Raw genomic sequence first — 55,338 nt, 5'->3', positions numbered from 1 at the left:
ACCCAAGCGGCGAATGCCTGGCGCATTCTGTTCCTGTTGTTCCTGGCCAACCTGTTCAACTTCTTCGATCGCACCATTCCGGCGATCATCATCGAGCCGATCCGCATGGAATGGCACCTCAGCGACTTTCAGCTGGGGATCATCGGGACTGCATTCACCATCGTTTACGCCATTGCCGGCCTGCCTCTGGGGCGATTGGCCGATACTGGCTCGCGCAGCAAACTGATGGGCTGGGGCCTGGCGGCATGGAGCGGGCTGACTGCGGTCAACGGGTTGGTGGGCAGTTTCTGGAGTTTCCTGATCGTGCGGATGGGCATCGGCATCGGTGAAGCCAGTTACGCGCCGGCTGCCAACTCGCTGATCGGCGACTTGTTCCCGGCGCATCGTCGGGCGCGGGCCATGGGCATTTTCATGCTCGGCTTGCCGCTGGGCCTGCTGCTGGCGTTCTTCACCATTGGTGCGATGGTGAAGGCGTTCGACAGCTGGCGTGCGCCGTTCTTTATCGCGGCGGTGCCGGGGTTGATCCTGGCGGTCTTCATGTTCTTCATCAAAGAGCCGAAACGTGGCGCGGCGGAAAGCGTGCAGGTTTCACAGGAGCGTGTGGACCGGCCGATCCGTCGAGTGCTGGCGGTGCCGACTTTTCTGTGGCTGGTGATGGCGGGGCTTTGTTTCAACTTCGCCACCTATGCCTGCAACTCGTTTCTGGTGCCGATGTTGCAGCGTTATTTTCTGATGCCGTTACAGGACGCGGCGGTGGCGACCGGGGTGATCGTCGGAGTGACCGGGTTGTTCGGCCTGACATTAGGCGGATGGATTGCCGACAAGATTCACCAGCGGGTGGCCAACGGGCGACTGCTGTTCGCCGCGTTCAGCCTGATCATTTCGACGTTGTGCACGGCTTGGGCGCTGCATGCCGGGCGGATCGAGATCGGGGTATTTGTCGCGGTATTCAGCCTGGGGTGGTTATTCGCCTACAACTTCTACACCTGCGTGTACACGGCGATTCAGGACGTGGTCGAACCACGCCTGCGGGCGACGGCGATGGCGTTGTTCTTTGCCGGGTTGTATCTGTTGGGCGGTGGTTTGGGGCCGGTGGTGGTGGGCGGTCTGTCCGATCACTTCGCCCATACCGCGATGCTCTCGGCGGGTGCCGAGCAGATGACCGAGGCATTCAAGGCTGTCGGCCTGCATGACGCGATGTACCTGATCCCGGTGGCGCTGTTTTTCACCATGATGTTTCTGTTTTTGGCATCGCGGTGTTTTGTGCGGGATGCCAAGCGGATGAAAGAAGGGTTGGTGGCGGTGGTTGAGCCAAAGGGTGCTGCGGTCACAGCCTGAGGATTGATCGTTCCCACGCTCTGCGTGGGAATGATCGGCGGGCGGGACAAGGCAAACAAAAAGGCCCGCATCGCTGCGGGCCTTTTCATTTTTGGCGATGGAGCAGGGCGGTTTAGCCCGCTACCAACACCCGAATCGCTTCCAGTCGCAATGCCGCTTTGTCGAGCATGGCCAGGCCTTGCTCGCGCTGCTTGCGCAGGGCAACCAGTTCGCTGTCGCGCACGGTCGGGTTGACCGCTTGCAAGGCGGTCAGGCGCGCCAGTTCTTCGTCGGTATCGGCCGCCAGGCGACGTTGTGCCTCGGCCACGCGCTCGGCGTGACGCGGGGTGATCTTCTCTTCGCCGGCGTTGATCCGTGGCGTCAGCTGGTCGCGCTGGGCCTGGATGAACTTGTTGGCGCTGGCGCGGGGCACGCTTTCCAGTTGATCGTTCAGGGTTTCGAACGACACCCGGGCCGACAGGTCATTGCCATTGGCGTCGAGCAGGCAGCGCAGGGCGGCCGGCGGCAGGTAACGGCCCAGTTGCAGCGAACGCGGGGCAACCACTTCGCTGACGTAGAGCAGTTCCAGCAACACGGTGCCCGGTTTCAGCGCCTTGTTCTTGATCAGCGCCACGGCGGTGTTGCCCATCGAGCCGGACAACACCAGGTCCATGCCACCCTGAACCATCGGGTGTTCCCAGGTGATGAACTGCATGTCTTCACGAGACAGCGCCTGGTTGCGGTCGTAGGTGATGGTCACGCCTTCGTCGTCGCCCAGCGGGAAGCTGGCGTCGAGCATTTTTTCGCTGGGCTTGAGGATCAGCGCGTTTTCCGAATGGTCTTCGCTGTCGATGCCGAAGGCGTCGAACAGGGTTTCCATGTAGATCGGCAGGGCGAACTGATCGTCCTGTTCGAGAATCGCTTCGACCAGCGCATCGCCTTCACCCGCGCCGCCGGAGTTGAGTTCCAGCAAGCGGTCGCGACCGGTGTGCAGTTCGTCTTCCAGACGCTCACGCTCGGCGCGGGCCTCGTCGATCAGTGCTTTCCACTCGCCATCGTCGGTCTCTTCCAGCAGCGGCAGCAGGCGCGGGCCGAACTGATGCTGCAAGGCGTTGCCGGTCGGGCAGGTGTTGAGGAATGCGTTCAGCGCTTCGTGGTACCACTGGAACAGCCGCTCTTGCGGGCTGGTTTCCAGGTACGGCACGTGCAGTTCGATGACGTGCTTCTGGCCGATCCGGTCGAGACGACCGATACGTTGCTCCAGCAGGTCCGGGTGCGACGGCAGGTCGAACAGCACCAGATGGTGCGAGAACTGGAAGTTACGGCCTTCACTGCCGATTTCCGAGCAGATCAGCACCTGGGCGCCAAATTCTTCATCGGCGAAGTAGGCGGCGGCGCGGTCACGCTCAAGGATGTTCATGCCTTCGTGGAACACCGTGGCCGGAATGCCGGAACGCACGCGCAGGGCGTCTTCCAGGTCCATGGCTGTTTCGGCGTGGGCACAGATCACCAGCACTTTGGTGCGCTTGAGCATTTTCAGGGTGTCGATCAGCCACTCGACGCGCGGGTCGAATTTCCACCAGCGTTCTTCTTCGTTGGCGTCCGGCTGGGACTGGAAGCTGACTTCCGGGTACAGCTCGATGTGATCGCCCAACGGCAGTTCGAGGTATTCGGCCGGGCACGGCAGCGGGTACGGGTGCAGTTTGCGCTCCGGGAAACCCTGCACGGCGGCGCGGGTATTACGGAACAGCACGCGGCCAGTGCCATGGCGGTCCAGCAGTTCGCGGACCAGACGGGCGCAGGCTTCGGTATCGCCATCGTTGACTGCGCTCAGCAGGGCTTCGCCTTCGTTACCGAGGAAGCCGTGAATGGTCTTGTGCGCTTCAGGCGACAGGCGCCCTTTGTCCAGCAACTCCTGAACGGCTTCGGCCACCGGGCGATAGTTTTCGCTCTCGGCGCGGAAGGCATGCAGGTCATGGAAACGATTCGGGTCGAGCAGGCGCAGACGGGCGAAGTGGCTGTCCTGGCCCAGTTGTTCCGGGGTTGCGGTCAGCAGCAATACGCCCGGGATCGTTTCAGCAAGCTGCTCCACCAGGGAGTACTCAGGGCTGACCTGGTCTTCGTGCCACACCAGGTGGTGCGCTTCGTCGACCACCATCAAATCCCAGCCGGCGGCGAACAGCGCGTCCTGGGCTTTCTCGTCTTCCACCAGCCATTCGAGCGCCACCAGGGCAAGCTGGGTGTCTTCGAACGGGTTGGTGGCATCGCTTTCGATGAAGCGTTCTTCATCGAACAGTGCAACTTGCAGGTTGAAGCGGCGGCGCATCTCCACCAGCCACTGGTGCTGGAGGTTTTCCGGCACCAGGATCAGCACGCGGTTGGCGCGGCCCGAGAGCAGTTGGCGATGGATCACCAGACCGGCTTCGATGGTCTTGCCCAGGCCCACTTCATCGGCCAGCAGAACCCGCGGCGCAATGCGGTCGGCGACTTCACGGGCGATGTGCAACTGGTGCGCGATCGGTTGCGCGCGCACACCGCCCAGGCCCCAGAGCGACGATTGCAACTGGCGGCTGGTGTGTTCCAGGGTGTGATAACGCAGGGAGAACCAGGCCAGCGGGTCGATCTGGCCGGCGAACAGACGGTCGCTCGCCAGTCGGAACTGAATGAAGTTCGACAGTTGGGTTTCCGGCAGGGTGACCACTTCGTTCTGCCCATTGAGGCCGTGGTAGACCAGCAGGCCGTCAATGTCGTCGACTTCCTGTACGGTCAGTTTCCAGCCCTCGAAGTGAGTAATCGAGTCACCCGGCGAAAACCGCACGCGGGTGAGGGGCGCATTCCGTAGCGCATACTGGCGAGTGTCGCCAGTGGCCGGGTAGAGCACGGTCAACAAGCGGCCGTCCTGTGCCAGAACGGTGCCTAAACCCAGCTCGGCTTCGCTGTCACTGATCCAGCGTTGCCCCGGTTGATACTGCTGCGCCATGCTGCCTGACTCCCACCTTGAAAAAGCGGGCTATCTTAACGGAATGAGCCTTCAGGGCCAAAGGATTACTCAATAGGAGCTACCGAAGGTTGCAATCTTTTGATCTTCAAGTCCTGAAAAGATCGCAGCCTTCGGCAGCTCCTGTCTGTGCGTTGGGTCACAAGTTTTCGACCGATGGCTCAAGTCGCCATCCCCGCAGCCGACAGCCTGCTGACAGGAGACCAAAAATATGCTGCCACCGATGCTCCCCTTGAGCGCCGTGCCGATCACTTCACAGCAGGATCCGATCCGCCAGCGCCCGGATATTCCCCCCGTGGTGTCGGTGCAGGAAAGCTCCAATGAAAGCACCATCGACCTGCAAAACCGCGACCCGGAAGAGGCGGGCCTGCAGCTGCGCGAGGAGCAGCGTCGGCAACAGGAACGGGAGCGGCGCCGTCGCGAGGCCGATGAGGATCCTGAAGAGCATTTGGCGATCCCCGGTAATGAGCTCAATGCCGACAATACCGTGCCGGTGGTGCCGTTGATGGAGAGTCAGCCACGTCAGGGGTTGTGGGTCGATATCGAGATCTGAAGTGTCGGAGACTGGTCAGCGCCCGCGCCAGACCGCATTATTGGCGCAATCCTGTCGCCTTTAGCCGGCAGCTGAATTCATTTCCAAGCGATGCACTGAACGCCATGAGCCAAGATGACAAGCTGATCGACCTCAATTCTGAACGTGCCAAACGGGTTCATGACCTTAATGAAAAGCGCCTGAACGAAGTGCGCCAGGCATTTGAGCAGGCCATGCCGTTGGGTAAAGCGAAGAAAAAGCCGAAGAACAAACCGAAAAAGCGTTGAAACACCCTGCATCCGTTGATGCAGGTCAGTTATTTCCCTTCCTTTACGCCCAGTCTCGGGCGGCATTGATCCCGGTCAATTTTCTCTCCTGCCCGATTGGTTAACTTAGCCCCATCGCAACAGGGCAAGTCCAGGAGGCCAGTCATGTTTTTCGATAACGTGGTGATCGCCGGAGTGCTGACAGTCGGCCTCATGGTTCTGTTTTTTGCAGGGTTTGGATTTTTTATCTGGAAGGATTCGCATAAGCGGAGAAAACCGTAGTTCTTTCTGGAGCAATGAGCACGCAAGGCATTTTGGGCGACTTTGGTCGCCCTTTTTTTTTGTGCGATCGAAAGGGACGCGGAGCGTCCCGGGCTGCATTCCCACGCAGAGTGTGGGAACGATCTAATACCGAAATGCGGGCAATAAAAAAGGCGCGAACCTCACGGAACGCGCCTTTTTCAGTAGCGGTGTATCAGCTACCCAGTGCCTTGGAGGCCAGCCAGAACAGGCCGGCCGACAGGGCTACGGTGGCTGGCAGGGTCAGGACCCAGGCCAGCAGGATGGTTCTGACAGTACCACCTTGCAGGCCGCTTTTGTTCGCGACCATGGTGCCGGCCACGCCTGAGGACAGGACGTGGGTAGTGGAGACGGGCAGGCTGAAGATGTTGGCCAGGCCGATCATGCTCGCGGTGGTGATCTGCGCCGACATGCCTTGGGCATAGGTCATGCCTTGCTTGCCGATTTTCTCGCCGATGGTCAGTACCACGCGCTTCCAGCCGACCATGGTACCCAGGCCGAGGGCCAGTGCGACCGCCAGAATCACCCAGAACGGGGCGTATTCAGTGGTGGTGGTCAGGTCCTTGCGCAGTTTGTCCAGGTCAGCCTTCTCACGGGCAGCGAGGCCAGGCAGCTTGCTGACTTTCTTCGCCGTGTCGTCCAGGCAGAGCAGGTAACGACGCACTTCGATGCGGCTTTCCGCCGGCAGCGAGTGGTAGTCAGCTACACCCTTGAGGGTGTCGAGCAGGGCGGCGATGGTCGGTTCGGTCTGTTGCGGGTTGCAACGGAATTTCTCCGGCAGATCACCTTCCACGCTTTTGCCCAGGGCCAGGAATTCACCCAGCGTATCGGCATTGCGCTTGTAGAACTGGCTCAGGTGCAGGGTCGCATCGCGCGTCCGTTCGATCTGGTAGGTGGTGCTGCCCAGGTCGAGTACGAACTGCGCCGGGACGATACCGATCAGCACCAGCATGATCAGGCCGATACCTTTCTGGCCATCGTTCGAGCCGTGCACGAAGCTGACCGCCATGGCCGAAATCACCAGTACCAGACGGTTCCAGAACGGCGGGTGTTTCTTGTCGTCGATCTTGCGGCGCTGTTCCGGTGTCTTGTGCATCTTGGATAGCGGACGCCACCATTTAAGGCCGATCAGCACCAGGGCGGCAACGAGGAAGCCGGCCATCGGCGAGAACACCAGGGACGCGCCGATGTCGATCGCTTTCTGCCAGTTCACGCCGTCGGCCAACGGAATGTCGTTGATCAGGGCGTTGGCCAGGCCGACACCGAGGATCGAACCGATAAGCGTATGGGAACTGGAGGCCGGAATACCGAAGTACCAGGTGCCCAGGTTCCAGGTGATGGCGGCGGCGAGTAACGAGAACACCATGGCCAGCCCGTGACCGGTGTTCACATTGATCAACAGTTCTACCGGCAGCAGATGGACGATGGCATACGCCACCCCCACACCGCCCAGCAGCACGCCGAGGAAGTTGAACACACCGGAAAAGAACACCGCCAGATGAGGCGGCATGGCTTTGGTGTAGATAACAGTGGCCACCGCGTTTGCGGTGTCATGAAAGCCGTTGATGAACTCGAAGGCGAGGACAAAGGCCAGGGCGAGCAAGAGGCTCACAAGCACCCAAGCATCCAGTCCGCTGAATAAATCGATCATGAAGGTTTTCTGACCCGTTCGTAAGGGGGCGCGATTATGCCAGAAAAGACTGATAATCGATGCACTTGCTGCTCATCGGTTACATTCTTCAATGAATTAGTGGGTGGCAATCCCCTGAATCCCAGGGTTTTTCAGAGGCCTACAAGTCATTGAATTCGCTTGGAAAGGCAGCTGCCACAAGGGTTTCTCTCGTTGGGACGAGAGGCTTGAACGCTTGTGTGAAATATCTGAGAAGAAGGTCAGGCAAGAGCCGTTTGCCTCATCGAATGGATGAGGAAGCCGCTGCCCGCTTGTAGCGGGCGCGAAAAGCACCATCGATACAACCCGTTTTTAACGGGTGCAGACGCAGGCTCTTGAAAGGATTCAAGTCGAGGCGGTCATGGCTCTTCGGCTTTGAGTTCCTTTTCCATCTTCTGCAATTCCTGGGTGAAGGCCTGATCCTGAACGGTGGCGCGTTTACGCCAGGGTTTGCGTTCGGGTTCGGGCTGAGCGGCGTAGGTGGTGATTTCCCCGCCGTAAACTTCCTTGTAACGTTGTTCCTGGCGCTCAAGTTCCGCGCGCAGTTCGTCTTTCGTCACAGTGCTACCTAATTGAGTTGAGATTAATTCTGGTGAAACGCGCTGCATCGATCTATTGACCATGCTCGTCGAAAGGACAATGCCTGATACGACATCGTTCCCACGGCACAATCAATACTTCAATGTTGCAGGCGGCCACGGCACCAGAGAAAAACAGCTGACGCAGCATCAGTCTCCTGTTTCAGCGAGCGCGTTGGCGGAACATATTAAATGAGCGTCAAGCGCTTGCTGCGGACAGCGGCGATGGATATCGCGCTGCCGGCGGGCGGAATCGGTACAAAAAAACCGGTCGCCTCTGAAATGCATTATAGCGGTCGATTCGAAGAACACTATCTCTTGGCAGTTAAAAGTAGTTCCTCATGTGTGATTGTTTTGTTGCTCGCAACTTGCCGGTAACTACGGTGGACTGATGCCAGTTGCAGTGGTGACTTTCTGGCGCCATTAAGCCGGACAAATTATTACATCGTTCTCCTTTAAACCAGTGACCGAAAATAACAACCGTATTGTGGGTGAGTGAAAGCAGGATGGCTGAATGCACGCAGCACGATTGCGATTATCGGTCTGTGGTTCGATAATCGCCCAATCCTGGCAGCCGCTGGCTTGTGTGTCAGACCGGGGCCGCTTGTAATAGTCGCTGATCCGTGTGGGGAACCTGATATGAACGATCAAATGCGCAATTCCTTCGCTTCAGTGGCGCCGCCGATCGTCGCCTCGCCCGCCAAGCGAATCCAGGCCCTGACCGGTGACCCGGATTTCATGACTTCCCTGGCCCGTGGCCTGGCGGTGGTGCAAGCGTTCCAGGAGCGCAAGCGGCACCTGACCATTGCACAGATCAGCCACCGCACGGAAATTCCCCGCGCCGCTGTGCGACGTTGCCTGCATACGCTGATCAAGCTCGGCTACGCCACCACCGACGGGCGCACCTATTCGCTGCTGCCCAAAGTCTTGACCCTGGGCCATGCCTATCTGTCGTCGACTCCACTGGCGGTGTCTGCCCAGCCGTACCTGGACCGCATGAGCGAGCAACTGCACGAGGCCTGCAACATGGCCACGCTGGAGGGCGATGACATTTTGTACATTGCGCGCTCGGCGACTACCCAGCGGCTGATTTCCGTCGACCTCTCGGTGGGTGGGCGCTTGCCGGCCTATTGCACCTCCATGGGCCGGATTCTGCTCGCCGCGCTGGACGACACGTCGCTGCGCGAATACCTCGACCATGCAGACTTGCAAGCCAAGACCAGTCGCACCCTGCATACCCCCGAAGCCTTGCTCGAATGCCTTCAAGAAGTACGGCGACAAGGCTGGTGCATCGTCGATCAGGAGCTGGAGCAAGGCCTGCGCTCGATTGCCGTGCCGGTGTATGACGCTTCTGGCCAGGTAGTGGCGGCGCTGAACGTCAGCACCCATGCCGGCCGGGTCAGCCGCAGCGAGCTGGAGCAACGTTTCCTGCCAGGTCTGTTGAGTGCCAGCCGCGACTTGAGTGCGCAGCTGTTCGCCTAAGCTGTTCGATAAACGCACAGAGTCGCGTTTATCGAATTGACGCTGTTTCTCTCGGATCATTAATGTCGCGGCAGCGTCATCCGGCGCTGCTGGCCTTCAGCCGGTTACCGGACGACGACCCAATAATAATGAGAAGAGGCATCGTCATGTGCACGTTTCCCCACTGTCGCTGTTCCCACCGGCTTAGCTGCCGAAACCGGATCGCCTGATCCCGACCTTCTTTTCTTGTGACAGCGTCAGCCTCGGCTGGCACTTGTTCGACTGCGTTCTTTGCGTGGAATAAAAATAATGAACCAGCCTCAGTCTGCTGTAGGGAACTGCCTCGACGTGCAGTCCTTCATCAACGCTCAACCCATTTCGCGCTACCAATGGCGGGTGGTGATCCTGTGTTTCCTGATTGTCTTCCTCGATGGCCTCGACACCGCGGCCATGGGGTTTATCGCGCCGGCATTGTCCCAGGACTGGGGCATCGATCGTGCCAGCCTCGGCCCGGTGATGAGTGCGGCACTGATCGGCATGGTCTTTGGCGCCTTGGGTTCCGGGCCGTTGGCTGACCGCTTCGGGCGAAAAGTCGTACTGGTAGGCGCGGTGTTGTTGTTCGGTGCGTTCAGCCTGGCATCGGCTTACAGTACCAATGTCGATCAACTGCTGGTGCTGCGTTTCCTCACCGGCCTGGGCCTGGGCGCCGGCATGCCGAACGCGACCACGCTGCTGTCCGAATACACCCCGGAACGCAAGAAGTCCCTGCTGGTGACCAGCATGTTCTGCGGCTTCAACCTCGGCATGGCCGGGGGCGGTTTCATCTCGGCCAAACTGATCCCGGCCTTCGGCTGGCACAGCCTGTTGATGATCGGCGGGATTCTGCCGCTGATGCTCACCGTCGTTTTGCTGTTGTGGTTGCCAGAATCGGCGCGTTATCTGGTGGTGCGCAATCGCGGTACCGACAAAGTGCGCAAGGCTCTGGCACCGATCGACCCAGCGCTGGTGGCCCAGGCTTCGAGCTTCAGCGTGCCGGAACAGAAAACCGTGAAGGCACGCAATGTGTTCGCGGTGATCTTCTCCGGCACTTACAGCACCGGCACATTGTTGCTGTGGCTGACGTACTTCATGGGGCTGGTGATTGTTTATCTGCTGACCAGTTGGTTGCCGACGCTGATGCGTGACAGCGGCGCGAGCATGGAGCAGGCCGCATTCATTGGTGCACTGTTCCAGCTGGGTGGGGTGTTGAGCGCAGTGGGCGTGGGTTGGGCGATGGACCGGTTCAATCCGCACAAGGTCATCGGCACTTTCTACCTGTTGGCCGGGGTGTTTGCCTACGCGGTAGGGCAGAGCCTGGGCAACATCGCCGTGCTGGCGACCCTGGTGCTGGTGGCCGGGATGTGTGTCAACGGCGCGCAATCGGCAATGCCGTCGCTGGCGGCGCGTTTTTACCCGACGCAAGGGCGGGCGACCGGTGTGTCGTGGATGCTTGGGATTGGCCGCTTCGGCGCGATCCTCGGGGCGTGGATGGGCGCGACGTTGCTGGGCCTGGGCTGGAACTTCGAGCAGGTGTTGACGGCTCTGGTGATTCCGGCCGCGTTGGCGACCACGGCGGTGGTGATCAAGGGCATGGTCAGCCATGCGGATGCGACCTGATCCGGCTTGAGAGTGATCGTTCCCACGCCGAGCGTGGGAACGATCTGAAATGCTTTTTTGGGATCGGTAGTGAGGTAATAATCTGTTCGATAAACGAACACTCAGTCGATTATCGGATTGTTTGGGTTGTTCCAGGGGCTTAATCTTCAGTCATTCCGGCGCTGCGCATCGGCGCCTTTTTCCCACACTGTCGGTTCATAACAAAACGGGAGCCTGCCCCATGGCTGAAATCCTTTCGCTGCATGACGCGGTGAAGCAGTTCGTCAACGACGGCGATACCGTCGCGCTCGAAGGCTTCACTCACCTGATTCCTACGGCGGCCGGTCACGAAATCATTCGCCAGGGCAAGAAAGATCTGACCCTGGTGCGGATGACGCCTGACCTGATCTACGACCAGTTGATCGGTGCCGGTTGTGCTCGCAAACTGATTTTCTCCTGGGGCGGCAACCCTGGCGTCGGTTCGCTGCACCGTCTGCGCGACGCAGTCGAGCGGCAGTGGCCGCATGCGCTGGAAATCGAAGAGCACAGTCACGCCGACCTTGCCAATGCCTATGTCGCGGGCGCTTCGGGCTTACCGTTCGCGGTGCTGCGAGCCTACGCCGGTTCCGACCTGCCGAAGGTCAACCCGCTGATCAAGACCGTCACGTGCCCGTTCACCGGCGAAGTGCTGGCGGCGGTGCCGTCGGTGCGCCCGGACATCACCGTGATTCACGCGCAGAAAGCCGACCGCCAAGGCAACGTGCTGCTCTGGGGCATTCTCGGGGTGCAGAAAGAAGCGGCGCTGGCGGCCAAGCGTTGCATCGTCACCGTCGAAGAAATCGTCGATGACCTCAATGCACCGATGAACGCTTGCGTGCTGCCGACCTGGGCTCTGAGCGCGGTCTGCCACGTACCGGGCGGCGCGCATCCGTCCTACGCCCACGGTTACACCGAGCGTGACAACCGCTTCTACCAGGCCTGGGACCCGATTGCCCGCGACCGTGAAACCTTCACCGCGTGGATCAACGAGTACATCCACGGCTGCGCTGACTTCAGCGAGTTCCAGGCCAAGCTGGCCGCTGCTTCGGAGGCCAAGTAATGACTTACACCACCAATGAAATGATGACCGTCGCCGCCGCCCGCCGCCTGAAAAACGGTTCGGTGTGCTTCGTTGGTATCGGCCTGCCGTCGAAAGCCGCCAACCTGGCGCGACTGACGTCCTCGCCCGATGTAGTCCTGATCTACGAATCGGGTCCGATCGGTGCCAAGCCAAGCGTACTGCCATTGTCGATCGGTGACGGCGAGCTGGCGGAAACCGCCGACACCGTCGTCCCGACCGGCGAGATTTTTCGTTACTGGCTGCAGGGCGGGCGCATTGACGTCGGCTTCCTCGGCGCCGCGCAAGTCGATCGCTTCGGCAACATCAACACCACGGTAGTCGGCGACTACCATCAGCCGAAAGTTCGCCTGCCGGGTGCAGGTGGCGCGCCGGAGATCGCCGGTTCCGCCAAGAGCGTGCTGATCATCCTCAAGCAGTCGGCGCGTTCGTTCGTCGACAAGCTCGACTTCATTACCTCGGTTGGTCATGGCGAGGGCGGTGATTCGCGCAAACGTCTCGGCCTGCCAGGCGCCGGTCCTGTCGGCATTATTACCGACCTGTGCATCATGGAACCGGAAGCCGGCACCCATGAATTCGTGGTCACCGCGCTGCACCCAGGGGTGACCCGCGAGCAAGTGATCGCGGCCACCGGTTGGCCGATTCGTTTTGCCGACGCCGTTGAAAACACTGCCGAGCCAACCGAAGTCGAGTTGACCGCGCTGCGTGATCTGGAAGCCCGCACTGCGGCGGCCCACGGCCAAGCACCCGGAGAAGCCTGATGCGCGACGTTTATATCTGTGACGCGATTCGTACCCCCATCGGCCGTTTCGGCGGTGGCCTGTCGGCGGTTCGCGCCGATGACCTGGCTGCGGTGCCGATCAAGGCGCTGATGGCGCGCAACCCGTCGGTGGACTGGAACGCGGTGGACGAGGTGTTCCTCGGTTGCGCCAACCAGGCCGGCGAAGACAACCGCAACGTGGCTCGCATGGCGTTGCTGCTGGCGGGGCTGCCGGAAACCATTCCTGGCGTCACCCTCAATCGCCTCTGCGCTTCGGGCATGGACGCTATCGGCACTGCGTTTCGGGCCATCGCCAGCGGTGAGATGGAGTTGGCGATTGCCGGTGGCGTCGAATCGATGTCCCGCGCGCCATTCGTGATGGGCAAGGCGGACGCGGCGTTTTCGCGCAACATGAAGCTGGAAGACACCACCATCGGCTGGCGATTCATCAACCCGCTGATGAAAGCCCAGTACGGCGTCGATGCCATGCCGCAAACCGCTGATAACGTGGCCGACGATTACCAGGTTTCCCGCGAGGATCAGGACGCTTTCGCACTGCGCAGTCAGCAACGGACAGCCGCCGCGCAAGCCGCAGGATTTTTCGCCGAAGAAATCGTTGAAGTGCGCATTGCCCACAAGAAGGGTGAAACAGTGGTCAGCCAGGACGAACATCCTCGCGCCGACACTACACTCGAAACCCTGGCCAAACTCAAACCGGTCAACGGCCCCGACAAAACCGTCACCGCCGGCAATGCCTCCGGTGTGAACGACGGTGCCGCAGCGCTGATTTTGGCTTCGGCCGAAGCCGTGAAGAAACACGGCCTGACCGCCCGCGCCAAAGTGCTCGGCATGGCCAGCGCCGGTGTCGCACCACGGGTGATGGGTATCGGCCCGGTGCCGGCGGTGCGTAAATTGACTGAGCGCCTGGGCGTGGCGGTCAACGATTTCGACGTGATCGAACTCAACGAAGCCTTCGCCAGCCAGGGTCTGGCGGTGCTGCGTGAACTGGGACTGGCGGATGACGCGGCCCAGGTCAACCCGAACGGTGGCGCCATTGCCTTGGGCCATCCGCTGGGCATGAGCGGTGCGCGTCTGGTGCTGACTGCACTGCATCAACTGGAAAAGACGGGCGGCAAGAAAGGCTTGGCGACCATGTGTGTCGGTGTCGGTCAGGGCCTGGCCCTGGCGATCGAACGGGTCTGACGCACAGAAGCGACTAATAAGAATTGAGGAAAGCGCAATGACTGACAAACCAGGTTACCGTCGCCCGCAGGCGGGCACTCAGCCGGAATACCTGCACCCTCCTTATCAATCCACCAACCTTCGCTCGCCGTCCAAGCCGTTGGTGTTTTTGCCTCATTCGCTGTCGGAAATCACCGGCCCGACCATCGGCGCCGAGCGTATTCAGGAGCAGGACAACGACCTGACCGCCCAGCACTCGGGCGAGCCATTGGGTGAACGGATCATCATCCACGGCCGTGTGCTGGATGAAGACGGTCTGCCGGTGCCGGGCATTCTGGTGGAGATCTGGCAGGCCAACGCCGCCGGTCGTTACAACCATGCCCGCGATCTGCACGACGCACCGATGGACCCGAACTTCACCGGTACCGGCCGCACCGTGACCGACGCCGATGGCTGGTATCAATTCCAGACCATCAAGCCTGGCGCCTACCCGTGGGGTAACCACCACAATGCCTGGCGTCCGGCGCACGTCCATTTCTCCCTGTTCGGGCCGAGCATTCTGACGCGCCTGGTGACCCAGATGTATTTCCCGGGTGACCCGTTGCTGGCTTACGACCCGATCTACAACTGCGTGCCCGATACCAGCGCCAAAGAGCGTCTGATCGCCAGTTTCGATCTGGAAAAAACCATCCCTTCCTATGCCCTCGCTTATCGTTGGGACATCGTTTTGCGCGGCCGCGACGCCACGCCGATGGAGAAATAAGATGACGCTGAACGCGACCACGTCCCATACCGTCGGACCGTACTACCACATCGGCCTGACCTGGCTGAACCGTGAAGACCTGACCGTTGAACAGACCCTCGGCGAGCGTGCGGCGATCACCGGGCAAGTCGTCGACGGCAATGGCGACTTCGTCAACGACGCCATGCTCGAAGTCTGGCAAGCCAACGCCGCTGGCAAGTACGACCACCCCGAAGACGATCAGGACAAACCCCTGGACCCGAACTTCGAAGGGTTTGGTCGGGTGCCGGTGGATGCGCAAGGGCGCTTTCGTTTTACCACGATCAAGCCGGGCACGGTGGAAGGCCTGAAGGGCACGACCCAGGCGCCGCACCTGGTGGTGCTGGTGTTTGCTCGCGGGTTGGTGAAGCACTTGCTGACGCGGATTTACTTCGATGGTGAGCCAGCCAACGTGGCGGACCCACTGCTCGAATGCGTGCCCGCCGAACGTCGTGGCACCTTGTTGGCGAAGCAGGATGCTGCGGGTGTTTATCAGTGGAATGTGATTCTGCAGGGGACGGATGCGGAAACGGTGTTCTTCGATTATTGAGTGATCGTTGTTCTTGTGGCGAGGGAGCAAGCTCCCGCTGGCTTGCGAAGCAAGCCCAAACCCGGCTGACATGATGTATCAGGCAAACCACGCCAACCGGTTTACGACTGCTTCGCAGCCGAGCGGGAGCAAGCTCCCTCGCCACAGAGATTGCATTGCTCTCAGGTCATGCATCTGCGGAACGGGACTATTGCGAAATATGTCTAGACTCTCACGGTCCCCACAGAGTGAAAAAACAATGACAACCTCCACAGCTGTCTACACCGGTGAAGAACGCAGCAAAAGAATCTTTGCGATTGTCGGCGCCTCGTCCGGCAATCTGGTCGAGTGGTTCGACTTCTACGTCTACGCCTTCTGTGCGATCTACTTTGCCCCGGCCTTTTTTCCGTCCGATAACCCCACGGTGCAGTTGGTCAACACCGCGGGCGTGTTTGCCGCCGGGTTTCTGATGCGCCCCATCGGCGGCTGGATTTTCGGTCGGCTGGCGGACAAGCACGGGCGCAAGAATTCGATGCTGATCTCGATTCTGATGATGTGCTTCGGCTCGCTGCTCATCGCTTGCCTGCCGACCTACAACAGTATCGGTGTCTGGGCGCCGATCCTGTTGCTGTTCGCGCGCTTGCTGCAGGGCTTGTCGGTGGGCGGCGAATACGGCACCACCGCGACTTACATGAGCGAAGTCGCCCTCAAGGGCCAGCGCGGGTTCTTCGCGTCGTTCCAGTACGTGACGCTGATTGGCGGACAGTTGCTGGCGGTGTCGCTGGTGGTGATCCTGCAGCAGTTCCTCAATGAGGATGAGTTGCGTGCCTACGGCTGGCGGATTCCGTTCGTGGTCGGTGCAGTGGCTGCGTTGATTTCATTGTTCCTGCGTCGTGCGCTCAAGGAAACCAGCAGTAAGGAAATGCGCGAAAGCAAGGATGCCGGCAGCATTGGTGCGCTATTCCGCGATCACAAGGCAGCCTTCATCACCGTGCTGGGTTACACCGCCGGCGGTTCGCTGATTTTCTACACCTTCACCACGTACATGCAGAAGTACCTGGTGAACACCGCTGGCATGCACGCCAAGACCGCCAGCTACATCATGACCGGTGCACTGTTCCTTTATATGTGCATGCAGCCGCTGTTCGGCATGCTCGCCGACAAGATTGGCCGGCGCAATTCGATGCTCTGGTTCGGCGCCCTCGGGACGTTGTTCACCGTACCGATCCTGTTGAGCCTGAAAAGTGTCAGCAGTCCGTTCCTGGCGTTTGTGCTGATTACCGTGGCGCTGGCGATCGTCAGTTTCTACACCTCGATCAGCGGTCTGGTGAAAGCCGAAATGTTCCCGCCAGAAGTGCGCGCCTTGGGTGTAGGCCTGGCGTATGCGGTGGCCAACGCGATCTTCGGCGGCTCGGCGGAATATGTAGCCCTGAGCCTTAAAGCCGCAGGCATGGAAAACTCGTTCTACTGGTACGTGACGGTGATGATGGCGGTGGCGTTCCTGTTCAGCCTGCGTCTGCCGAAACAGCCGAAGTATCTGGAAAACGACCTTTGATCTTTCCGCGGGGACCGTACTGGCCCTCGCCTGCAAGGACTGTTTATGAATCAGCGACCGGGCAATCAATTGTTCGATGCCTACTTCACCGCACGCGACATGCGTGAGGTGTTCTGCGATCAGGGCCGGGTTCAGGCCATGCTGGATTTCGAAGCCGCACTGGCCCGGGCCGAAGCGCGGGTTGGCCTGATTCCGCAAGCGGCTGTCGTGTCTATCGAAGCGGCCTGCCGGGCTGAGCATTATGACTTCGCCGCCCTCGGCGAGGCGATTGCCACGGCGGGCAATTCGGCGATCCCTTTGGTCAAGGCGCTGGGCAAGCAGATCGCCAAAAGCGATGCCGAAGCCGAGCGCTACGTGCATCTGGGCGCGACCAGCCAGGACGTGATGGACACGGGCCTGGTGTTGCAATTGCGCCGCGCGCTGCAACTGATCGAAGCTGATCTGGCGCAGCTGGGGGAAACCCTTGCGACCCAGGCCAAGCGATACGTCGCCACGCCGCTGGCTGGGCGCACCTGGTTGCAACACGCGACACCGGTCACCCTTGGCATGAAGATCGCCGGTTGGCTGGGCGCGGTAACCCGCAGCCGCCAGCGTCTGCTGGAACTCAAGCCGCGCCTGCTGGTGCTGCAATTCGGTGGCGCCTCCGGCACCCTCGCAGCCCTTGGCGATCAGGCGATGCCGATTGCCGAAGTCTTGGCCGCGGAACTGCAACTGACCTTGCCGGAACAACCCTGGCACACCCAGCGCGATCGTCTGGTGGAGTTCGGCGCGGTGCTTGGCTTGATCGCCGGCAGCCTCGGCAAACTCGGTCGCGACATCAGCCTGTTGATGCAGACCGAAGCTGGCGAAGTGTTCGAACCGTCGGCACCGGGCAAGGGCGGTTCCTCGACCATGCCGCACAAACGCAACCCGGTGGGCGCGGCGGTGCTGATCGGTGCGGCGACGCGGGTGCCGGGTTTGCTTTCGACTTTGTTCAGCGCGATGCCCCAGGAACACGAGCGCAGCCTGGGCCTGTGGCATGCCGAATGGGAAACCCTGCCGGAGATCTGCTGCTTGGTGTCGGGCAGCCTGCAGCAAGCGCTGTTGGTGGCCGACGGACTGGAAGTGGACGCGATGCGCATGACCCGCAACCTCGACCTGACCCAGGGCCTGGTGCTCGCCGAAGCCGTGAGCATCGTCCTGGCGCAACGGGTCGGTCGCGACACCGCGCATCATCTGCTGGAGCAATGCTGCAAGCGTGCTGTGGCCGAGCAGCGTCATCTGCGCGCGGTACTCGGCGATGAGCCGCAAGTGACCGCCGAGTTGTCGGACGCTGAACTCGATCATCTGCTGGACCCCGCCCATTACCTCGGTCAGGCCCATACCTGGGTCGAGCGAGCGGTGGCTGAACATTTTGCGTTGACTGCCTGAAGGAGACTGCTGTGGCATTCGTACAACTCGCCGATGGCGAACTGCACTACCAAATTCAAGGGCCGCAACTCGATGGACCGGTGGATGCGCCGGTACTGGTGCTGTCCAACTCACTGGGCACCGACCTGCACATGTGGGACGCGCAGATCCCGGCGTTCACCGAGCATTTTCGGGTGCTGCGTTTTGACACCCGTGGTCACGGCAAGTCATTGGTGACGCCAGGGCCGTACAGCATCGAGCAACTGGGCCGCGACGTGCTGGCGCTGCTGGATGCGTTGCACATCGAGCGCGTGCATTTCTGCGGTCTGTCCATGGGCGGGTTGATCGGCCAATGGCTGGGGATCAATGCCGGTCAGCGTTTGAACAAACTGATCGTGTGCAATACCGCGGCGAAAATCGGCGATCCATCAGTGTGGAACCCACGGATTGAAACCGTTCTGCGTGACGGCGCGGCGGCAATGGTGGCATTGCGTGATGCGTCGATTGCACGCTGGTTCACCCCGGATTTTTCCGCTGCCAATCCGGCAGCGGCGAAGCAGATCACCGACATGCTCGCGGCTACCTCGCCTGAAGGTTACGCGGCCAATTGCGCGGCGGTGCGCGATGCCGATTTCCGTGATCAGTTGTCCTCGATCAAGGCGCCGCTGCTGGTGATCGCCGGCACCGAAGATGTGGTCACACCGCCGTCTGGCGGGCATTTCATTCAGGAACATGTGCGGGGCGCCGAGTACGCCGAGTTCTACGCCGCGCACCTGTCCAATGTCCAGGCCGGCGCTGCGTTCAGCGAGCGGGTGCTGGCGTTTCTTTCAGGTCATTGAGGAATTTTTTGTGGACGAGAAACAACGTTACGACGAGGGCATGAAAGTCCGTCGCGCAGTGCTCGGTGACGCCCACGTCGACCGCAGCCTGAACGCGCTGACCGAGTTCAACTCGGAGTTCCAGGAGATGATCACCCGCCATGCCTGGGGCGACATCTGGACCCGTCCGGGCCTGCCGCGCCACACCCGCAGCCTGATCACCATCGCCATGCTGATCGGCATGAACCGCAACGAAGAACTTAAACTGCACCTGCGCGCCGCCGCCAACAATGGCGTAACCCGTGGCGAGATCAAGGAAGTGATCATGCAGAGCGCGATCTATTGCGGAATTCCGGCGGCCAACGCGACGTTCCACCGGTGTGATCTGTAGGAGCGAGGCTTGCCCGCGAAGGCGTTTTAGAGTCTTACAGCAGGCTGATCGGATAGCTGACGATCAACCGGTTCTCATCGAACTCGTTGTTGTTGAAGTCACGGCGGATGGTGGAGTTGCGCCATTTGACGTTGAGGTCTTTGAGTGCGCCGCTTTGTACGGTGTAACCCAGTTCGCTTTCGCGGCCCCACTCCTTGCCGTCGCTGGTGGTGGCGGTGTGGACGTTGTCGCCGCTGATGTAGCGGTTCATCAGGGTCAGGCCCGGCACGCCCAGAGCGGCGAAGTTGTAGTCGTGGCGCACTTGCCAGGATTTTTCCCTGGCGTTGTCATAGCTGGAGTTGTAGCTGTCGTTGGCCAGGGTGCCGCCGCTGGTTCCGTTGACTCGCATCCAGGCGTTGTCGCCGGTGAGTTTTTGCAGGCCGACGTAAAAGGTGTTGCCACCGTATTTGGCCGAGAACAGACCCGACCAGGTCTTGTTGTCCAGCTCGCCCGCCCGGGCGCTGCCGTCATCCTTGCCGTAGAAGAACCCGAGATTGGCGCCCAGCGTCCAGTCGCCCAGCGGTTGGGTGTGGATCAGGTTGACGTATTGCTGGCTGTAGATGTCTTTGAGTTCAGCATTCCACAGGCCGATCTGAGTACGCTTGTCGTTGAAGACGTATTCACCGCCCTGGAAGTTGAAGCGGTCTGAGGTGAACGCCGCTTTGCCGGTCATCGACATGTCATTCATGCTGCTGTCGTCGCGCGGGCTGTTGGCGCGGAACTGGCCGCCGTAGAGCGTCAGGCCGTTGATTTCCTTCGAGGTGATCTGGCCGCCACGGAAGGTTTGCGGCAGCGAGCGACCGTCGTCCGAGCGCAGGATCGGCAGCACCGGCATCCATTCGCCGACCTTCACTTCGGTCTGGGACAGCTTCGCCTTGAACGCCACGTTGGCGCGACCGAAGTTGTCCGCCGGGCGGCCATCGTGATCCAGCGGCAGCAATTGCGTCCCGCCGGTGCCTTTACCGCCGTCGAGCTTGACCGAATACAACCCCAGAACGTCCATGCCGAACCCGACGGTGCCCTGGGTGAACCCGGATTTGGCGTCGAGGATAAAGCTTTGCGTCCACTCTTCAGCCTTGCCCTGGCTCTTGGTCGGATTGGTGAAGTTACGGTTGATGTAGAAGTTACGCAGGTTCAGGTTGACCTTGGCACCTTCGACAAAGCCTGCTTCCTCGGCCAAGGCGGGCAGGGCCGCGCCGGCCAGTGCGATGGCGATCAGACTGGGGAACAAATACTGCGTGGTGGAGGAAGTCATGGACTCGGGTCTCTCTAATTGTCAGGGATAAGGCAGTACACAGCCGCAACCAAGGGGTCGCAGACAAAAAATCGAATTCGGATAAGGGGGCGGGCGAGATCAGCCGGAGCGCAGAGGGCGCGTAGTCATGGTGTCGGACCTTGTTGTTATTGATTTTTGCAGGTGCGGACAATGGTGCGAGGGATGGGCGGGGGGATTCAATTGGGGGGGATGGGGTTTTGGGCGATTAACGAACACTAATCGACGTCAGCGTGGGCGCGGACGGTATGAGGCATTCCTAATAAAATCCCATAGTTATTCGGGTTGATAAGGGGCGTCCGCAGGTGTGCTCTATTAATGGCGCCTTGTTGTTTTTTTGATGTTAGATGGAAGTGTTTATTGCTTTAGTTGTAAGACGTTTCCTACAGTGTTGGCTGTCATTAAAGGTAGATCAATAGTCGCCGGTTAAACTTAAGAATTGGTGTTGTCGGTTATCGTAAAAAGATTTAAAGAGAGCCATGGGCTTGGCTGGAAAAGAAAAGAGGCCTTGCTATATTCAAATTCCTCAGGCGGGCAAAAGAAACTCTCTTGCTTCGTCAGGGGATGTTTTTCGTCATGCCGAAATAACAAGGAGAAGTACCATGGGTAATAAAGTCAATCAGGAACGTTTGGCCTCGGTTCTGGGACGGGCCATGCTGGACGAAAAATTTGCCAACGCCTTACACAGTGATCCGGCAGGGGCGGCTAAAAATATTGGCGTGCACTTAAGTACTGACGAGATCGCGGCGGTTAAAGGTATTGATGCTGCAAAACTGACGGCAGCTTCCTCCAGCATTCGGAGCAACCTGGGGATACGCGCGGTATTCGATACACAGAACCAGCAGCAACAAGCGCGCATGGATTAACGGTGGGTGATGCCATTTGGCGTGCCACGAAAGGTGGGCTTTTACGGTGGTACGCCGAATGGCCTTATCAGACTCATGACCTGAAGCATTCGGGCACGGAGTGAATGACGCATGTCTGTCACCTTGGCTCCAATGAATGACGCGGACTTTGCTACGTTCGCTGACAGAGCGCTTGCTGAATATGGCGACGGGATGGTCGCCGCCGGCGAGTGGGGCCAGGAGGAGGCGTCGCAAAGGGCACGAAGCGTCTTCGAGCAATTGTTGCCGCAAGGGCGATTGACTGAAAAGAATCAACTCTGGGTAATCCAGGATCAAGCGCGGCGCATCGGTGAATTATGGGTTGCCGAACGACACGCTGGCGCCGGTCGGATCGCCTTCATTCTGGATATTTACATTGACCCCGGCGAGCGCCGCCAGGGTTATGCAAAACAATCGCTGCTGGCCCTGGAATCATGGGCGAGCCAGGCGGGATGCAAGGAAGTGCGGTTGCATGTCTTTGGTCGCAACGATGCGGCGCGTCGTCTTTATGAACAACTGGGTTATGGCATTGCCAGTCTGACAATGGCGAAGCCGTTGCCGCCAACCTAAGGGAAGGTTGAGAAATGGACATCGGTAACAGTGGTCAACGTGAGCTCTCGGTCGAGGATTTATTTCAGGGCACGACCTTCCTTGCGGATTCGGAGCCTTCGCGATTTGAAGTCTTGCTGGAGCGTGTCAGTCGAAATCGATACACCAGCTTTGTTGCGCTGTACACCGAACTTTTTCAGTTGTTTCCCAACGCGCCACATCTGGCAGAGTTTTTTGAACAGGCATTTAATCTTATCGTCCCTCCGACCCGTGAACAGCGCTTGATTATTAATGATCCGGTGTTTCAAGTGTGGAATGTACTGACCGCTCATTATGCCAATCTGGTCATCACGAAAAAGACCGAGGACAGGAGTGAGCTGGAAAAAATGCTGTGCGAATTTCCTGAGATGTTAGTGCGTGTCAAAGCATCCGACAGTTCCCGCGTGAATCATTATTGCCCCCCTGTGCATCGGTTTGATGTCGATCCGCTGGTAGCGATAGTGATGCCGCCCAGTTATGAGTTTCCGGAGGATGAAGCCGTCCGCAAACAGTTGGAGCGTAGCGGTTACTCCGTACGGTTTTTTTGCGACGTGGTGAATATTGCCCTGTTGCGCATAGAGCACACATGGCCCGCCTGCCGTGAGCAAATCAAAAAACTGGTCAAGTCGATTTTCTATTTACCCGATGGTTCATTTCGAAGCTGTTCGGCGTCCCGTTTCACCGGAATCATCCTGTTGTCGAGCCGGGATGATTCGATACTCGATCTGGAAGAGTCCCTGGTGCATGAGGCCACCCATCAGTTGCTCTATCACATTGTCGAGGCGTGCCCGGTCGTTAAGGAAGAGACCTCGCGGGAGCCTTTGTACACCTTGCCGTGGTCGGGACAGAAGCGTGACTTTTATGGCTACTTCCACGCGTTTTACGTGTACATCGCGTTGGTCAAATACCTGGGGCGGGTTCGTTCGCGTTCGACCGATGAGCTGCAACGGGCGCAAAACCGTCTTCTGTACATTCTGCGAGGCTTGATCAAGGCATTGCCGGACTTTGAGGCCAGCACTGAATTCACCCCACAAGGACGTCAACTTCTGGAAAACCTCGCCAAAGAGGTCAGAGCGCAGGAAAACCAATATGCCGGGCTGTTGGCGATATCGGGGACTGATACTGAGCAACAACGCTTGCTGGGTCTGACCGCCTGAAGCCGGGGAGGCTCACATGGGGATGTTTGATGCCTCGTCCTATCCCGAGGCCGGAGTAGGGCTGGAATACCATTTGCCACGGCGCAGGGCACAGGATGACCGGTCGGAGGATGGACTTGACCCGACGGTCGAGCGAATTCTCGCTGAGGGTTTGCCGCATTTCGATTACGTCGAGTTTCAGCCGACCCACTGCATCCTGCAGCCTCGTTTACTTGACGTCAGCGCTCGAGTACCGAGCCTGCTGCACTCGTCCAGTTTGTCCCTGGGCAGCGTGGGCATCGCGATGGATCGCGAATTTCTGAACATGACGCGGAGACTGTGCGACAAAACCCGCTCGCCGTGGCTGGCCGAGCATATTTCCTGGTCGCGTTTCCACGGTGGCGACACGCAGCATTTCATTTTGCCGACCCTGGCCCAAGAGGTGGCTGACACGGTGGTGGCCAATGCCATCGAATTGCGCGAGCTCACGGCCACACTGCTGGTGCTGGAAAACGCACCGCGGTTGTTTTCATTGCCGGGCGCACAAGAGCAGTCCGAAGGCGAGTTCATTTCCAGTGTGGTGGAGCGCAGCGGCTCGGGATTTTTGCTGGATCTCGACAGCGCGATCACGACCGCCAGAACCCAGGGTTACGACCTGAACGACTATTTGCGTTCGTTGCCGCTGGACCGGTTGATTGAAATTCACACCAGCCATCCACGGCGGGATTGGGACATTTTGCGTGAGCTGTTCAGATCATCCCCGGTGAAAGCGATCACCCTGGAGTGGGATATTTCGCGCAAAACCGATGACGCGGAACTGTTGACCTTGATCAAGGCCATCAAGTCCTTGAGGCCCAAGGCCCTGTTCTGGCAGGAGCTTGATCAACAGGGTGATCAACAGACGCCGTCGGAGGACGCGCAGACCCTGCTGAAACTCAGGGAAAGCACCTGGCTCAGCGTTGGCTCGGCGTCGTTTTTTATCCGAGACCGGCAGCAGGACTTGAGCCTGGAGTTTGGCGTGACGTTGCTGCCGTTACTGCGCCATTTCCTGAGCCCGCAAACGCTGGAAAGTGCCTTGTTGCTGCCGGGTGTTTTGCAAAGCCCTGCACAGGACGACAACCTGGCGTTTCTGAGAACACTGGTCAGCCATGGTGTTTTGCTGCCTGTGGCGAATCAATCGGGTTCGGTCACCTGTAACGAAGGTAAGCATCCGCTCAACCTTTGGAACCGTTGGGATGCAGCGCTGGAGTTTTACCTGAGTACCCGGACCGGCTCGCACACGCCCTACATCAGCGTCGCCGAGCTGGAAACGGAGCTGGAGCAAAAGGCCTCGGCGCAACCTCAGCCGTCGGCGTTCAAGGACTACTGGTCCCATCCGTTCATCGCCCTGGAAAACCCGCTGTTGCCTGCCTGTGCGATTGCTCAGCCGACGCTGCTGGACTCGCTGTGCAATCGCCGTACGTCGCGAACCTTCAGTGATCAGCCGTTGAGTTCGGAACAACTGTCTTTGTTGCTCTACTACACCTGGGGCGCGACCGTCGTGCAGCACAACCGCATGGGTGACTATTTCCTGAAGAAAACCTCGCCGGCCGGCGGTTCGCTGCAGGGCACCGAGGTGTATGCGGTGCTGATGAACGTGCAGGGTTTCGAGCGGGGGCTTTACCACTATTCGGTACGCCGTCATGGGCTTGAGCTGCTTTCCCTGGAAGATCCGCGAGCCTGGATCAGCGAGGCTTGTGGTGGGCAGGCGTGGATCAAGGATGCGGCAGCGGTGTTCGTTTCCACGGCGCGGGTCGAGCGAATGGCCTGGAAATACGAATTCAGCCGCGCACTGCGGGTGGCGCTGATGGATGCCGGGCATCTGAGTCAGACCTTTTCCCTGCTGGCCACCGCGCTGGGCCTGGGCAGTTTCACGACCGCAGCGTTACGCGACGAAATGTTCGAAAACCGCTTGGGGCTCGATTATCTGGAAGAGCCGGTGTTTCTGGTCAATGGAGTCGGAGGGTGAAGCGAACAGGCTGGTTTTTTTCACGACCAACAAAAAGCCCACCAAACGGTGGGCTTCGTGTTTACGGCGCTATCAGAACAACTTCATCTTCGGCGCTTCTTCTTTCAACGGCTCGTTCTTTGCCGTCTGTTCATTCCAGCCACCGCCCAACGCCTTGTACAGGTTGACCGCGCTGGTCAGCTGCGCCAGGCGGTCGGTGATCAGCGCCTGTTGGGCACTGAACAGCTGGCGCTGGGCGTCGAGGAAGGTCAGGTTGCTGTCGACCCCGATGCGATAACGACGCTCGGCCAGACGGTAGTAGTCCTGGTTGGCGCTGACGAAATCACGCTGAGCCTGCAACTGCTCGGTGTAGGTCTGGCGTGCGGCCAGGCCATCGGCGACTTCCTGGAAGGCCGTTTGAATGGACTTCTCGTAGTTCGCCACGCTGATGTCTTTCTGGATCTTGGAGTAATCCAGGCTGGCACGCAGGCTGCCGGCGTTGAAGATCGGCAGGTTGATTTGCGGCTGGAACAACCAGGTGCCCGAACCACCCTTGAACAGACCGGACAGGTCCGGGCTCAGGGAGCCGGCATTGGCGGTCAGGCTGATGCTCGGGAAGAATGCAGCCCGCGCCGCGCCGATGTTGGCGTTGGCGGCCTTGAGGTTGTATTCGGCCTGGAGGATATCCGGGCGACGTTGCAGCAAGTCCGACGGCAGGCCGGCCGGCACGTCGCTCAGCAGGTCGTCCGACAGTGGCTTGGCTGCTTGCAGATTGGCCGGGATGCCGGTGCCGAGCAGCAACACCAGGCTGTTTTCATCTTGGGCGACCTGACGGGTGTATTTGGCCTGTTGCGCACGGGCGTTTTCCACCGAGGTACGTGACTGGGCCAGATCCAGCGCCGAGGCTACGCCCACTTCGTTGCTGCGCGAGGTGAGCTTGTAGCTCTCCTCGAAGGCACCGAGGGTTTCCTGGGTCAGTTTCAGCAGTTCCTTGTCGGCCTGCCAGGTCAGATAGGCATTGGCCACGCTGGCCACCAGACTGATCTGCGTGCTGCGCCGTGCTTCTTCAGTGGCGAAGTACTTCTGCAGGGCCTCTTCGCTCAGGCTGCGCACCCGACCGAACAGGTCGAGTTCATAGGCGCTGATGCCGACGGTGGCCGAGTAGGAACTGCTGATGTTCGCTTCGCCGGTTTGCGAGGCCCGTGCCGGAACCCGCTGACGACTGCCGCTGCCGGTGGCCGAAACCGCCGGGAACAGGTCGGCGCGCTGGATGCGGTATTGAGCCGCATAAGCGTCGATGTTCAGCGCCGCGACGCGCAGGTCACGGTTGTTCTCCAGCGCGGTCTGAATCACCTGTTGCAGCGCCGGGTCGTGGAAAAACTGCTTCCAGCCCTGTTCGGCGGCGGCCTGGTTGGGCGCCTGGGCCGGCGAATACGCCGGGCCTTGCGGGTATTGGCCCGCCACCGGTGCTTCAGGCCGCTGATAATCGGGTATCAGCGAGCAGCCACTCAGCACGAAAGCGGTGACTGCCAGGGAGAGTAGCGACTTGCTCATTAGCCAGCCTCTTGAGGAGTTTCAATGGCGTCATCCTGGTCGGCGACTTTGCGCTGGCCCATGGACGACACGGTGACGAAGAACAACGGAACCCAGAAGATCGCCAGGATCGTGGCCGTGAGCATACCGCCAATCACCCCGGTACCGATCGCATGTTGGCTACCCGAACCTGCGCCCGTGGAAATGGCCAGCGGTACCACGCCGAGCACGAATGCGAGCGAGGTCATGATGATCGGTCGCAGACGCATCCGGCAGGCTTCGATCGCTGCATCGCGCAGGCTACGCCCTTGCTCATGCAGTTCCTTGGCGAACTCGACGATCAGAATGGCGTTTTTCGCCGCCAGACCGATGGTGGTCAACAGCCCCACCTGGAAGTACACGTCGTTGGACAGGCCGCGCAGGCTGGTCGCCATCAGCGCACCGATGATCCCCAGCGGTACGACCAGCATGACCGCGATCGGGATCGACCAGCTTTCATACAACGCCGCCAGACACAGGAACACCATCAACAGCGACAAGGCGTACAGCGCTGGTGCTTGCGAGCCGGACAGACGTTCCTCGTACGACAGACCGGTCCAGGAAATACCGACACCGGCCGGCAGTTTCTTGGCCAGGGCTTCGACTTCGGCCATGGCCTCACCGGTGGAATAGCCGGGCGCCGGGGCACCGAGGATTTCTATCGCTTCCACGCCGTTGTAACGGGCCAGTTTCGGTGAACCGTAGATCCATTCACCCCTGGCGAACGCCGAGAACGGAACCATGGTGCCGGCGCTGTTGCGCACGTACCACTTCTTCAGGTCTTCAGGACTCATGCGAGCGCCGGGCAGGCCTTGCACGTAAACCTTCTTCACACGACCGCGGTCGATGAAGTCGTTCACATAGCTACTGCCCAGGGCAATCGACAGGGTGTTGTTGATGTCGGTGAGGGTCACGCCCAGGGCGCTGGCCTTCTCATCGTCGATTTCCAGCTGGTACTGCGGCTCGTCATTCAGGCCGTTCGGACGGACTTGCGACAGGACCTTGCTTTGCGCCGCCATGCCGAGGAACTGGTTACGGGCTTCCATCAGCTTGTTGTGACCGATGCCGGCACGGTCCTGAAGGAATACGTCGAAACCGGTGGCGTTACCCAGTTCCAGTACCGCTGGTGGCGCAAAGGCAAACACCATGGCGTCGCGGAAGGTAAAGAAGTGCTGTTGGGCACGGGCCGCCAGTTTGAACACGCTGTTGTCGGCGTTACGTTCGTCCCACGGTTTGAGCATGATGAACGCCATGCCCGAACTCTGGCCACGGCCGGCGAAGTTGAAGCCGGTCACGGTAAACACCGAGGCCACTGCATCGCCTTCGCCGCCATCCTTGCTCGGACGCAGCAGGAACTCGCGCATTTCATCCACGACCACTTGCGTGCGCTGGGAGCTGGAACCGGCCGGGGTTTGCACCTGGGCAAACAGTACGCCCTGGTCTTCTTCCGGCAGGAACGCCGTTGGAATGCGGGTGAACAGCCAGATCATGCCGACCACGATAATCAGGTACGCCAGCAGGTACGGAGCCTTGTAAGCGAGCATGTTGCCGACGCCGTGCTCGTAGCTTTTGACGCCACGGTCGAAGTTGCGGTTGAACCAGCCGAAGAAGCCGCGTTTCGGCGTGCCGTGCTCGCCTTTCGGAATCGCCTTGAGCATGGTGGCGCAAAGCGCCGGGGTGAAGATCAATGCAACCAGCACCGACAAGGCCATGGCCGAAACGATGGTGATCGAGAACTGCTTGTAGATCACACCGGTGGAGCCACTGAAGAACGCCATCGGCAGCAGTACCGCGGACAGCACCAGAGCAATACCGACCAGCGCACCCTGGATCTGCCCCATGGATTTCTTGGTGGCCTCCTTGGGTGACAGGCCTTCTTCGCTCATGACCCGTTCGACGTTTTCCACCACGACGATGGCATCGTCCACCAGCAAGCCGATGGCCAGCACCATGCCGAACATGGTCAGGGTGTTGATGCTGAAGCCGAATGCCGCGAGGATCCCGAATGTACCCAGCAATACCACCGGCACGGTCATCGTGGTGATGACGGTGGCGCGGAAGTTCTGCAGGAACAGGAACATCACCAGGAACACCAGCACGATCGCTTCGACCAGGGTTTCAACCACACCCTTGATCGACTCGGTCACCACCGGGGTGGTGTCGTACGGGAACACCACTTCCATCCCTTGCGGGAAGAACGGTTTCAGGTCATCGATGGTTTTGCGCAGGGCCTTGGCGGTATCGAGGGCGTTGGCACCGTTGGCCAGTTTTACTGCCAGACCGGAAGCCGGGCTGCCGTTGAACTGGGCGCTGACGCTGTAGTTCTCGCCACCCAGGCCTACTTCGGCGACGTCTTTGAGGCGAACCTGCGAGCCGTCCTTGTTGACCTTGAGCAGGATTTCCTTGAACTGCTCGGCGGTCTGCAGGCGGGTCTTGCCGATGATCGTAGCGTTCAGTTGCTGGCCGGGCAGGGCGGGCAAGCCGCCGAGTTGACCGGACGATATCTGGACGTTCTGCGCCGCGATGGCGGTTTTCACGTCCACCGGGGTCAGGTTGAAGTTGTTCAACTTGGCCGGGTCGAGCCAGATCCGCATCGCGTACTGGGCACCGAAGACCTGGAAGTCACCGACACCGGCGGTCCGCGAGATCGGGTCCTGCATGTTCGACACGATGTAGTTGGACAGGTCGTCCTTGGTCATGCTGCCGTCACGCGACACCACACCGATGACCATCAGGAAGTTTTTCACCGACTTGGTCACGCGGATACCCTGCTGCTGCACTTCTTGCGGCAGCAGCGGGGTGGCCAGGTTCAGTTTGTTCTGGACCTGAACCTGCGCGGTATCGGAGCTGGTGCCCTGCTCGAAGGTCGCGGTGATGGTCATGCTGCCGTCGGAGTTACTTTCCGACGAGACATAACGCAGGTTGTCGATACCGTTGAGCTGTTGCTCGATCACCTGCACCACGGTGTCCTGCACGGTTTGTGCAGACGCGCCAGGGTAAGTCACGGAGATCGCAATGGCCGGAGGCGCAATGCTCGGGTATTGGTTGATCGGCAGCTTGAGGATCGATAAAGCCCCGACCAGCATGATCACCAGGGCAATTACCCAGGCGAAAATCGGACGGTCGATAAAAAATTTCGACATGGTTTACTCCCCTTTGCCGCCGACAGCGACTTTGGCTGCCTGTGCGGGGACCGGGCTCTTGGCGTTGACGTTGGTGGCTTCAGTGGCCTTGACTTCAACACCAGGTCTGACGAATTGCAGCCCTTCAGTGATCAGGCGATCGCCTGCCTTCAGGCCGTCTTCAATCAACCATTGGTTGCCGACAGTACGGCTGGCCTTGAGCTGACGCAGTTCGACCTTGTTGTCCGGACCCACGACCAGCGCGGTCGGGGTGCCTTTGAGGTCGCGGGTCACGCCTTGTTGCGGCGCCAGAATCGCCGCGCTGTTCACGCCGGATTGCAACTGAGCGTGAACGAACATGCCCGGCAGCAGGGTGTGATCAGGGTTCGGGAACACCGCGCGCAGAGTCACGGAACCAGTGGTCTGGTCTACCGAGACTTCAGAGAACTCGAGCTTGCCGTCCACGGCGTACTGGCTGCCGTCTTCCAGTGTCAGCTTGACCGCGGCGGCATTGTCGCCCGCCTTTTGCAGACGACCGCTTTCCAGTTCGCGGCGCAGCTCAAGCAGCTCCACCGAGGACTGGGTCACGTCGACATAGATCGGGTCCAGTTGCTGGATGACCGCCATGGCGTCGCTCTGGCCACTGCTGACCAGCGCGCCTTCCGTCACCGACGAACGGCCGATTCGACCGGAGATCGGTGCGTAGACCTTGGTGTAGCGCACGTTGATCTGGGCGGTCTGCAGGGAGGCTTCCGATTGCAGGCGGTTGGCCAGTGCCGTGTCGTATTCCTGACGGCTGACAGCCTGTTCGTCGACCAGTTGCTTGTAGCGATCGGAGATCGACTTGGTCGAACGCAGGTTGGCTTCGGCGCTTTTCAGGGTCGCGTCATAGACCGACGGGTCGATCTGATACAGCTGCTGTCCGGCCTTGACGTCGCCGCCTTCCTTGAACAGTCGTTTGAGAATGATGCCGTTGACCTGTGGGCGAACTTCGGCAATGCGGAACGCACTGGTGCGCCCCGGAAGTTCGGACGTCAGGGTGAAGGCTTGTGGTTGCAGGGTTACGACGCCGACCTGAGGGGTGGGTGCGGCAGGTGCCGCCTCTTCCTTTTTACATCCACTGAGCAGCGATGCCAGGGCGAGGGCAGTAACCAGAGCGGTAACAGCTGGCTTGAATTGCATGAAGATCCTCGGGTCAGGCGCGCAAGTTGCGCACAAGAAAGGTGGAAGGTTAAAAAATTTTACCGGGTGGATAAGTAGCTTGCTAAGGAATATACTTACATTCATGCTTGTTTGTAAATACCTTGGCGGCGTACCCACACCGTTACAAAAGCCGTCCAAAGATTTGAATTGTAGGCCTGAGACGAAGCCCGAAAGCGCTCGCCTCACTTCTATTCAGCGGATGCTCAGACATCGCTGAGGCACCCTGATTGAGGTTTTACTGCCATGGTCCGTCGCACCAAAGAGGAAGCTCAAGAAACCCGAAGCCAGATACTCGAAGCGGCAGAAAAAGCCTTTTTCGAGCGGGGCGTGGCACGCACGACGCTGGCGGATATCGCTACCCTGGCCGGGGTGACTCGCGGGGCTATCTACTGGCATTTCAGTAACAAGGCGGATCTGCTGCAGGCGATGCTCGATACCCTGCACGAGCCGCTGAATGAAATGGCCAAGGCCAGTGAAAGCCAAGACGAACTCGACCCGCTGGGCTGCATGCGCAAACTGCTGATTCATTTGTTTCATCAAGTTGCCATGGACCCGAAAACCCGACGCATCAACGAGATTCTGTTTCATAAGTGCGAATTCACCGATGAAATGTGCGACCTGCGCCAGCAGCGCCGAACGGTCAGCCTCGATTGCAATGTGCGAATCGCGCTGGCCCTGAGTAATGCGGTGAATCGCGGGCAGTTACCGGAAAACCTCGACGCTGCCCGCGCGGCCATCAGCTTGCATGCCTACATCGATGGCATCCTGTATCAGTGGCTGTTGGCTCCCGACAGTTTTCAACTGCACATCGAAGCCGAGCGTTGGGTCGACACAGGTTTGGATATGCTGCGCTTGAGTCCCAGCCTGCGCAATTGAAACAAAATGCGTAATTGGATCCGTTTTTGTCAAGGCATGACGCGGGGAATGTCCCTGCTTCGCGCGCTTTTTTGCAATGGGATGCTTTTATATACGTACGTTCGCCAGGTTGATAGGTAGCGAGCTACGTATTTTGTAGGGATTTTGTGTCGAGTATGTGAATGAGTGTGAACGCCCCGGCTACAAGGGCGCCGAATAGCCGACCAAAGGCATCGCATTTGCCTCAGTGACCTTTGATCTTCCTTACGCAAAAGCCCCGGCTCTTTCGAGTCGGGGCTTTTGCATTTCAACGGTCGAGGCTTACAGCGTCGGATAGTCGATATAACCGACCGGGCCCTTGCCGTAGAACAGTTCAGGACGCGGCTCGTTCAGCGGTGCATCGGCCTTCAAGCGCGCTGGCAGGTCCGGGTTGGCGATGAACGGCACACCAAACGCCACCGCGTCGGCCTTGCCGCTGGCCAGCCACTCGTTGGCGCTGTCCTTGGTGAAGCGTTCGTTGGCGATGTACGGGCCGCCGAAGGCTTCTTTCAATTGCGGGCCGAGGCTGTCGGCGCCTTCTTTTTCGCGCGAGCAGATGAACGCGATGCCGCGTTTTCCCAGTTCGCGAGCGACGTAGGTGAAGGTCTCGGACAGGTTGTCGTCGCCCATGTCATGGGAGTCGGCGCGCGGTGCCAGGTGCATGCCGACGCGGCCAGCGCCCCAGACTTCGATCACGGCGTCAGTCACTTCCAGCAACAGGCGCGCACGGTTTTCCAGGGAGCCACCGTAGTTGTCGGTGCGCTGGTTGGTGCTGCTTTGCAGGAACTGGTCGAGCAGGTAACCGTTGGCACCGTGGATTTCCACGCCGTCGAAACCGGCGGCCTTGGCATTCTCGGCCCCCACGCGGTAAGCGTCGACGATGTCGGCGATTTCAGCGGTTTCCAGGGCGCGCGGAGTTGGGTAGTCGGCCAATGGACGAACCAGGCTGACATGGCCTTTAGGCTGGATGGCACTCGGTGCGACCGGTGCTTCGCCGTTCAGGTACGAAGGGTGGGAAACCCGACCCACGTGCCACAGTTGCAGGAAGATTTTGCCGCCCGCGCCGTGGATCGCTTTGGTCACGTTGCTCCAGCCGCGCACCTGGTCGTTGGACCAGATGCCGGGAGTGTCCGGGTATCCGACGCCCATCGGCGTAACCGACGTGGCTTCGCTGAGGATCAGGCCGGCAGAGGCGCGCTGCACGTAATACTCGGCCATCAGCGCGTTCGGCACACGGCCTTCGTCGGCGCGGCAGCGGGTCAACGGTGCCATGATGATGCGGTTGGCCAACTCGAGGTCGCCCAGTTTGATCGGATCGAAAATTGTCGTCATTTAATAGCTCTCTTTTAGCGATTAATGGGTAGCGGGGGCCAGCTCGGCATCGCCGCTCTGACGGAAAGTAATCAGGGTCACCAGCAGGGCGAGCACCGCCAGTGCGGCTGCCGCGAGTGGCACGCGGGTCAGGCCGAAGCCGTGGGCGATGACGCTGCCGCCGACCCAGGCACCGAGTGCGTTGCCGACGTTGAAGGCGCCGATGTTCAGGGTCGACACCAGGTTCGGTGCAGCCTTGCCGAAGGTCACCACGTTGACTTGCAGTGCCGGCACGGCGGCAAAGCACGCGGTGGCCCAGAGGAACAGGGTGATTTCGGTCGGGATCAGGGCCACGCTGGTCCAGGTCAGCACGGTGGAGACCACCGCCATGGTGATGAACACGCCGATCAGCGTCGCCGCCATGCCTTTGTCAGCCAGCTTGCCGCCGATGATGTTGCCGACTGTCAGGCCCAGGCCGATGAGCACCAGGGTCCAGGTCACGCCACGCGGGGAAACACCAGTGACTTCGCCCAACAGCGGCGCGACATAGGTGAACAAGGTGAAGACCGACGCGGCGAACAAGGCGGTCATGCTCAGGGATAACCAGATACCGGCCCCCTTGAGGGCGCGCAGTTCGGCGCGCATGTCGAGTTTCTCTTCATCGCGCTTGGCCGGCAGAAAGCGGATCAAACCGATCAGCGCAATCACACCAATCACGGTCACTGCCCAGAAGGTCGAACGCCAGCCGGCTTCCTGGCCGAGCGCGGTGCCCAGCGGTACGCCGAGGACGTTGGCCAGGGTCAGGCCGGTGAACATCAGGGCCACGGCCGACGCACGTTTGTTGGCCGGCACCAGGCCTGCCGCCACCACCGAACCGATGCCGAAGAACGCGCCATGGCACAAGGCGGTGACCACACGGGCAAACATCAGGACGTTGTAGTCACTGGCCAGGGCGCAGAGCAGGTTGCCGATGATGAAAATCCCCATCAACGCTACCAATGCGGCCTTGCGCGGCAGCCTGGCGGTGGCCAGTGCCATGAACGGCGCGCCGATGGCCACGCCCAGGGCGTAACCGGTCACCAGCCAGCCGGCGCCGGGGATCGACACGCCGAGGTCCGCCGCCACATCGGGCAGCAAGCCCATGATGACGAACTCGGTGGTGCCGATGGCGAAGGCGCTCAAGGCCAGAATGAGTAGCGAGAGGGGCATGGTTGATTCCTTATCGGCGTACTGACGTAAAGGGTCAGAGCTCTTTGCTGAAGGTGCGGAGGAATTCCTGGATGGTTTCCTCGTTGCGTTTGAAAAAATGCCACTGGCCGACTTTGCGGCTGCTGATCAGGCCGGCGCGTTGCAGGGTCGCCAGGTGTGCGGACACCGTGGACTGCGACAAACCGCAACGTTGATCGATCTGCCCGGCGCAGACGCCGTGCTCGTTGCTGTGGGTCTGGTCGGGAAATTCGACGGCCGGGTCTTTGAGCCAGTGCAGGATTTCTCGCCGTACCGGGTGTGCCAGGGCTTTTATTATTTCGTCGAGGTCGAGGTTCATGGCTTGGGGCTCGTGATGAGTAAAACGTTATATCGCGATGGGGCGAACTTTAAATCGGTATTTCGCGATATACCAATATGATTTCGGTCTGATGACTGCGTAAATCGGTATATCGGGTTATAACGATATTGGTGAGGCAGTGCTAAGCTGCGCCCATGAACTATCTCGCACATCTGCACCTCGGTGGCCAACGCCCCGGTCAAATGCTCGGCAGTCTGTATGGCGACTTCGTCAAGGGACGGCTGCAGGGGCAGTTCGATCCGGAGATCGAAGCGGCCATCCAGTTGCATCGCAGCATCGATGTCTTCACCGACCGTCATCCGTTGGTGGATGTCTCGTTGTCACGGTTTTCCATCACGCGCAGGCGTTACGCCGGGATCGTGCTCGATGTGTTTTTCGACCATTGCCTGGCGCGGGACTGGGCGCTGTACGCCGACCGTCCGCTTACGCAGTTCACCTCGGATGTTTACCGGGTGCTGCTGGCCGAGCCGCAGTTGCCGGAGCGCCTGGCGAAGATTGCGCCGCACATGGTGGCCAATGACTGGTTGGGGGCTTATCAGGAATTCGAAGTGCTGGAGCAGGTACTGCGGGGGATTTCACGCAGGCTGACGCGGCCCGAGGAGCTGGCCGCAGCGATGCAAGAGTTGCGGTGGTTGTATGAACCGTTGAGCGAGGATTTTCGGTTGTTCTATCCGCAGCTTCAGGATTTTGTGCAGAGTCAGCCGGCGACATAAAACCACTGTGGGAGAGAGCAAGCCCGCTCCCACAGAAAAGTGTGTTTAAGCGGCGATGGCGGGGCGAATCGGGACTTGCCGGGGTTCCGGAATCGCCCCAAACAACGCCTTCTGCACCGCCTGTTGCGCTTCGAACGCCAGTGCCGCACGCTCGCGACCTTCGCAAGCGATCGGCTTGAGCAGGTGAATCTCCACCTCACCCCGATCATTGGCGAACAAGCGCATCAGGTGTGACAGCAAATCATCATCGCCAATGAACGGTGCCAGGGTATCCAGCTCGCCGTTGCGCAGATAACGAATCGCCACCGGTTGCAGCGCCACTTCGGAATCGATCGCCGCTGACAGCAAACGACCATGAAACGTGCGCAGCGAACGCCCATCGGTGGTGGTGCCTTCCGGGAACATCAGCAGCGGGTGTTCCTGTTCCAGATGGCGAGTCATCTGTTTGCGGATCAACTGACTGTCGCCTGAACCACGGCGAATGAACAGGCTGCCAGCCTTGGCCGCCAACCAGCCCGCCACCGGCCAGGTGCGCACTTCAGCCTTGGACAGGAACGACAGCGGCGTGAGCATGCCCAGCAGCGGAATGTCGGTCCAGGACACATGGTTGCTGACCCAGAGCATCGGCGCCTTCGGCAATTGACCATGGACGGTGACATGAAAGGGCAGGGCATTGCTCAGCCGCGCCATGAAAAACCGCGACCAGCGCTGGCGACGGACCATCGAATGGGCAATCCCCAGTCGTTCGAACGCGCCGAACACACTGGCCATGGTCAAGCCCAGCGCCACCACCATCAGCACTCGCGCAATTCGCGCGTACACCCGCAAGCGGCTCATTACACAGCCGCCTTGAAGTGCTTGGCGTAACGCGGGCAGAGCTCGTCGCGCTTGAGCAGGATGAACACGTCGGCCACCTGGAAGTCTTCGTCCCAGCACGGCTCGCCGCAGATTTTTGCGCCCAGGCGCATGTAGGCCTTGAGCAGCGGCGGCATTTCGGCGATGACGTTCGATGGAATGTCCAGCGTCGGCAATGGCTTCTTCGGCTCGGCCCGCAGGTGTTCGGTGCACAGGTAACGTTCGCGCAGGCGTTGCATGATCGCGTGGGCCTGGATGCCGCCGTCCTGCATCGGAATGCTCGCGCAACCCATCAGATAGCTGTAGCCGCCCTGGTTCAGCACTTCGGCCAGTTCACCCCAGAGCACGGCGATGGTGCCGCCGTTGCGGTAGGCCGGGTCGACGCAGGTGCGACCGATTTCCAGGATCGGGCCTTTCAGATGAACCAGGCCATGCAGGCTGAATTCTTCTTCGCTGTAGAACTTTCCCAGGCTGCTGGCGGCCGTGTGGTCGAGCAAACGAGTGGTCGCCACCAGGCGCCCGGTGTTCAAGTCACGTACGCCGATGTGGGCGCAGTGAACATCATAGTCATCCATGTCCAGACCCAATTCCGCGCCTTTCAGCCTGGCGTTGAATTCGCCGCTGAACACGTTGAAGCGCAAGGCCTGGGCTTCCTGCAGTGCCTCGGCGCCCACCAGGCGTTCGGCTTGCAGGCGGCGTTCATTGCCGGTGTCGCTGATGCGGGCGATCTGAGTCATTGCGAATCTCCGTACGGGCTGGCCACCCGTCTTGGGTTGCAGCCGATCGACTTTCTTTATGCAGCCGTGTTGTGCAAAGTCAGGCTATGTAGCCCCGGTGTCATCGCCATGAAGCTTTGGTGATGCTTATATGACAGCCCACAAGGAGCCTCTTATGCCCTGGCAAACCCTGTTGAACCGCAGCGATCGCCTGCCCGCCGACCCCGACCTTGGCGAAGGCTTCGCGACCTTGTTGCACCGCTTGGGCACGGTCACCCCGTTCGAATTGGCGGTGAACGGCGGACGCCTGATGGCGACTCCGGGGTTGGCGTTTCTGGTGGGGTATCAAGCGGCGCTGCGCATGCTCTGGCCGAGCGCGCCGCTGAGCCTCGGTGCGTTGTGCGCGACCGAGCAACGCAGCTTGCGGGTGGCGGACATGCAGACCCGGCTGCGGGATCTGCGTCTGAGCGGACGCAAGGATTTCGTCACCGCCGGCGATGCCGCCGACTGGCTGCTGGTCGCCGCTCGCAGCGAAGAGCCTGGCAGCGATCCGCGCCTGAGTCTGGCGGTGGTTTACCCCGGCGAACCAGGCGTGCGTCTGGAGAAACTCGCGCCGTTGCCGTTGATGCCCGAGATCAGCCACGGTCGGCTGTTTCTCGACAACGCGCTGTGCGAATTGCTGGCGGGGGATGGCTGGGATGCTTACGTCAAACCGTTCCGTACCCTGGAAGACATTTATGTGCTGAGTGCGATGACCGCGTGGCTGTTCGGCATCGGCCAGGACAACGACTGGCCGCACACCTTGCAACTGCGTTTGCTGGCGCTGCTGGCCGGGTGCGCGGAAGTCAGCCGCCAGGCGCCGAACAATCCGGCCGGGCATGTGTTGCTGGGTGGTTTGTTTGCACAGTTCGACGGGCTCAAGGCTGAAGTGAATCAGGCCATGACCGACGGCCCGCCGCAGTGGGCGGCGATGTGGCAGCGCGATCAGGCCGTGATGGATCTGGCGGCAGGGGCGCGGGGCAAGCGGTTGGCCAAGGCGTTGGCGGGATCTTCGTTAGGGTGACGGGCCTCCCAAAACTGTCATCAACCTCGACTAGGCTCAGCAGGTTCATCCTCCGAGCGTCCTCCATGTTCAAAGGCTTGTCGCTGATTTCCATCCTGCTGTTCAGCTTCACGGCCCAGGCCGAAAACTGGCCGGCCGAGCAATGGTTGCCCGGCCCGACAGTCACCGGTCCGGCCGTTCAAGCCCTGGAAAACTACGCTTTCCCACTCTGCAACGACACCACCCGCGAGGGCATCCGCACCGATGCCTTGCTGGTGATCCATGACGGCCAACTCGTCTACGAGCGCTACGCCGGCCCGACCCGTGCCGACACCCCGCACCTGACCTGGTCGATCAGCAAAAGCCTGATGGCCACGGTGCTCGGCGTGGCCTATGGCGAAGGTCTGTTCAAATTGCAGGACCCGGCGGTGCAGTTCTATCCAGCGCTGGAAAAACACCCCGCCATGACCATGGCCGACTTGCTGCATTGGGCCTCGGGCCTGGATTGGCAGGAAGACTATGAGTACGCACCGTTGAAGTCCTCGGTGGTAGCGATGCTCTACACCCGAGGTCATCGCGACATGGCTGCGTTTACCGCCGACCATGACGCGTACGCCAGGCCCGGTCAGGCCTTCCGCTACTCCAGCGGCGACAGCAATCTGCTTTCCGCCGCGTTGAAAGCCATTGTTGGCCCGGCCCGATATCCGGATTATCCGTGGACCGCATTGTTCGAACCCTTGGGCATTCGCGGCGCGGTTTGGGAGGCGGATGCCACGGGGACATTTGTCGCATCGTCCTATGCCTACCTCACCGCCCGGGACCTGGCACGGGTCGGCCTGTTGATGGCGCGCGACGGTCGCTGGCGCGAGCGGCAGCTGCTGCCCAAGGCGTGGGTCGACTTCAGCCGTGAGCCGTTCGCCCGCTACCGAGCCAACCAGGATGAAGCGGTGCCTGGCGGGCATTGGTGGCTCAATCGAGCGGTGGACGGTGCAGCACAACCCTGGCCCGATGCGCCCGTCGACACCTTCGCCGCGCTGGGCCATTGGGGCCAGGCGATGTATGTGATTCCCAGCGAAAAGCTGGTGATCGTCCGCTACGGCGATGATCGCGATGGAAGTTACCGGCATAACGAACTGCTCAAACTCGCGCTCAAGGCGTTTGCCATGAAGGTGCAGCCATGAGCCGTCGCAGTTTCATTCGCCGTCGGCCGTTCAGCACGCTGTTGCTGGTGCTGCTGATCGCCGTGCTCGGCTGGGTCTGGCAGGAACGCGTGGCGCTGTGGGCTTTTCCCGACATCATCAGTGCTTACACCGCCAAGGAATACTGCTCGTGCCGGTATGTGATGAACAATCCGGCGGCGTATTGCCAGGGTTATGTGAAGCAGTATTTACCCACCAGCGGTTTCGTCGATGATGCCGCGAGCAAGCGGGTAACGGTCGGCGGATTGGGGCGCAGCAACAGCGCACAGTGGATCGGCGAGCGCCAGGGCTGCCACCTGCAACCCTGACGTGGTCGTACTCGTTGTGGCGAGGGAGCTTGCTCCCGCTCGGCTGCGAAGCAGTCGTAATGCCAGCGGCGGAGATCTGATTGGAGGAACTCATTGTCTGATTTCGGGAGCGCTTCGCACTCCAGCGGGAGCAAGCTCCCTCGCCACAAAGATTGGGGCGAAGTCACAGAAAGTTTGCAACCTGCCTCAAGCCAGTTAAGGTTCGCTCAGGTTTATCTGCCCCCGAGTTTCTATGTTCAAGCGGTTCATCTACAAAACCCTCGCTTCCCTGCTGCTGGCCGGTGTCACCGTGTCGGCCCAGGCCAATTGGTATCTGGACGGCGAGTCCTCGCGGCTGTCGTTTGTCAGCACCAAAAACGCCAACATCTCCGAAGTGCAGCGCTTTCTGGTGCTGCATGGCAAGGTCGACCCCAAGGGGCTGGCCGAGGTGGAAGTCGAGCTGGAGTCGGTTAATAGCGGTATTCCGCTGCGTGACGAACGCATGCGCAAGGAACTGTTCCAGATCCAGACGTTTCCCGAAGCGCTGATCACCACACAGATCGATTTGCGGCCAATCAACGACCTGGCGCCCGGTGCGCAACTGGAACTGCGCTTGCCGGTGACCGTCGACCTGCATGGCAAGCAACACCAATACAACGCCGAACTGCTGGCGACCCGTCTCGATGACCGGCGCTTTCAAGTAGTGACCCTCGAGCCTTTGGTGATCAGCGCCGAAGATTTCGACCTGGCCCCAGGCCTGGAAAGCTTGCGCAAGCTCGCCGGTTTGTCGGCCATCAGTCTGTCGGTACCGGTGGGTGCGGTGCTGATTTTCACGGCGCGCTGACATGCGTGGTGCAATTTTTCCGTGGCGCGAAGGCAATCGCTTCGAACTGCTGATCGACGGCCCGCAGTTTTTCCCGCGCATGCTGGTGGCGATTGCCCGCGCCGAAGAACAAGTCGAGCTGGAGCTGTACCTGGTGGAGGCAGGGGCCTGCGCTGAGGCGATGGTTCAGGCGCTGGTCCAGGCGGCCGAGCGTGGCGTGCGGGTACGCTGTCTGTTCGATGACTATGGCAGCCTGGCCTTCACCCTGACTTTGCGTCAGCGCCTGATGGCCGCCGGGGTCGAGTTGCGTTTTTACAATCGGCTGAGCTGGCGACGCTGGGTGGGCAACTTCTATCGCGATCACCGCAAGTTGCTGCTGGTGGATCAATCCCTGGCGGTCGTTGGTGGCACCGGGGTCACCGATGAGTTCTGGTCGCCGGGCGAAGACACCTGCGAATGGCACGAAGTGATGGTGGAAATCACCGGTCCCCTGGTCATCGACTGGCAATTGCTGTTCGACCGCCAATGGATCGCCAACCGCTATCGGCGTGCCTGGAAACCCGTTTCACACTTCGGTCTACCGCGCCTGCCGCGAGTGCCGGTGATGGGCGAGGGCATGGGCCGGGTCGCTTATGCCGACGCCCGCCAGCACCGGGACATTCTGCAATCGCTGATTCGCGCGCTGAACAGCGGCAAGCAGCGAATCTGGCTGGCCACGCCCTATTTCCTGCCAACCTGGAAAGTCCGCCGCTCGCTGCGCCGGGCGGCGAATCGCGGCGTCGATGTGCGTCTGCTGCTGACCGGGCCGCGTACTGATCACCCGTCGGTGCGCTACGCCGGGCATCGCTACTACCCGCGACTGCTCAGGGCCGGGGTGAAGATCTTCGAATACCAGCCGTGTTTCCTGCACCTGAAAATGGTGTTGATCGACGATTGGGTGAGTATCGGCTCATGTAATTTCGATCACTGGAATCTGCGCTTCAATCTGGAGGCCAACCTCGAAGCCCTGGACCCGGGGCTGACCCGAGCGGTGGCGGCGAGTTTCGAGAATGACTTTGCCTTGAGCCAGGAAGTCAGTCTTGAGGCGTGGAAGCGCCGACCGTTGTGGCGGCGGGTCAAGCAAAGGGTTTGGGGATGGGTGGATCGGGTGGTGGTGAATCTGCTGGATCGGCGGGGCTGAACACTTTTTCAGATCGTTCCCACGCAGAGCGTGGGAACGATCATCTTTTGCTTTCAGGCGGGGTTACAGCAACTCAAAGCTCTGCTGCGTCACGTCCTGTGAGTCCAGGCCGATCTCCACGTTGAACTTGCCCGGTTCCGCGGCGTACTTGAGCTGGGCGTTGTAGAACTTCAGGTCATCCTCGGTGATGGTGAAGTGCACGACTTTCTGTTCGCCGGCCTTGAGCAGCACTTTCTGGAAGTTCTTCAGTTCCTTGACCGGGCGGATCATCGAGCCGGTCACGTCCTGGATGTACAACTGCACCACGGTTTCGCCGTCACGCTTGCCGGTGTTCTTCACCACGACGCTGGCGTCGAGCTTGCCGGTCTTGTTCAGCGTGGTCGACGACAATGCCATGTCGGTCAGGCTGAACTGGGTGTAGCTCAGGCCGAAGCCGAACGGGAACAGTGGCCCGGTGGTGTCTTCGAAATACTGCGAGGTGTAGTTGCCCGGTTTGCCGGGAGTGAACGGCCGGCCAATGCTCAGGTGGTTGTAGTAGGTCGGAATCTGACCCACCGAGCGCGGAACGGTGATCGGCAGCTTGCCCGACGGGTTGTAGTCGCCGAACAGCACGTCAGCGATGGCGTTACCGCCTTCGGTGCCGCTGAACCAGGTTTCCAGAATCGCGTCAGCCTGCTCTTTCTCTTCGAGAATCGACAGCGGACGGCCATTCATCAACACCAGCACCAGCGGTTTGCCGGTGGCTTTCAACGCCCTGATCAGCTCGCGCTGGTTGCCTGGGATGTTCAGGTCGGTGCGGCTCGACGATTCGTGGGACATGCCACGGGATTCGCCAACTGCAGCCACTACCACATCAGCATCCTTGGCGGCTTTTACCGCTTCGTCGATCAACACGTTGGCCGGGCGCGGATCGTCCACTACTTCCGGGGCATCGAAGTTGAGGAAGTTCAGGTAATCGAGGATTTTCTTGTCGTCGGTGATGTTCGCGCCACGGGCGTAGATCAGCGTCGACTGCGCGCCGAGGGCATTTGTCATGCCGTCGAACAGGGTGACCGATTGCGCAGGTTTACCGGCGGCAGCCCAACTGCCCATCATGTCGATCGGTGCTTTCGCCAAAGGGCCGACCAGGGCGATTTTCGCGGTTTTCTTCAGGGGCAGGGTATCGCCCTGGTTCTTCAGCAACACCAGGCTGCGGCGCGCGACATCACGGGCCTCGGCGCGGTGCAGGCGGCTTTCGGCGTAGGTGTCGGCCGGGTCATCCTCGGCCTTGCCGATGCGCAGGTACGGGTCTTTGAACAGACCCATGTCGTACTTGGCGGCGAGCACTTCGCGCACGGCGTTGTCGATGTCTTTCTGTTCGATCTCGCCGGATTTGAGCAGTCCCGGCAGCTCTTTGCCGTAGAGCGTGTCGTTCATGCTCATGTCGATGCCGGCCTTGATCGCCAGCTTCGCCGCTTCACGACCGTCGCGGGCGACGCCGTGTTTGATCAGCTCGAAAATCGCCCCGTGGTCGCTGACTGCCAGGCCCTTGAAGCCCCATTCCTTGCGCAGCAGGTCGTTCATCAGCCAGGTGTTGGCGGTGGCCGGTACGCCGTTGATCGAGTTCAGCGCAACCATCACCCCGCCGGCACCGGCGTCGATGGCGGCGCGGTAGGGCGGCAGGTAATCCTGGTACATCTTGACCGGGCTCATGTCGACGACGTTGTAGTCGCGACCGCCCTCGACCGCGCCGTACAAGGCAAAATGCTTGACGCTGGCCATGATGCTGTCAGCCGCGTTCGCACCGCTGCCCTGCAAGGCCTTGACCATCACACCGGCAATTCGCGAAACCAGGTAAGTGTCTTCGCCGAAGCCTTCGGAGGTGCGGCCCCAGCGTGGGTCGCGGGAGATATCGACCATCGGCGCGAAAGTGATGTCGAGGCTGTCAGCCGCGGCTTCCTGGGCGGCGATGCGCCCGGACCGGCCAATGGCGTCCATGTCCCAGCTCGAGGCCAGGGCCAGAGGAATCGGGAAAATCGTGCGGTGGCCGTGGATCACGTCATAGGCGAAGAACATCGGGATCTTCAACCGGCTGCGCATGGCCGCGTCCTGCATCGGACGGTTTTCGGCGCGGGTGATCGAGTTGAAGGTGCCACCGATATTACCGGCCGCGATTTCCTTGCGGATCAGCTCCCGAGGCATTTCCGGGCCGATGCTGATCAGGCGCAACTGGCCGATTTTTTCATCGAGGGTCATTTGTTTCATCAGATGGCTGATGAAGGCGTCCTTGTTCTCTATCGGTGCGGGCGTCGTGGCGGCCAATACGGTATGACTGGCCAGGCTGACGAACAGGCCCAGCAAACACAGCTTCTTCATGAATGTTCTTCTCAAAAGGCCCAAGCGGCAGTGAATACGCGCCGGTCAGCCAAAATTTGGGGAGCGACTATTGTTGTTTGGGTATTACTCAGAAAAATGCAGCACACTTCTTACTGCTTTTTCGCTGGGCATCTTTTAGCCCATTGGCTCGATGCAATCCAGTAGCGGCGCAGATTATGCCCCAAGAGCCGGGGTCAAAGTTCGCCGGTTGTTTTATCAACGCAATGTGCAAGGGAGCATCAACCAGATGAATGTACGACACCCCTATCGGTCGAGCCTGCAGGTTGCAGCCTTGATGTTGCTGACCGCTCTGCTGGCCGGTTGCGGCATCAACACGATCCCGACCCTCGACGAGCAGGCCAAGGCCGCCTGGGGCCAGGTGCAGAACCAGTACCAGCGCCGCGCCGACCTGATCCCCAACCTGGTGGAAACCGTCAAGGGCTATGCCAAACACGAGGAAGAAACCCTGACCGCGGTGGTCGAAGCCCGGGCCAAGGCGACGTCGATCCAGGTGGATGCCAGCACGCTGGACAATCCGGAAAAACTCAAACAGTTCCAGCAGGCGCAGGATCAGCTGACCGGCGCGCTGAGTCGGTTGATGGTGGTGTCCGAGCGTTATCCGGACCTCAAGGCCAACCAGAACTTCCTGGCGCTGCAATCGCAACTTGAAGGCACCGAGAACCGCATCGCCGTGGCGCGTCGCGACTTCATCCTCGCGGTGCAGAAGTACAATACCGAGCTTCGTACCTTCCCCGGTCGCTTGTGGCACTCCGTGTTGTACAGCGACTTGCCGATCCGCGAAACTTTCGAGGCCACCAGCCCCGGTGCCGAAAAAGCGCCTGAAGTGAAGTTCCAGTAGGCGCCGGACCGGGTTTGAAGTGCCACCAAGGAAGAGGTTGCCAATGCGCGTGATGAAAGTGGGCCTGATGCTGTTGTTCTGGGTCTTTGCCCTGACGGCCCAGGCCGGGTTGAAGTTTCCGGAACTGACCGGACGGGTGGTGGACAACGCCCAAATGATCGAGCCAGCGGTGCGCGAGCAGCTGGTTCAGCAGCTTAATGCCCACGAGAAGTCCACCGGCGAGCAGTTGGTGGTGGTCACGTTGCCGGACCTGCAGGGCGCCGACATCGCGGATTTCGGTTATCAACTGGGACGCTACTGGGGCATTGGCCAGAAGGACAAGAACAACGGCGCGCTGCTGATTGTCGCGCGTGCCGAGCGAAAATTGCGGATCGAAGTCGGTTATGGCCTGGAAGATCGCCTGACCGATGCGCAGAGTTCGGTGATCATCAATCAGGTGATCACGCCGGCGTTCAAGGCCGGCAATTTCAGCAAGGGCATCAGCGATGGCGTTTCGGCGATGCTGGTGGTGCTGGGGGGCAATCCGCTGAACGAGCCGTCGACGGTGTATGAGCCGCGTGGCAATCAGGAGAGCGATTTCGTTGCGCGGCATCCGGGAATATTCGTGTTCCTGGTGCTGCTGTTTATCCTGACGATCTTCGTCGGCCAGATGTTCGGTATTCTGCCAAGTGGAGGGGGTAGAGGCCGGGGTGGTTTCGGTGGCGGGGGTTTTGGCGGCGGTGGCGGGGGCTTCAGTGGCGGCGGGGGCAGTTTCGGCGGCGGTGGTTCGTCGGGCGGCTGGTGATGACACGGCGGGAAACACAACAACAATAGCGAGCAGGCATTCATAAACATGGCATTACTGACTGAACACGAACAACGCAAAGTCGCCGAGGCGATTGCCCGGGTCGAGCGCGACACCGACGCCGAACTGGTGACAGTGCTCGCGGCCCGCGCCGACGACTATGCGTATATCCCGCTGCTCTGGGCCAGCCTGTTGGCGCTGGTGGTGCCGGGTATCGTGCATTACCTGACCGGTTGGCTGACCATGCACAGTCTGTTGCTGGTGCAATGGGTCAGCTTCATCGTGTTGTGCCTGGTGTTCCGGATTCCGAAAGTCACCACGCGCCTGATCCCGCGCTCGGTCCGTCACTGGCGTGCGTCGAACCTGGCGCGTCGGCAGTTCCTGGAGCAGAACCTGCACCACACCGTGGGCGGCACCGGCATGCTGATTTTTGTCTCCGAGGCCGAGCGTTACGTGGAAATTCTGGTGGATGAAGGGATTTCCAAACGGCTGGACAACAAGAATTGGGACGCGATTGTGGCGACGTTTACCCAGCAGGTGAAGCAGGGGCAGACGTTGCAGGGGTTTGTGACGTGCATCGAGGCGTGCGGCGAGTTGCTCAAGGTGCACGTGCCGGTGACCCAGGTGCGCAATGAATTGCCGAATCGGTTGGTGGTGTTGAGCTAAAAAGATCGCAGCCTTCGGTAGCTTTTGTGGCGAGGGGGCTTGCTCCCGTTCGGCTGCGAAGCAGTCGTAAAACCAGAGAACTGGGTGTGACTGAAGAAACTAGGGGGCCGCTGCGCAGCCCAACGGGGGCAAGCCCCCTCGCCACAGGAAACTTACTTGCCTCGGGATTCGCACCATTTGGTAAATAACTGCGTGTCCCGAACGGCCATCCCCCCTAAAATACCCGCCATTCCCCGATTCGCACCGCCCGAGGCCGTTTTTTCCATGTCTGTCACCGCCACTCCCGCCAGCCTCGCGCCGGATCACCACGCCCAGTTCATCGACCTGCTGCAAACCAGCCTGGACGCCAATGCCTTCATCAAACTGGTGCTGGCCAAGTACGTTGGTGGCGAAGCGGACTTGCAGCGGTTGATCATCAAGCAGCTGACGGTCAAGGATCAGCCGTGCCTGTCCTTCGTCTACCGCTACAAGACCCGCGACATCACCAAGAACCTGCCGATTGCCGAAGGTGTGGCGACCATTGCCGCGCTGTTGCCGGCATCGTTCAAAAATGCGCATTTACTGTCACTGACCGACGAAGCCCAGCTCGAATACAGCAAAAAGGGCAAATCTTCGCTGTTCAAGAGCAAACCTCAGCAATTGCGTGAAGTGCCGTCCGCCGAGCACAACCGCGAGAAGAACCGCTTCCTCGACCTGAACCGGCCGTTCCTCAAAGACCTCGGCGTGACCAACGCCCAGCATGAGCTGATCCCGGCGATGTCGCGCAAGTGGAAGCAGATCAACAAGTTCATCGAAGTCTTCAGCCATGCGCTGACCTCCTCGCCGCTGGCGCTGGACAAACCGGTGCGGGTGGCGGATTTCGGCTCGGGCAAGGGTTACCTGACGTTCGCGATCCATGACTACCTGCGCAACACCCTGAAAGCCGAGGGCGAGGTGACCGGTGTCGAGCTGCGTGAAGACATGGTCAAGCTGTGCAACAGCGCGGCGGCGAAGCTGGAACATCCGGGGCTGGTGTTCAAATGCGGTGACGTGCGCAGCGTGGCGCCGAGCGAGCTGGACGTGATGATCGCGTTGCATGCCTGCGACATCGCCACCGACTATGCGATTCATACCGGCATCCGTTCCGGCGCTGCGATCATCATGTGCTCGCCGTGCTGCCACAAGCAGATCCGCCTGCAGATCCAGAGCCCGGCGCTGCTCAAGCCGATGCTGCAATACGGCCTGCACCTGGGCCAGCAGGCGGAAATGGTCACCGACAGTTTGCGTGCGTTGTTCCTGGAAGCCTGCGGCTACGAGACCAAGGTGTTCGAGTTCATCTCACTGGACCACACCAACAAGAACAAGATGATTCTGGCGGTCAAACGCGCCGAGCCGGTGGACCCGGCTCAGCTGTTGGTGAAGATTCAGGAGCTGAAGGATTTCTACCACATCAGCGAACATTGCCTGGAAACCCTGCTGCGGGCTGACGGGTTCCTGGTCGCTAAGGCTTGAGCTGAACCCCCGCCGGTAACGTGCCCGGTTGCGCCGGGCGCACTGCGGTCTTGCGCCCGAGCATCACCGTCACGATCACCCCGGCCGCAAACAGCCAGGTAATCGGCTCGACGTGCTCACCGAAGAACAACGCCGAAAACGCGATGGTGAAGAAGATCTGCAGCAACTGGATCTGACTGACCCGGGCGATGCCGCCCATGGCCAGCCCGGCGTACCAGGCAAAGAAGCCGATGAACTGCGAAAACAGCGAGACATAACCGAAGGCCCACCAGGTCCTGGCCGAAATCTCGCCCTGATGTTGCAGCGCCAGGTACAACACCGGCCCAATCAGCAACGGCGTCGACAGCACCAACGCCCAGCAGATCACCTGCCAGCCGCCCATCTCCCTGGCCAACCGGCCGCCTTCGGCATAGCCCAACCCACCCACGGCAATCGCCCCGAGCATCAGCAAGTCACCGGCCTGAATACTGCCGGCTCCGCTGATCAGCGCATAGCCGAGCACCAGCGCACTGCCCAGCGCGGCGCAGGCCCAGAAGGCTTTCGACGGACGCTCATGGGACAGCCACGCGGCATACAGCGCCACGCACAGCGGTTGCAAACCGTTGACCAGTGCGCCGTGGGAGGCGGGCAGTGTCTGCATGGCCCAGGCCGACAGCACCGGGAAGCCGAGGATGACCCCCGCGATAACCAGTGTCAGGCCTTTGACCTGTTTCCAGGTGGGCCATTTTTCCCGGCGCCACAGCAATAACAGCGCAGCCGGAATCGCCGCGAACAGCGCCCGGCCAAGGCCATTGAGCAGCGGATGGAGTTCCTGCACGACGATCCGTGTGAAGGGCAGGGTCAGGCTGAAGATAACGACGCCGAGCAGGCCGAGGGCCATGCCGGTGTTTTCGCGCGAGGACATGATGGATGACCAGAATTCAGGGTGGCGGGAAGTTTCTTTATCTAGCCATAAACCTGAGGCTTTCCGCTGTTACAGCTGGGTGCAGAGTTATCCGTACAGTTAAGCGCGGTCCCTGTGGCGAGGGAGCTTGTCGGATCGCCGCACCGTCCCGTTCGGCTGCGCAGCAGTCGCAAAACCAGAGACCATCGATTGATTGACGAAGCCGGTAGGGCCGCTTCGCGCCCCAGCGGGAGCAAGCTCCCTCGCCACAAAAAGCCAATCCAGTTCATATCGTCCGTAGTAGTCGGTTATTACCCGACCCGCCGGATAAGGACTACCTTGAATACTCCTGCAGGCCCACGCATTTTCCAGAGGAGTCCTCCCCATGGCTGCTAAAAAAATCCTGATGCTGGTTGGCGATTACGTCGAAGACTACGAAGTGATGGTGCCCTTCCAGGCGCTGCTGATGGTCGGCCACACGGTGCATGCCGTTTGCCCGGACAAAACCGCCGGCCAGACCGTGCGCACGGCGATTCATGACTTCGAAGGCGACCAGACCTACAGCGAAAAACCCGGTCATCTGTTTGCCCTGAACTTTGATTTCACCAAGGTCGATGCGGCGGACTACGACGCGCTGCTGATCCCGGGCGGTCGTGCGCCGGAGTACCTGCGCCTGAACGAAAAAGTCCTGGCGCTGGTGCAAGCGTTCGACAAGGCTGGCAAACCGATCGCGGCCGTGTGTCACGGCGCGCAATTGCTGGCCGCTGCCGGCATTCTTGAAGGTCGCGAATGCAGCGCCTACCCGGCCTGTGCCCCGGAAGTGCGCCTGGCTGGCGGCACGTACATCGATATCCCGGTGACGGAAGGCCACGTTCAAGGCAATCTGGCCACAGCCCCGGCCTGGCCGGCGCACCCGAGCTGGCTGGCCGGTTTCCTCGGGTTGCTGGGCACTAAAATCACGCTTTAACGAGGGACCTGTCCATGTGCGAGCTCTACGTCAAGGCCGATCCGATTCTCTACGAATCGCGCTCCCGCTCGCTGCGCATCTGCGGGGTGGTGACCACCCTGCGGCTGGAGAACCAGTTCTGGGACATCCTCAGCGAAATCGCCGAGGTCGACGGCATGACCACCAATCAGTTGATCGCCAAACTGTATGAAGAGGTGATGGACTACCGCGGCGAGGTGGTGAATTTCGCCTCGTTCTTGCGGGTCAGTTGCATGCGCTATTTGAGCCAGCGCCGGGTGCAGGCACCTGAGTTGTCGGTGGTGCGGACGGTGGTGAAGTAGGGCGGTTTTGTTTGGACCTTACCGGCGACAGAAAACCTGGCTTGGTCTTTACTCTGAAGCGCGAAACCTCTCAATCGCCAAGGAGAACAAGCATGTCTGGATGGTACGAAGTGAGCAAAACCAGCAATGGTCAGTTCAAGTTTGTGTTGAAAGCGGCCAACGCCGAAACCATTCTGGTCAGTGAGCTGTATACCACGCGCGGTGCGGTCGATAGCGGAATCGCCTCGGTCCAGGCCAATAGCCCGCTGGACGAACGCTACGAGAAAAAAGCCACCAAGGATGGCCATCCTTACTTCAATCTGAAGGCCGGTAACCACGAGATCATTGGCAGCAGCGAGTCTTATTCATCCGATGCCGCGAGGGAAAAAGGCATCGCCAGCGTCAAGGCCAACGGTCCGACCACGGTGATCAAGGACAAGACCTTGCCGGTGTTTTAAACACACCGCATACCCACTGCGGGAGCGAGCCTGACGGCTCGCTCCCGCAGTGGTTTTGTGTGTTCCCGACGATCAGCGCAACGCGTTCAACAAACCCTGCAACTGACTGCGGCCAGTCTCGCCGAGTGCAAACACCGGCAACCGCGGGTCGCCCGCTTCCAGCCCGACCAGGCGCAAACCAGCCTTGATGGTCGCCGGCAAACCGCCCTTGAGGATGAAGTCCAACAACGGCAACTGGCGGTAGAACAGTTCGCGAGCCTTGCTCAGATCATTGGCCAATACCGCTTCGTACAAGTCGAGATTGAGCTGCGGGATCAGGTTCGGCGCCGCTGTGCACCAGCCTTTGGCGCCGGCCGCGAACGCTTCCAGTGCCAAGGGATTGCAGCCGTTATAGAACGGCACCCGGCCTTCGCCCAGCAGTTGCAGTTTGTGCATGCGCTGAATATCGCCGGTGCTTTCCTTGACCATAGTGACGTTGTCGACCGCGTTGAAAATCCGCAGGATCAACTCCACCGACATGTCGGTGCCGCTGGTGGCCGGGTTGTTGTAGAGCATGATCGGCACGCCGATGCTCTCGCCGATGGCGCGGTAGTGGGCGAGGATTTCCGCCTCGCTGAGTTTCCAGTACGAGGCCGGCAGCACCATCACCACATCGGCGCCGTGGGCCTCGGCGAAACGCGCGCGGCGCACGGCTTTGGCGGTGGTCAGGTCGGACACGCTGACGATGGTCGGGACGCGTTTGGCGACGTGGCGGATGCTGAATTCGCTGACTTGATCCCATTCCGCGTCGCTCAGGTAAGCGCCTTCGCCGGTGCTGCCCAATGGGGCGATGGCGTGGACACCGCTGTCGATCAGGCGGTCGATGGAACGCCCGAGCGCGTCGAGATCAACGCCTTCGCCCTGGGCGGTGAACGGGGTGATGGTGTAGCCGATGATGCCGTGAATGTTTACGGTCGACATGGCGTCTCTCCTTTCAAGAATGAGTGGGGTCAGTGCAGGCAATCGGCGTGTTGGCGCAGGTTCTGCCGGGCGTAGTAGTTGAATGCGGCAGCGTGGCGCTTGGGCTTGGATATCCAGTCGTGGGCTTCACGGCCCAGCTCGGGAAGAATCGGTTTGATTGCACCGGCGGCCATGGCCAGCAACTGCAACTTCGCTGCGCGTTCGATCAGTTGCGCAATGACACAGGCCTCTTCGATGGTCGCGCCGGTGGACAACTGGCCATGGTGGGAAAGCAGGATCGCCCGCTTGTCGCCCAAGGCCCCGGCAATCAGTTCGCCTTCTTCATTGCCCACGGGCACCCCCGGCCAGCCTTCGAGAAACGCGCAGTCGTCGTAGAGCGGGCAGAGGTCCATGTGGGAAATCTGCAGCGGTACTTCCAGCATCGACAGCGCCGCGACGTGAGTCGGGTGCGTGTGAATGATGCAGTTCACGTCCGGCCGGGCGCGGTACACCCAGCTATGGAAGCGGTTGGCCGGGTTGGGCATGCCGTGGCCTTCAAGCACTTCCAGGTCTTCGTTGACCAGCAACAGATTGCCTGAAGTGATCTCGTCGAAACCCAGGCCCAGTTGCTGGGTGTAATAGGTGCCCGGTTGCGGGCCGCGAGCGGTGATTTGCCCGGCCAGGCCGGAGTCGTGGCCGTTTTCGAAGAGAATGCGGCAGGTCAGGGCCAGCTTTTGCCGGTCGGTCCACGTATTATCCGCCAGGGTGTTTTGCATCTGTGTCAGCGCTTGCTTGACCAGTTGCTCTTTGGGTAGTGCTAATGTCTTGGCCATATCGGTGTCCTTTGGGTGGGGCATGCAAATGACACTAAAGAGGCTATATGACACTTTGTGTCATTGGCAAGGATAAATCGTTGCCTCCTTGATGGGTTAATCGCTCTACATGTCTATCCGTTTGAAATTATTGAGAAAAAAACTTGGCGTGACGCTGGAGGCCCTGGCCGAAAAATCCGGCATGACCAAGAGCTATCTGTCGAAAGTCGAGCGCGGGTTGAATACCCCGTCGATCGCCGCCGCGCTGAAACTGGCCAGGGCGCTGAACGTGAAGGTCGAGGAATTGTTTTCCGAAGACAACGTCAGCCTCGACAGCTACAGCCTGGTGCGCAACGACGAACGCCAGTCCCTGGCCGCCAACGACCAGAGCCCGGGTTATGCGGTGTTGGCCCATCAGGTCAGTGAGCGCAGCCTGTTGCCGTTCATCATTTACCCGCCGAGCGAGTTCACCGACAAAACCTTCAAGGAACACCTGGGGGAAGAGTTTCTGTTCGTCCATGAAGGGCAGGTGGAAGTGGACTTCATGAACGAGCGGGTGCTGCTCAATCGTGGGGATGCGCTGCACTTCAACGCGCAGAAACCGCATCGCCTCAGGTCAGTGGGCGAGGTGCAGGCGCAGTTGTTGGTGGTGGTGCATAGCAGCGAGGAATGAGGTTATCGGGCTTTTGTGGCGAGGGGGCAAGCCCCCTCGCCACAGGTCAGACCTCGACCGGCACGGTCAGCTTAGGGTTACCGAGCGCATGCGTCTTCGAATCAAAAAAACGCAACGCCACACCCGTCCCCTCGAACACCTTCGCGTAATGCCGCTTTTGATGCTGGATGAACGCCTTGCTGCGCGGGTAAATCGAGATCGCTACCACCTTCGGCTTCGCCTGTCGCAGTGCATGAGCGATGTGACTGTCCTGCTCGCCAAGGGCATGCCCGAAGATGCACAACCCGTCACCGTGGCCGAGTAACTGGTCGTAGCAGAACGACAGGTAATCCGAACTGCGAATGGTCTTGAGTTTGTCTTGCGCCGGGCCTTCGTTGACGAACAGCGGCACGTCGTCGAGGGTCTTGATCGTATTGTTGATCGCGAAATTGCCGAGCAACGTCCCTTCGGTCGACATCAGTTTGCGCGCCGTGCCGTCCTGATTGCGCACCAGATGCAGGCCGCCGTGCAGGTACAGCAAACGCGGTTTGTCGGTGGCGCTGGCACTCAGATCGAAGCCGGGTTCGGCACCCTGGAACAGGTCGGTCACGACGTCCGGCCGATGCTGGATCGCCCAATAGCTGAGCAAGTCGTAGTTGGTGGTGAACACCGTTCGATAGCTGCCCAGTTCCTGATTGATCGTCGCCAGCGTCGAAGGCTTCACCAGTCGCCACGGGATGTGCACCGCGTGCACGGTGTTGATCAGCGCTTCCTTGATCGCGTAGTAGCGATTGCGCGGTGCCGCAGAGCTGACGGCCAGGGCCTTGTTGACCCGGCTGGTGGTTTTCAGCGCGCCGAGAACCTGCTCGAAACTGCGCGTCTGCATCGCGTCGAACACGCTCAGCTCGGACTGGCTCAGCGGTTTTTCTTCGACGGTGCGGGCATTTTCGAACAGCGAGTCGTAGCCGAAGTCGTCCCACACGGCGCGGCTGGCGCCGTTACCCACCAGCAGGCCGCCGAATGAGGCGGTGGTGCGCAAGGCGTTCCAGTCTTCAAGTTGGGCATCGACATCCTGGAAATCGGTCATTGCGTTTGTCGTCTCGAAGCAAAAGGTCTGATGGACGGCGACTTTATCACGCCCGGGCGTTGAGCCAGATCAACATACCGCGTGACTGATCGGTCGACCCTGTGCGCACCCGCCGAATCGGTATTGCCGATTCGGTTTCAGCCAGGAGACTCGCGCATGAGCAGTACGTTTTTCATCCCCGCCGTGAACATCATGGGCACCGGTTGCCTCGACGAAGCCATGGACGCCATTGGCAAGTATGGTTTTCGCAAGGCACTGATCGTCACTGACGCCGGGCTGGCCAAGGCTGGCGTGGCATCGAGGATTGCCGAGAAACTGGCGTTGCAGGACATCGACTCGGTGATTTTCGACGGCGCCAAGCCGAATCCGAGCATCGCCAACGTCGAGCGCGGCCTGGGCCTGCTCAAGGAAAGTCGCTGTGATTTCGTGGTGTCTCTGGGCGGCGGTTCGCCTCACGACTGCGCCAAGGGTATCGCCTTGTGCGCTACAAACGGTGGGACGATCCGTGACTACGAAGGTGTCGATCGGTCGGCCAAACCCCAGCTACCGTTGATCGCGATCAACACCACCGCCGGCACTGCCAGCGAGATGACCCGTTTTTGCATCATCACGGATGAATCGCGCCACGTAAAAATGGCCATCGTAGACCGCAACGTTACGCCGCTGCTGTCAGTCAACGACCCAGAACTGATGGTCGCCATGCCCAAGGGCCTGACCGCCGCCACCGGCATGGACGCGTTGACCCATGCCGTCGAAGCCTACGTCTCCACGGCAGCCAACCCGATTACCGATGCCTGTGCGCTGAAAGCCATCACATTGATCAGCGACAACCTGCGCCAGGCCGTGCAGGACGGCAGTGACATGATCGCGCGGGAAAACATGGCCTACGCGCAATTTATGGCGGGCATGGCGTTCAACAATGCGTCCCTTGGCTACGTTCACGCGATGGCCCATCAGTTAGGCGGGTTCTACGACCTGCCCCATGGTGTGTGTAACGCGGTGCTGCTACCTCACGTGCAGAGCTTCAACGCGCTGGTGTGCGCCCCTCGCCTGACCGACGTTGCCCACGCGATGGGGGCCGACATTCGCGGGCTCAGTCCGGAAGAGGGCGCGCAGGCGGCGATCGCGGCGATCCGCAGCCTGGCCAGGGATGTGGACATTCCCGCCGGTTTGCGTGAGCTCGGTGCCAGGCTCAATGACATCCCGGTCCTTGCCAGCAATGCCCTGAAAGACGCCTGTGGACTGACCAACCCACGGGCGGCGGATCAGCGGCAGATCGAGGAGATTTTCCGCAGCGCGTTCTAAGCGGTTCGACGGCCGGGCGCGAGCACTACGCAAAGCAGCGCGCCCAAGGCCAGCAAGGTGCATAACAGCGACAAAGGCCATGCCTGCTGGCTGGCTATCAGGCTGGCGATAC

At 60.3% G+C, this 55,338-nt stretch carries 54 protein-coding genes (2 of these 54 only partly in view); 36 read left to right on the top strand and 18 right to left on the bottom strand.

What is annotated here, in order from left to right; all coding sequences use genetic code 11:
- Positions 1 to 1,338: the 3' portion of a spinster family MFS transporter gene (locus AC1DIS_RS06925; protein WP_477743416.1), read on the top strand. Its footprint begins 30 nt before the window's first position; only the last 1,338 of its 1,368 coding nucleotides appear in the window; its start codon lies beyond the left edge, outside the window; it ends in the stop codon at positions 1,336 to 1,338.
- A gap of 112 nt (positions 1,339 to 1,450) precedes the next feature.
- Here AC1DIS_RS06925 and rapA read toward each other — a convergent pair whose 3' ends face one another.
- Positions 1,451 to 4,297, bottom strand: a complete 2,847-nt coding sequence (rapA, locus tag AC1DIS_RS06920; protein WP_018926884.1) for an RNA polymerase-associated protein RapA — start codon at positions 4,295 to 4,297, stop codon at positions 1,451 to 1,453.
- A gap of 229 nt (positions 4,298 to 4,526) precedes the next feature.
- Between rapA and AC1DIS_RS06915 the strand changes: the two genes are divergently transcribed.
- The 3 genes from AC1DIS_RS06915 to ccoM all read left to right on the top strand — a co-directional run bounded on the left by AC1DIS_RS06915 (position 4,527) and on the right by ccoM (position 5,395).
- Positions 4,527 to 4,868 carry a hypothetical protein gene (locus AC1DIS_RS06915; RefSeq protein ID WP_018926883.1) on the top strand — a complete coding sequence of 114 codons (342 nt, stop codon included), beginning with the start codon at positions 4,527 to 4,529 and terminating at the stop codon, positions 4,866 to 4,868.
- Between the two features lie 104 nt (positions 4,869 to 4,972).
- Positions 4,973 to 5,134: a hypothetical protein gene (locus AC1DIS_RS06910; protein ID WP_007935839.1), complete on the top strand. Its 162-nt coding sequence runs from the start codon at positions 4,973 to 4,975 to the stop codon at positions 5,132 to 5,134.
- A 144-nt stretch (positions 5,135 to 5,278) separates the two neighbouring features.
- Complete coding sequence (gene ccoM / locus AC1DIS_RS06905; RefSeq protein ID WP_018926882.1) at positions 5,279 to 5,395, top strand: cytochrome c oxidase subunit CcoM; 117 nt, start codon at positions 5,279 to 5,281, stop codon at positions 5,393 to 5,395.
- A gap of 193 nt (positions 5,396 to 5,588) precedes the next feature.
- On the opposite strand, the gene AC1DIS_RS06900 is transcribed toward ccoM, so the two are convergent.
- Together AC1DIS_RS06900 and AC1DIS_RS06895 are read right to left on the bottom strand one after the other, a co-directional pair.
- The gene (locus AC1DIS_RS06900; RefSeq protein WP_018926881.1) at positions 5,589 to 7,064 is read right to left on the bottom strand and encodes an inorganic phosphate transporter; all 1,476 of its coding nucleotides are present in this window, start codon (positions 7,062 to 7,064) and stop codon (positions 5,589 to 5,591) included.
- Positions 7,065 to 7,441: 377 nt separating this feature from the next.
- A complete protein-coding gene (locus AC1DIS_RS06895) occupies positions 7,442 to 7,642 on the bottom strand; it encodes a hypothetical protein (RefSeq protein WP_018926880.1) in 201 nt (66 codons plus the stop codon).
- 210 nt (positions 7,643 to 7,852) lie between these two features.
- Between AC1DIS_RS06895 and AC1DIS_RS06890 the strand changes: the two genes are divergently transcribed.
- The 12 genes from AC1DIS_RS06890 to pcaC all read left to right on the top strand — a co-directional run bounded on the left by AC1DIS_RS06890 (position 7,853) and on the right by pcaC (position 19,278).
- Positions 7,853 to 8,038: a hypothetical protein gene (locus AC1DIS_RS06890; RefSeq protein WP_138866217.1), complete on the top strand. Its 186-nt coding sequence runs from the start codon at positions 7,853 to 7,855 to the stop codon at positions 8,036 to 8,038.
- Between the two features lie 261 nt (positions 8,039 to 8,299).
- Positions 8,300 to 9,142 carry a pca regulon transcriptional regulator PcaR gene (pcaR, locus tag AC1DIS_RS06885; protein ID WP_007935836.1) on the top strand — a complete coding sequence of 281 codons (843 nt, stop codon included), beginning with the start codon at positions 8,300 to 8,302 and terminating at the stop codon, positions 9,140 to 9,142.
- 288 nt (positions 9,143 to 9,430) lie between these two features.
- Complete coding sequence (pcaK, locus tag AC1DIS_RS06880; protein ID WP_019647901.1) at positions 9,431 to 10,777, top strand: 4-hydroxybenzoate transporter PcaK; 1,347 nt, start codon at positions 9,431 to 9,433, stop codon at positions 10,775 to 10,777.
- 220 nt (positions 10,778 to 10,997) lie between these two features.
- Positions 10,998 to 11,855 (top strand): CoA transferase subunit A, encoded by an 858-nt coding sequence (locus AC1DIS_RS06875; RefSeq protein ID WP_018926877.1) that lies wholly within the window; start codon positions 10,998 to 11,000, stop codon positions 11,853 to 11,855.
- Entirely contained in the window at positions 11,855 to 12,634 is a 780-nt protein-coding gene (locus tag AC1DIS_RS06870; protein ID WP_018926876.1) for a CoA-transferase subunit beta, read from the top strand. Before AC1DIS_RS06875 ends, AC1DIS_RS06870 begins: the two co-directional genes overlap by 1 nt.
- A complete protein-coding gene (gene pcaF, locus AC1DIS_RS06865) occupies positions 12,631 to 13,836 on the top strand; it encodes a 3-oxoadipyl-CoA thiolase (protein WP_173861175.1) in 1,206 nt (401 codons plus the stop codon). The genes AC1DIS_RS06870 and pcaF overlap by 4 nt, the downstream gene beginning before the upstream one ends.
- Positions 13,837 to 13,873: 37 nt before the next feature.
- A complete protein-coding gene (pcaH, locus tag AC1DIS_RS06860; RefSeq protein ID WP_258612607.1) occupies positions 13,874 to 14,578 on the top strand; it encodes a protocatechuate 3,4-dioxygenase subunit beta in 705 nt (234 codons plus the stop codon).
- Position 14,579: 1 nt separating this feature from the next.
- Positions 14,580 to 15,146: a protocatechuate 3,4-dioxygenase subunit alpha gene (gene pcaG, locus AC1DIS_RS06855; protein WP_477743365.1), complete on the top strand. Its 567-nt coding sequence runs from the start codon at positions 14,580 to 14,582 to the stop codon at positions 15,144 to 15,146.
- Between the two features lie 238 nt (positions 15,147 to 15,384).
- Complete coding sequence (locus AC1DIS_RS06850; protein WP_064619884.1) at positions 15,385 to 16,680, top strand: MFS family transporter; 1,296 nt, start codon at positions 15,385 to 15,387, stop codon at positions 16,678 to 16,680.
- Between the two features lie 45 nt (positions 16,681 to 16,725).
- Complete coding sequence (locus tag AC1DIS_RS06845; RefSeq protein WP_064619881.1) at positions 16,726 to 18,090, top strand: 3-carboxy-cis,cis-muconate cycloisomerase; 1,365 nt, start codon at positions 16,726 to 16,728, stop codon at positions 18,088 to 18,090.
- 11 nt (positions 18,091 to 18,101) lie between these two features.
- A complete protein-coding gene (pcaD, locus tag AC1DIS_RS06840; protein ID WP_477745478.1) occupies positions 18,102 to 18,908 on the top strand; it encodes a 3-oxoadipate enol-lactonase in 807 nt (268 codons plus the stop codon).
- Positions 18,909 to 18,918: 10 nt separating this feature from the next.
- The gene (pcaC, locus tag AC1DIS_RS06835) at positions 18,919 to 19,278 is read left to right on the top strand and encodes a 4-carboxymuconolactone decarboxylase (protein WP_477780799.1); all 360 of its coding nucleotides are present in this window, start codon (positions 18,919 to 18,921) and stop codon (positions 19,276 to 19,278) included.
- A gap of 34 nt (positions 19,279 to 19,312) precedes the next feature.
- Here the strand turns inward: pcaC and AC1DIS_RS06830 are convergent, their stop codons facing one another.
- Positions 19,313 to 20,572, bottom strand: coding sequence for an OprD family porin (locus AC1DIS_RS06830; RefSeq protein WP_477743367.1), 1,260 nt, complete (start codon positions 20,570 to 20,572; stop codon positions 19,313 to 19,315).
- A 620-nt stretch (positions 20,573 to 21,192) separates the two neighbouring features.
- Between AC1DIS_RS06830 and AC1DIS_RS06825 the strand changes: the two genes are divergently transcribed.
- From AC1DIS_RS06825 to AC1DIS_RS06810, 4 genes are all read left to right on the top strand, one after another.
- Positions 21,193 to 21,456 carry an Os1348 family RiPP precursor gene (locus AC1DIS_RS06825; RefSeq protein WP_477743368.1) on the top strand — a complete coding sequence of 88 codons (264 nt, stop codon included), beginning with the start codon at positions 21,193 to 21,195 and terminating at the stop codon, positions 21,454 to 21,456.
- 111 nt (positions 21,457 to 21,567) lie between these two features.
- Complete coding sequence (locus AC1DIS_RS06820) at positions 21,568 to 22,044, top strand: GNAT family N-acetyltransferase (RefSeq protein WP_026286480.1); 477 nt, start codon at positions 21,568 to 21,570, stop codon at positions 22,042 to 22,044.
- A 14-nt stretch (positions 22,045 to 22,058) separates the two neighbouring features.
- Entirely contained in the window at positions 22,059 to 23,219 is a 1,161-nt protein-coding gene (locus AC1DIS_RS06815) for an aKG-HExxH-type peptide beta-hydroxylase (RefSeq protein ID WP_018926865.1), read from the top strand.
- 16 nt (positions 23,220 to 23,235) lie between these two features.
- The gene (locus AC1DIS_RS06810) at positions 23,236 to 25,206 is read left to right on the top strand and encodes a multinuclear nonheme iron-dependent oxidase (RefSeq protein ID WP_477743369.1); all 1,971 of its coding nucleotides are present in this window, start codon (positions 23,236 to 23,238) and stop codon (positions 25,204 to 25,206) included.
- A 72-nt stretch (positions 25,207 to 25,278) separates the two neighbouring features.
- Here the strand turns inward: AC1DIS_RS06810 and emhC are convergent, their stop codons facing one another.
- The 3 genes from emhC to AC1DIS_RS06795 are packed head-to-tail and all read right to left on the bottom strand — an operon-like array spanning position 25,279 to position 31,061.
- On the bottom strand, positions 25,279 to 26,739 hold the full coding sequence (emhC, locus tag AC1DIS_RS06805; RefSeq protein WP_019580905.1) for an efflux RND transporter outer membrane subunit EmhC: 1,461 nt from the start codon (positions 26,737 to 26,739) through the stop codon (positions 25,279 to 25,281).
- Complete coding sequence (gene emhB / locus AC1DIS_RS06800; protein WP_477748759.1) at positions 26,739 to 29,900, bottom strand: efflux RND transporter permease subunit EmhB; 3,162 nt, start codon at positions 29,898 to 29,900, stop codon at positions 26,739 to 26,741. The genes emhC and emhB overlap by 1 nt, the downstream gene beginning before the upstream one ends.
- A 3-nt stretch (positions 29,901 to 29,903) precedes the next feature.
- The gene (locus AC1DIS_RS06795) at positions 29,904 to 31,061 is read right to left on the bottom strand and encodes an efflux RND transporter periplasmic adaptor subunit (RefSeq protein ID WP_018926861.1); all 1,158 of its coding nucleotides are present in this window, start codon (positions 31,059 to 31,061) and stop codon (positions 29,904 to 29,906) included.
- 264 nt (positions 31,062 to 31,325) lie between these two features.
- Between AC1DIS_RS06795 and emhR the strand changes: the two genes are divergently transcribed.
- A complete protein-coding gene (gene emhR / locus AC1DIS_RS06790) occupies positions 31,326 to 31,958 on the top strand; it encodes an efflux system transcriptional repressor EmhR (RefSeq protein WP_064619872.1) in 633 nt (210 codons plus the stop codon).
- A gap of 300 nt (positions 31,959 to 32,258) precedes the next feature.
- Here the strand turns inward: emhR and AC1DIS_RS06785 are convergent, their stop codons facing one another.
- The 3 genes from AC1DIS_RS06785 to AC1DIS_RS06775 are packed head-to-tail and all read right to left on the bottom strand — an operon-like array spanning position 32,259 to position 34,833.
- On the bottom strand, positions 32,259 to 33,308 hold the full coding sequence (locus AC1DIS_RS06785; protein WP_018926859.1) for an alkene reductase: 1,050 nt from the start codon (positions 33,306 to 33,308) through the stop codon (positions 32,259 to 32,261).
- Positions 33,309 to 33,329: 21 nt separating this feature from the next.
- Positions 33,330 to 34,496: an MFS transporter gene (locus AC1DIS_RS06780; protein WP_018926858.1), complete on the bottom strand. Its 1,167-nt coding sequence runs from the start codon at positions 34,494 to 34,496 to the stop codon at positions 33,330 to 33,332.
- Positions 34,497 to 34,530: 34 nt separating this feature from the next.
- Positions 34,531 to 34,833: an ArsR/SmtB family transcription factor gene (locus AC1DIS_RS06775; RefSeq protein ID WP_018926857.1), complete on the bottom strand. Its 303-nt coding sequence runs from the start codon at positions 34,831 to 34,833 to the stop codon at positions 34,531 to 34,533.
- A gap of 155 nt (positions 34,834 to 34,988) precedes the next feature.
- Between AC1DIS_RS06775 and AC1DIS_RS06770 the strand changes: the two genes are divergently transcribed.
- Positions 34,989 to 35,567 carry an acyl carrier protein phosphodiesterase gene (locus AC1DIS_RS06770; RefSeq protein ID WP_477743371.1) on the top strand — a complete coding sequence of 193 codons (579 nt, stop codon included), beginning with the start codon at positions 34,989 to 34,991 and terminating at the stop codon, positions 35,565 to 35,567.
- Positions 35,568 to 35,612: 45 nt separating this feature from the next.
- Here AC1DIS_RS06770 and AC1DIS_RS06765 read toward each other — a convergent pair whose 3' ends face one another.
- Both AC1DIS_RS06765 and olsB read right to left on the bottom strand, forming a co-directional pair.
- Positions 35,613 to 36,404: a lysophospholipid acyltransferase family protein gene (locus tag AC1DIS_RS06765; RefSeq protein ID WP_086944803.1), complete on the bottom strand. Its 792-nt coding sequence runs from the start codon at positions 36,402 to 36,404 to the stop codon at positions 35,613 to 35,615.
- Complete coding sequence (gene olsB / locus AC1DIS_RS06760) at positions 36,404 to 37,159, bottom strand: L-ornithine N(alpha)-acyltransferase (protein ID WP_019580897.1); 756 nt, start codon at positions 37,157 to 37,159, stop codon at positions 36,404 to 36,406. Before olsB ends, AC1DIS_RS06765 begins: the two co-directional genes overlap by 1 nt.
- A gap of 154 nt (positions 37,160 to 37,313) precedes the next feature.
- Here olsB and AC1DIS_RS06755 point away from each other — a divergent pair, with 154 nt between their 5' ends.
- From AC1DIS_RS06755 to AC1DIS_RS06735, 5 genes are all read left to right on the top strand, one after another.
- A complete protein-coding gene (locus AC1DIS_RS06755; RefSeq protein ID WP_086944804.1) occupies positions 37,314 to 38,201 on the top strand; it encodes an acyl-CoA dehydrogenase middle domain-containing protein in 888 nt (295 codons plus the stop codon).
- 65 nt (positions 38,202 to 38,266) lie between these two features.
- Complete coding sequence (locus tag AC1DIS_RS06750) at positions 38,267 to 39,361, top strand: serine hydrolase domain-containing protein (RefSeq protein WP_477743372.1); 1,095 nt, start codon at positions 38,267 to 38,269, stop codon at positions 39,359 to 39,361.
- Positions 39,358 to 39,687 carry an amidase gene (locus AC1DIS_RS06745; RefSeq protein ID WP_477743373.1) on the top strand — a complete coding sequence of 110 codons (330 nt, stop codon included), beginning with the start codon at positions 39,358 to 39,360 and terminating at the stop codon, positions 39,685 to 39,687. The genes AC1DIS_RS06750 and AC1DIS_RS06745 overlap by 4 nt, the downstream gene beginning before the upstream one ends.
- A 232-nt stretch (positions 39,688 to 39,919) precedes the next feature.
- Positions 39,920 to 40,510, top strand: coding sequence for a YceI family protein (locus tag AC1DIS_RS06740; RefSeq protein WP_018926850.1), 591 nt, complete (start codon positions 39,920 to 39,922; stop codon positions 40,508 to 40,510).
- A 1-nt stretch (position 40,511) separates the two neighbouring features.
- Positions 40,512 to 41,669, top strand: a complete 1,158-nt coding sequence (locus tag AC1DIS_RS06735) for a phospholipase D-like domain-containing protein (RefSeq protein WP_018926849.1) — start codon at positions 40,512 to 40,514, stop codon at positions 41,667 to 41,669.
- 63 nt (positions 41,670 to 41,732) lie between these two features.
- On the opposite strand, the gene bglX is transcribed toward AC1DIS_RS06735, so the two are convergent.
- Positions 41,733 to 44,024, bottom strand: coding sequence for a beta-glucosidase BglX (gene bglX, locus AC1DIS_RS06730; RefSeq protein WP_018926848.1), 2,292 nt, complete (start codon positions 44,022 to 44,024; stop codon positions 41,733 to 41,735).
- Positions 44,025 to 44,271: 247 nt separating this feature from the next.
- Between bglX and AC1DIS_RS06725 the strand changes: the two genes are divergently transcribed.
- From AC1DIS_RS06725 to AC1DIS_RS06710, 4 genes are all read left to right on the top strand, one after another.
- Positions 44,272 to 44,883, top strand: coding sequence for a LemA family protein (locus AC1DIS_RS06725; protein ID WP_064621343.1), 612 nt, complete (start codon positions 44,272 to 44,274; stop codon positions 44,881 to 44,883).
- A gap of 43 nt (positions 44,884 to 44,926) precedes the next feature.
- Positions 44,927 to 45,667, top strand: coding sequence for a TPM domain-containing protein (locus AC1DIS_RS06720; RefSeq protein WP_064619843.1), 741 nt, complete (start codon positions 44,927 to 44,929; stop codon positions 45,665 to 45,667).
- A 48-nt stretch (positions 45,668 to 45,715) separates the two neighbouring features.
- The gene (locus tag AC1DIS_RS06715; protein WP_018926845.1) at positions 45,716 to 46,333 is read left to right on the top strand and encodes a TPM domain-containing protein; all 618 of its coding nucleotides are present in this window, start codon (positions 45,716 to 45,718) and stop codon (positions 46,331 to 46,333) included.
- A 264-nt stretch (positions 46,334 to 46,597) separates the two neighbouring features.
- Complete coding sequence (locus AC1DIS_RS06710; RefSeq protein WP_064619840.1) at positions 46,598 to 47,824, top strand: class I SAM-dependent methyltransferase; 1,227 nt, start codon at positions 46,598 to 46,600, stop codon at positions 47,822 to 47,824.
- Here AC1DIS_RS06710 and AC1DIS_RS06705 read toward each other — a convergent pair.
- Positions 47,814 to 48,728: a DMT family transporter gene (locus AC1DIS_RS06705; RefSeq protein WP_086944807.1), complete on the bottom strand. Its 915-nt coding sequence runs from the start codon at positions 48,726 to 48,728 to the stop codon at positions 47,814 to 47,816. The genes AC1DIS_RS06710 and AC1DIS_RS06705 overlap by 11 nt on opposite strands.
- 364 nt (positions 48,729 to 49,092) lie before the next feature.
- Between AC1DIS_RS06705 and AC1DIS_RS06700 the strand changes: the two genes are divergently transcribed.
- From AC1DIS_RS06700 to AC1DIS_RS06690, 3 genes are all read left to right on the top strand, one after another.
- Positions 49,093 to 49,674 (top strand): DJ-1/PfpI family protein, encoded by a 582-nt coding sequence (locus tag AC1DIS_RS06700; protein ID WP_018926842.1) that lies wholly within the window; start codon positions 49,093 to 49,095, stop codon positions 49,672 to 49,674.
- Between the two features lie 14 nt (positions 49,675 to 49,688).
- Positions 49,689 to 49,994, top strand: coding sequence for a ribbon-helix-helix domain-containing protein (locus AC1DIS_RS06695; RefSeq protein ID WP_019580887.1), 306 nt, complete (start codon positions 49,689 to 49,691; stop codon positions 49,992 to 49,994).
- A gap of 92 nt (positions 49,995 to 50,086) precedes the next feature.
- Entirely contained in the window at positions 50,087 to 50,431 is a 345-nt protein-coding gene (locus AC1DIS_RS06690) for a YegP family protein (protein ID WP_018926840.1), read from the top strand.
- A gap of 72 nt (positions 50,432 to 50,503) precedes the next feature.
- Here the strand turns inward: AC1DIS_RS06690 and AC1DIS_RS06685 are convergent, their stop codons facing one another.
- Together AC1DIS_RS06685 and AC1DIS_RS06680 are read right to left on the bottom strand one after the other, a co-directional pair.
- Positions 50,504 to 51,391 (bottom strand): dihydrodipicolinate synthase family protein, encoded by an 888-nt coding sequence (locus AC1DIS_RS06685; protein ID WP_018926839.1) that lies wholly within the window; start codon positions 51,389 to 51,391, stop codon positions 50,504 to 50,506.
- 29 nt (positions 51,392 to 51,420) lie between these two features.
- On the bottom strand, positions 51,421 to 52,203 hold the full coding sequence (locus tag AC1DIS_RS06680) for an aldolase (protein ID WP_064619831.1): 783 nt from the start codon (positions 52,201 to 52,203) through the stop codon (positions 51,421 to 51,423).
- Between the two features lie 109 nt (positions 52,204 to 52,312).
- On the opposite strand from AC1DIS_RS06680, the gene AC1DIS_RS06675 reads away from it, so the two are divergent.
- A complete protein-coding gene (locus AC1DIS_RS06675) occupies positions 52,313 to 52,855 on the top strand; it encodes a helix-turn-helix domain-containing protein (RefSeq protein ID WP_086944809.1) in 543 nt (180 codons plus the stop codon).
- Between the two features lie 46 nt (positions 52,856 to 52,901).
- Here AC1DIS_RS06675 and AC1DIS_RS06670 read toward each other — a convergent pair whose 3' ends face one another.
- Positions 52,902 to 53,921, bottom strand: coding sequence for a DUF4917 family protein (locus tag AC1DIS_RS06670; RefSeq protein WP_018926836.1), 1,020 nt, complete (start codon positions 53,919 to 53,921; stop codon positions 52,902 to 52,904).
- A 156-nt stretch (positions 53,922 to 54,077) separates the two neighbouring features.
- Here AC1DIS_RS06670 and yiaY point away from each other — a divergent pair, with 156 nt between their 5' ends.
- Positions 54,078 to 55,226, top strand: a complete 1,149-nt coding sequence (yiaY, locus tag AC1DIS_RS06665) for an L-threonine dehydrogenase (protein ID WP_064619823.1) — start codon at positions 54,078 to 54,080, stop codon at positions 55,224 to 55,226.
- On the opposite strand, the gene AC1DIS_RS06660 is transcribed toward yiaY, so the two are convergent.
- Positions 55,223 to 55,338: the end of an MFS transporter gene (locus tag AC1DIS_RS06660; RefSeq protein WP_064619821.1), read on the bottom strand. The gene runs 1,051 nt beyond the window's last position; the window shows 116 of its 1,167 coding nt (coding positions 1,052-1,167); its start codon lies beyond the right edge, outside the window; the stop codon is at positions 55,223 to 55,225. The two genes, yiaY and AC1DIS_RS06660, sit on opposite strands and share 4 nt — an antisense overlap.

The sequence above is a fragment of the Pseudomonas sp. 05N433 genome, from assembly GCF_056396925.1.
Note: the sequence above shows the minus strand (reverse complement) of the source record. Positions and strands in the feature narration are given on the sequence as shown.

Coding starts and splice junctions, on each gene's coding strand:
- pcaH (WP_258612607.1), top strand. CDS start 13,874: ATGACTGACAAACCAGGTTACCGTCGCCCGCAGGCGGGCACTCAGCCG.
- rapA (WP_018926884.1), bottom strand. CDS start 4,297: ATGGCGCAGCAGTATCAACCGGGGCAACGCTGGATCAGTGACAGCGAA.
- AC1DIS_RS06685 (WP_018926839.1), bottom strand. CDS start 51,391: ATGTCGACCGTAAACATTCACGGCATCATCGGCTACACCATCACCCCG.
- AC1DIS_RS06725 (WP_064621343.1), top strand. CDS start 44,272: ATGAATGTACGACACCCCTATCGGTCGAGCCTGCAGGTTGCAGCCTTG.
- AC1DIS_RS06795 (WP_018926861.1), bottom strand. CDS start 31,061: ATGCAATTCAAGCCAGCTGTTACCGCTCTGGTTACTGCCCTCGCCCTG.
- AC1DIS_RS06675 (WP_086944809.1), top strand. CDS start 52,313: ATGTCTATCCGTTTGAAATTATTGAGAAAAAAACTTGGCGTGACGCTG.
- AC1DIS_RS06770 (WP_477743371.1), top strand. CDS start 34,989: ATGAACTATCTCGCACATCTGCACCTCGGTGGCCAACGCCCCGGTCAA.
- AC1DIS_RS06720 (WP_064619843.1), top strand. CDS start 44,927: ATGCGCGTGATGAAAGTGGGCCTGATGCTGTTGTTCTGGGTCTTTGCC.
- AC1DIS_RS06780 (WP_018926858.1), bottom strand. CDS start 34,496: ATGCCCCTCTCGCTACTCATTCTGGCCTTGAGCGCCTTCGCCATCGGC.
- emhB (WP_477748759.1), bottom strand. CDS start 29,900: ATGTCGAAATTTTTTATCGACCGTCCGATTTTCGCCTGGGTAATTGCC.
- bglX (WP_018926848.1), bottom strand. CDS start 44,024: ATGAAGAAGCTGTGTTTGCTGGGCCTGTTCGTCAGCCTGGCCAGTCAT.
- AC1DIS_RS06745 (WP_477743373.1), top strand. CDS start 39,358: ATGAGCCGTCGCAGTTTCATTCGCCGTCGGCCGTTCAGCACGCTGTTG.
- AC1DIS_RS06785 (WP_018926859.1), bottom strand. CDS start 33,308: ATGACGACAATTTTCGATCCGATCAAACTGGGCGACCTCGAGTTGGCC.
- pcaK (WP_019647901.1), top strand. CDS start 9,431: ATGAACCAGCCTCAGTCTGCTGTAGGGAACTGCCTCGACGTGCAGTCC.
- AC1DIS_RS06810 (WP_477743369.1), top strand. CDS start 23,236: ATGGGGATGTTTGATGCCTCGTCCTATCCCGAGGCCGGAGTAGGGCTG.
- AC1DIS_RS06875 (WP_018926877.1), top strand. CDS start 10,998: ATGGCTGAAATCCTTTCGCTGCATGACGCGGTGAAGCAGTTCGTCAAC.
- emhC (WP_019580905.1), bottom strand. CDS start 26,739: ATGAGCAAGTCGCTACTCTCCCTGGCAGTCACCGCTTTCGTGCTGAGT.
- AC1DIS_RS06740 (WP_018926850.1), top strand. CDS start 39,920: ATGTTCAAGCGGTTCATCTACAAAACCCTCGCTTCCCTGCTGCTGGCC.
- AC1DIS_RS06765 (WP_086944803.1), bottom strand. CDS start 36,404: ATGAGCCGCTTGCGGGTGTACGCGCGAATTGCGCGAGTGCTGATGGTG.
- AC1DIS_RS06695 (WP_019580887.1), top strand. CDS start 49,689: ATGTGCGAGCTCTACGTCAAGGCCGATCCGATTCTCTACGAATCGCGC.
- AC1DIS_RS06870 (WP_018926876.1), top strand. CDS start 11,855: ATGACTTACACCACCAATGAAATGATGACCGTCGCCGCCGCCCGCCGC.
- AC1DIS_RS06750 (WP_477743372.1), top strand. CDS start 38,267: ATGTTCAAAGGCTTGTCGCTGATTTCCATCCTGCTGTTCAGCTTCACG.
- AC1DIS_RS06715 (WP_018926845.1), top strand. CDS start 45,716: ATGGCATTACTGACTGAACACGAACAACGCAAAGTCGCCGAGGCGATT.
- AC1DIS_RS06705 (WP_086944807.1), bottom strand. CDS start 48,728: ATGTCCTCGCGCGAAAACACCGGCATGGCCCTCGGCCTGCTCGGCGTC.
- AC1DIS_RS06900 (WP_018926881.1), bottom strand. CDS start 7,064: ATGATCGATTTATTCAGCGGACTGGATGCTTGGGTGCTTGTGAGCCTC.
- AC1DIS_RS06755 (WP_086944804.1), top strand. CDS start 37,314: ATGCCCTGGCAAACCCTGTTGAACCGCAGCGATCGCCTGCCCGCCGAC.
- olsB (WP_019580897.1), bottom strand. CDS start 37,159: ATGACTCAGATCGCCCGCATCAGCGACACCGGCAATGAACGCCGCCTG.
- AC1DIS_RS06690 (WP_018926840.1), top strand. CDS start 50,087: ATGTCTGGATGGTACGAAGTGAGCAAAACCAGCAATGGTCAGTTCAAG.
- AC1DIS_RS06850 (WP_064619884.1), top strand. CDS start 15,385: ATGACAACCTCCACAGCTGTCTACACCGGTGAAGAACGCAGCAAAAGA.
- AC1DIS_RS06820 (WP_026286480.1), top strand. CDS start 21,568: ATGTCTGTCACCTTGGCTCCAATGAATGACGCGGACTTTGCTACGTTC.
- AC1DIS_RS06735 (WP_018926849.1), top strand. CDS start 40,512: ATGCGTGGTGCAATTTTTCCGTGGCGCGAAGGCAATCGCTTCGAACTG.
- pcaG (WP_477743365.1), top strand. CDS start 14,580: ATGACGCTGAACGCGACCACGTCCCATACCGTCGGACCGTACTACCAC.
- AC1DIS_RS06890 (WP_138866217.1), top strand. CDS start 7,853: ATGAGCGTCAAGCGCTTGCTGCGGACAGCGGCGATGGATATCGCGCTG.
- yiaY (WP_064619823.1), top strand. CDS start 54,078: ATGAGCAGTACGTTTTTCATCCCCGCCGTGAACATCATGGGCACCGGT.
- pcaR (WP_007935836.1), top strand. CDS start 8,300: ATGAACGATCAAATGCGCAATTCCTTCGCTTCAGTGGCGCCGCCGATC.
- ccoM (WP_018926882.1), top strand. CDS start 5,279: ATGTTTTTCGATAACGTGGTGATCGCCGGAGTGCTGACAGTCGGCCTC.
- AC1DIS_RS06670 (WP_018926836.1), bottom strand. CDS start 53,921: ATGACCGATTTCCAGGATGTCGATGCCCAACTTGAAGACTGGAACGCC.
- AC1DIS_RS06915 (WP_018926883.1), top strand. CDS start 4,527: ATGCTGCCACCGATGCTCCCCTTGAGCGCCGTGCCGATCACTTCACAG.
- emhR (WP_064619872.1), top strand. CDS start 31,326: ATGGTCCGTCGCACCAAAGAGGAAGCTCAAGAAACCCGAAGCCAGATA.
- AC1DIS_RS06830 (WP_477743367.1), bottom strand. CDS start 20,572: ATGACTTCCTCCACCACGCAGTATTTGTTCCCCAGTCTGATCGCCATC.
- AC1DIS_RS06815 (WP_018926865.1), top strand. CDS start 22,059: ATGGACATCGGTAACAGTGGTCAACGTGAGCTCTCGGTCGAGGATTTA.
- AC1DIS_RS06680 (WP_064619831.1), bottom strand. CDS start 52,203: ATGGCCAAGACATTAGCACTACCCAAAGAGCAACTGGTCAAGCAAGCG.
- AC1DIS_RS06825 (WP_477743368.1), top strand. CDS start 21,193: ATGGGTAATAAAGTCAATCAGGAACGTTTGGCCTCGGTTCTGGGACGG.
- AC1DIS_RS06845 (WP_064619881.1), top strand. CDS start 16,726: ATGAATCAGCGACCGGGCAATCAATTGTTCGATGCCTACTTCACCGCA.
- AC1DIS_RS06910 (WP_007935839.1), top strand. CDS start 4,973: ATGAGCCAAGATGACAAGCTGATCGACCTCAATTCTGAACGTGCCAAA.
- AC1DIS_RS06700 (WP_018926842.1), top strand. CDS start 49,093: ATGGCTGCTAAAAAAATCCTGATGCTGGTTGGCGATTACGTCGAAGAC.
- AC1DIS_RS06710 (WP_064619840.1), top strand. CDS start 46,598: ATGTCTGTCACCGCCACTCCCGCCAGCCTCGCGCCGGATCACCACGCC.
- AC1DIS_RS06775 (WP_018926857.1), bottom strand. CDS start 34,833: ATGAACCTCGACCTCGACGAAATAATAAAAGCCCTGGCACACCCGGTA.